This is a genomic window from Cedecea sp. AS113, from assembly GCF_037152415.1.
Classification (GTDB): domain Bacteria; phylum Pseudomonadota; class Gammaproteobacteria; order Enterobacterales; family Enterobacteriaceae; genus Cedecea.
In genome coordinates this window covers 168,243-224,683 of sequence record NZ_JBBCMI010000008.1, presented here as the reverse complement: position 1 = coordinate 224,683, position 56,441 = coordinate 168,243, and the positions used below count along the sequence as shown (strand labels likewise).

Below are 56,441 nucleotides of genomic sequence, written 5' to 3'. Positions count from 1 at the left end.
CTAACGAAATCCTCGAAGCATTGCAGGAGCCACTGACCGGTATTGTTAGCGCGGTGATGGTTGCGTTGGAACAGTGCCCGCCAGAGCTGGCATCCGATATCTCCGAGCGCGGTATGGTTCTGACCGGCGGTGGCGCATTGCTGCGTAACCTCGATCGCCTGCTGATGGAAGAGACGGGTATCCCGGTAGTAGTTGCAGAAGATCCACTGACCTGTGTTGCCCGCGGCGGCGGCAAGGCACTGGAAATGATCGACATGCACGGCGGCGACTTGTTTAGCGAAGAGTAACAGCCACAGGCCAGGGGGAGCTTTGCGCTGCCCCTGCTTGCTGGTTTGGGAATACGCATAGCCTATGAAGCCAATTTTTAGCCGTGGCCCGTCGCTACAGATTCGCCTTATTTTGGCGGTGCTGGTGGCGCTTGGTGTCATTATCGCCGACAGTCGCCTCGGTATGTTCAGCCAGATTCGAACATACATGGATACAGCCGTCAGTCCTTTCTATTTTGTCTCTAATGGTCCCCGTGAATTACTCGACAGCGTGTCTCAAACGCTGGCCTCGCGCGACCAGCTTGAACTTGAAAATCGGGTTCTGCGTCAGGAGTTAATCCTGAAAAACAGTGAATTGCTGATGCTGGGTCAATACCGGCAGGAGAACGCGCGCCTGCGCGAGCTGCTCGGTTCCCCGCTGCGTCAGGATGAACAAAAAATGGTGACCCAGGTCATCTCCACCGTTAACGATCCGTACAGCGATCAGGTGGTGATCGACAAGGGCAGCGTGAACGGCGTGTACGAAGGTCAGCCGGTTATCAGTGATAAAGGCGTTGTCGGCCAGGTTGTCGCAGTCGCGAAGCTGACCAGCAGGGTGCTGCTGATTTGCGATGCCACTCACGCGCTGCCTATTCAGGTACTGCGTAACGATATCCGCGTGATTGCCGCCGGTAACGGCTGCACGGACGATCTGCAGCTGGAGCATCTGCCGGCCAATACCGATATTCGTGTCGGCGATGTGCTGGTGACTTCTGGTCTTGGCGGTCGTTTCCCTGAAGGCTACCCGGTTGGCGTTGTATCATCCGTTAAGCTGGATACCCAGCGCGCCTATACCGTGATTCAGGCTCGTCCTACCGCCGGTCTGCAGCGTCTGCGTTATCTGTTGCTGCTTTGGGGCGCGGATAAAAACGGCTCGTCGCCAATGCCGCCAGAGGAAGTCCACCGCGTGGCCAATGAGCGCCTGATGCAGATGATGCCTCAGGTTCTGCCGCCGCCGGGTTCAATGGGCCCTCCTGCGCCGGTCCCAGCGCCAGCAACCGGTATCACACAGCCTGCTACGGGAGCACAGTAGTGGGAAGTTATCGCAGCCAGGGCCGTTGGGTTATCTGGCTTTCATTTTTGATTGCCCTGCTACTGCAGGTCATGCCCTGGCCGGATGACCTCAAGTTTTACCGGCCGGATTGGGTATTGTTGATTCTGCTTTACTGGATTTTAGCCCTGCCGCACCGCGTTAACGTCGGGACAGGTTTTATTGTGGGCGCCATACTGGATTTGATTAGCGGCTCCACGCTCGGCGTGCGTGCTCTATCATTGAGTATTGTGGCTTACCTGGTGGCGCTGAAATACCAGCTTTTCCGTAACCTCGCCCTTTGGCAGCAGGCGCTGGTTGTCATGCTGCTCTCGCTGGTCACAGACATCATTGTTTTCTGGTCAGAATTTTTAGTGATCAACGTCTCTTTCAGACCGGAAGTGTTCTGGAGTAGTGTAGTTAACGGTATCCTGTGGCCCTGGATTTTCCTGTTAATGCGCAAAGTTCGCCAGCAATTCGCTGTGCAATAAAAGGTAAACATGACTACGTTGTATCTGGCATCCGGTTCGCCTCGCCGTCAGGAGCTTCTGACCCTGCTGGGCGTTTCTTTCGAGCGCCTCGTGCCTGGCATTGAAGAACAGCGGCAGCCGCACGAAAGCGCGGAACAGTATGTTCGCCGTCTGGCGCGCGAAAAAGCGCAGGCCGGGGTGGCGATGGCCGCCGAAGATTTGCCTGTACTGGGTGCGGATACAATCGTTATCTTCAACGGCGAAGTGCTGGAAAAACCACGGGATACAGAGCATGCCGCACAGATGCTACGTTTGCTCTCAGGCAATCAGCATCAGGTGATGACGGCAGTTGCTATCGCTGACGCCAGTCAGATGCTGGAAGCGTTGGTGGTGACCGATGTGACGTTCCGCCGCTTATCCGAACAGGATATTGCCGATTATATTGCCAGCGGTGAACCTATGGACAAAGCCGGAGCTTACGGCATTCAGGGGCTTGGTGGCTGTTTCGTTAAAAGGATTAATGGCAGTTATCATGCAGTGGTGGGATTACCGCTGGTGGAAACTGGTGAGTTGCTGAGCAATTTTCACGCGCTGCGTGACGGACGAGGAAAAGATGACGGCTGAACTATTAGTCAACGTTACCCCATCAGAGACGCGGGTGGCCTATATTGACGGTGGCATACTGCAAGAAATTCATATTGAGCGCGAAGCGCGCCGCGGAATAGTAGGGAATATCTACAAAGGTCGCGTTAGCCGGGTGTTGCCTGGAATGCAGGCGGCGTTTGTAGATATTGGCCTGGACAAGGCGGCATTCCTTCATGCTTCTGACATTATGCCGCACACCGAGTGCGTCGCCGGTGAGGAGCAAAAGAACTTTAGCGTGCGCGACATCGCCGAACTGGTTCGCCAGGGGCAGGATTTAATGGTGCAGGTGGTCAAAGATCCGCTGGGCACCAAAGGCGCTCGCCTGACCACCGACATCACGCTTCCTTCCCGTTACCTCGTTTTCATGCCCGGCGCTTCTCACGTGGGTGTTTCCCAACGTATCGAAAGCGAAGCCGAGCGCGACCGCCTGAAGCGTATCGTGAATGAGTATTGCGATGAGCAAGGTGGTTTCATTATTCGTACCGCTGCGGAAGGCGTGTGTGAAGAAGATTTAGCCTCTGATGCGGCTTACCTGAAGCGCGTATGGACCAAGGTCAGCGAGCGTAAAAAACGAAATCAAACCCGCTACCAGATGTACGGTGAACTGGCGCTGGCCCAGCGCGTATTGCGTGATTTTGCCGACGCGGCGTTGGACAGAATTCGCGTTGATTCCCGCCTGACTTACGAAATGCTGCTGGAATTTACCGCCGAGTACATGCCGGAGATGACCAGCAAAATCGAGCATTACAGCGGCCGCCAGCCGATTTTCGATCTCTACGACGTTGAGAATGAAATCCAGCGTGCGCTGGAGCGTAAGGTGGAACTGAAGTCTGGCGGCTATCTGGTGATTGACCAGACCGAAGCGATGACCACGGTGGATATTAATACCGGCGCGTTCGTGGGCCATCGCAATCTCGACGACACAATTTTTAATACAAATATCGAAGCGACTCAGGCCATCGCGCGCCAGCTCCGGCTGCGTAATCTGGGCGGCATTATCATCATCGACTTCATCGATATGAGTAATGAAGATCACCGCCGCCGCGTGCTGCATTCTCTCGAGCAGGCGCTGAGCAAAGATCGCGTGAAGACCAGCATTAACGGCTTCTCCCAGCTCGGCCTGGTCGAGATGACTCGCAAGCGCACGCGCGAAAGCGTAGAGCATGTGCTGTGCAACGAATGCCCGACCTGCCACGGTCGCGGCACCGTAAAGACGGTGGAAACGGTTTGCTACGAAATTATGCGTGAAATCGTTCGTGTGCATCATGCCTACGATTCCGACCGTTTCCTGGTCTATGCTTCTCCTGCGGTGGGCGAGGCGTTGAAAAGCGAAGAGTCTCACGCGCTGGCTGAAGTAGAAATCTTTGTGGGTAAACAGGTCAAAGTTCAGATTGAACCGCTCTACAATCAGGAGCAGTTCGACGTCGTGATGATGTAAATGCGCATTGCAGACGACTGACAAACCTCTGATGATAGAAGAAATACCAGACGTTTAGTCAAAAAAAACAGGAAAATCAATTCGTTGATTTTCGGCTGATAATCACAAAGAGGGAAAAACCACGCTTTTTCCCTCTTTGTCAGCAACCTCAAATGTGCGGATGTGCATTTTGCCCGTAAGGCTGACAAGGAGAGAAAGGTGAGGCGACTGCCCGGCATTCTGCTGCTCACAGGCGTAACGTTGGTTGTTATCGTCGCGCTACTGGTGAGTGGCCTGCGGCTCGTTTTGCCGCACCTGGATGCCTGGCGGCCCGCGCTGCTGGATAAAATTGAAGCCGCCACAGGTTTGCCGGTGGAAGTCAGTAAGTTACAGGCAAGCTGGGAGAATTTTGGCCCCACGCTTGATGTTCGCGACGTTAAGGCCGGCCTCAAAGACGGCGGCACGCTGAGTATCAAACGCGTTACGCTGGCGCTGGATGTCTGGCAAAGCCTGCTGCACGCTCGCTGGCAGTTTCGCGACCTGACCTTCTATCAGCTGCAAATGCGTACCAACACGCCGCTCAGCCAGAACGGTGGAGATGGTACGCTGGAAGCGGACAAAATCAGCGATCTTTTCCTTCGTCAGTTCGATCACTTCGATCTTCGCGACAGCTCCCTTAGCTTCCTGACGCTCTCCGGCCAGCGGGCCGAACTTTCTATTCCTCAACTGACCTGGCTTAACGGTAAAAACCGCCACCGCGCAGAAGGCCAAGTCAGCCTGTCCAGCTTTAACGGCCAGCACGGCGTGGCCAACGTTCGTATGGATCTGCGGGATGAAAACGGGATTCTGAACAACGGCAAGGTCTGGCTGCAGGCAGATGACGTCGACGTGAAGCCCTGGCTGGGCCGCTGGATGGAAGACAATGTCGACCTGAAAAGCGCCCGTTTTAGCCTCGAAGCCTGGATGGATGTGAAAGAAGGGGATATCAGCGGCGGCAGCATCTGGCTGAAAAAAGGCGGGGCAAGCTGGCCGGGTTCCGGCAGCGTGACGCACTCGCTTTCGGTCGATAATCTTACCGCTCAGGTCAGCCGGGAGAAATCCAGCTGGCAGATCTCCGTCCCTTCTACCAATATCACGCTGGATGACCAGGCGTGGCCGAAAGGCTCGCTCTCTGTGGCCTGGGTAGCCCCGCAGGATGTAGGCGGGAAACAAAGCCAGCGCAGCGATGAACTTCGCGTACGCGCCAGCAATATGGAACTGGACAGGTTTAATGGCCTGTTGCCGATTGCCGCCAAAATTTCGCCGCAGCTGGGGGATATCTGGACTTCGCTGCAGCCTCAGGGCCACATTGACGTGCTGGCGCTGGACATTCCGCTCCAGCAAACCGAGCTGACTCGTCTGCAGGCCCGGTGGAAAGATGTGAGCTGGAAGCAGTGGAAACTGTTGCCTGGCGCGGAGCACTTCTCAGGATCGGTGACCGGCAGCGTCGCAAACGGGCAGCTTAATGCCGAAATAACCGACGCAAAAATGCCTTATGAAACCGTCTTCCGCGCGCCGCTTGAGATTGAGAAAGGCGTAGCGACGCTTGCCTGGCAGAAAAACGCAGACGGCTTCCAGCTAGACGGCAAGAATATCGACGTTAAGGCTCGCTCCGTTTGGGCGCGTGGCGATTTCCGCTACTTCCAGCCCGCCAGCGGCGATCCGTGGCTGGGCATTTTGGCGGGCATTAGCACCGATAACGGTGCGGACGCCTGGCGCTACTTCCCGGAAAACCTGATGGGCAAAGAGCTGACGGATTATCTCAGCTCGGCGATTCAGGGTGGCCAGGCCGATAACGCCACGCTGGTGTACGGCGGCAACCCACATCTTTTCCCCTACGAGCACAATGAAGGCCAGTTTGAGGTGTACGTCCCGCTTCGTAACGCAAAATTTGCTTTCCAGCCGGACTGGCCTGCGCTGGAAAACCTCGATATCACGCTAGATTTCATCAATAACGGGCTGTGGATGAACAGCAAGTCGGTCAAGCTGGGCGGTGTAACGGCCACTAACTTGACGGCAAACATCCCCGATTATGCCAAAGAAAAGCTGCTGATAGATGCCGACATCAATGGCCCGGGCAATGCGGTAGGGCCTTATTTCAAAGATACGCCGCTGGAGGATTCCCTGGCTGCCGCGCTGGATGAACTCCAGATTGGCGGCGATGTGAATGCCCGCTTACATCTGGATATTCCTCTCACTGGTGAAATGACAACGGCCAAAGGCGATGTGCGGCTGAACAACAACACGCTGCTGATCAAACCGCTGAACAGTACGCTGCATAATCTGAGCGGCAAATTCAGCTTTACCAACGGTGACCTGCAGAGTGAAGCGATGAGCGCGAGCTGGTTTAATCAGCCGGTGAGCCTGAACTTCAACACCAAAACTGGCGATAAAGACTATCAGATTGGCGTCAACCTGAGCGGCGACTGGCAGCCCAATAAAACCGGTGTGTTGCCGAAGCAGGTCAACGACGCGCTCAGCGGAAACATCGCGTGGAAAGGCGACGTGGGTATTACGCTGCCTTATCACGGCAGCGCCAGTTACAAGGTCAATCTGGCGGGCGATCTGAAGAATGTGAGCAGTCACTTACCTGCGCCTGTAGATAAAAAATCCGGGGCAGCGCTGCCGCTGAATATCGCCGTTAAGGGCGATTTAAAGAGCTTCGATCTCACGGGCAATGCAGGCGCGCTCAATCACTTCTCCAGCCGCTGGCTGCTGAATAAGAAACTCACCCTCGACCGGGCTATTTGGGCGACGGACAGTAAAACTGTGCCGCCTCTGCCAGAGCAACCGGGCGTTGAGCTCGATCTCCCTGCAATGGACGGCGCTCAGTGGCTGGCGCTCTTCAGTGAAGGCGCGGCGGACAGCGTTGGGGGATCTGCCGTCTTCCCGTCCGCAGTGACACTGCGGACCCCGGCATTAACGCTGGCGGGCCAGCAATGGCATAACCTGAGCCTGGTTTCTCGCCCGGAGATGAACGGCACGCAGGTTGAGGCCCAGGGGCGTGAAATTAATGGCTCGCTGAACATGAAGAACAACGCACCCTGGCAGGCCAGCGTTAAGTATCTTTATTTCAACCCGAACTGGAGCGTTCTCCCGAGTGGTGCAAACGGAACGAAGACGCAGCAGGTCCCGGAAAGCGGCGATACGCTTAGCTTCCGTGGCTGGCCAAATGTGCAGTTGCGCTGCGCGGAGTGCTGGCTGTGGGGACAGAAATATGGCCGTATCGATGGGGATGTGACCATTAATGGCGACACGCTGCAGCTGGCCAATGGGCTGATTGATACCGGCTTTGCTCGCCTCACCGCCGACGGTGAATGGGTGAATAAGCCCGGCAGCGAACGTACTTCCCTGAAAGGCAAGCTGAAGGGCGAGAAGCTCGACGCGGCCGCGAACTTCTTTGGCGTGAAAACGCCGCTGCAGGGCTCTTCTTTCGACGTTGATTATGACCTGCACTGGCGGGCGGTACCCTGGAAGCCGGATGAAGCTTCGCTGAACGGTATTCTGCATACCAGGCTGGGGAAAGGGCAAATTACCGACGTCAGCACGGGCCATGCGGGCCAACTTCTGCGCCTGGTCAGCTTTGACGCGCTGCTTCGCAAACTCCGTTTCGATTTTAGCGATACCTTTGGCAGCGGATTCTACTACGACTCGATTCGCAGCACCGCCTGGATAAAAGATGGCGTATTGCATACTGACGACACGCTGGTTGACGGGCTTGAGGCGGATATCGCGATGAAAGGCTCGGTGGACTTAGTCCGTCGTGAGCTAAATATGGAAGCGGTTGTTGCCCCTGAAATCTCCGCGACGGTAGGCGTGGCTACCGCTTTTGCGGTTAACCCAATAGTCGGCGCCGCGGTGTTTGCCGCCAGTAAAGTGCTTGGCCCGCTGTGGAGCAAAATCTCGGTGCTGCGCTACAGCATTACCGGCCCGGTAGATAAACCGAAAATTGATGAAGTGCTGCGGCAGCCGCGCACCAGCGAAGCTCACTGATTTGACGTTAGCGGTTAATTGCCGCAAGCTCCATAAATAAACCATTCCTCGCCAAACGGGCGATAAGCAATAAGAGTAGCGAAACGATGAGTCTTAACCTGGTAAGTGAGCAGTTGCTGTCTGCGAATGGCTTAACCCATCAAGATCTGTTTTCCATTCTCGGGCAGCTGTCCGAGCGCCATCTCGACTACGGCGATCTCTATTTCCAGTCCAGCTATCATGAATCCTGGGTGCTGGAAGACCGCATTATTAAAGACGGTTCATGGAATATCGATCAGGGCGTTGGCGTTCGTGCGGTTAGCGGTGAGAAAACCGGGTTTGCCTATGCCGATCAAATTACTTTGCAAGCGCTGGAGCAAAGCGCTCATGCGGCTCGCAGCATCGTTCGTGAGCAGGGCGACGGACGCGCCCGTACGCTGGGTAACGTTCCGCATAGTGCGCTTTATACCAGCGCCGATCCGCTGCTAAGCATGACGCGTGAAGAGAAGCTCGACATCCTGAGACGCGTGGACAGCGTTGCGCGCGCCGCGGATGCCCGAGTGCAGGAAGTTAGCGCCAGCCTGACCGGCGTGTATGAATTGATCCTGGTTGCGGCCACGGACGGGACGCTGGCGGCTGATGTTCGCCCTCTGGTGCGCCTGTCGGTTAGCGTTCAGGTTGAGGAAGACGGCAAGCGCGAGCGCGGTGCAAGCGGCGGCGGCGGTCGTTTTGGCTATGAGTATTTCCTGGAAAGCGTGAACGGCGAAGTGCGGGCTGATGCCTGGGCGAAAGAAGCCGTGCGCATGGCGATGGTTAATTTGTCCGCCGTTGCTGCTCCGGCGGGAATGCTTCCCGTGGTACTGGGCGCAGGCTGGCCAGGCGTGCTGCTGCACGAAGCGGTCGGGCACGGTCTGGAAGGCGACTTTAACCGTCGCGGGACTTCGGTCTTCAGCGGCCAGATGGGCCAGCTGGTGGCCTCCGAACTCTGTACCGTGGTGGATGATGGCACGATGGCTAACCGCCGTGGTTCCGTCTCTATTGATGACGAAGGCGTGCCGGGTCAATACAACGTGCTGATCGAAAACGGCATTCTTAAAGGCTATATGCAGGACAAGCTCAATGCCCGCCTGATGGGCGTGGCGCCTACCGGGAACGGTCGCCGTGAGTCCTATGCCCACCTGCCGATGCCGCGCATGACCAACACCTACATGCTGGCCGGGAAATCCACGCCGCAGGAGATTATCGAGTCCGTGGATTACGGCATCTTCGCGCCAAACTTCGGCGGTGGTCAGGTAGACATCACCTCCGGCAAGTTTGTATTCTCCACCTCGGAAGCCTACCTGATTGAAAAAGGGAAGGTGACCAGGGCAGTGAAAGGTGCCACGCTGATTGGGTCCGGCATCGAAACCATGCAGCAAATTTCGATGGTTGGGAACGATCTGGCGCTGGATAACGGCGTCGGCGTCTGCGGTAAAGAAGGCCAAAGCCTGCCGGTTGGCGTTGGCCAGCCAACCCTGAAGGTTGATAACCTGACCGTTGGCGGCACTGCCTGAGTTAATATGAGGCCGGACTAGCTCCGGCCCGTTTGTTTTGCCTTCCCGTTCCTGCCCTGCACGCCCTGATAAAGCTCCGCTACCTTCACAAAATAGTTCGTCAGATAGTTAATACATACCTGCACCTTCAGCGGCAGTTTGTCTTTTTCGGTATACAGCGCGTACACAGGACGGGGATCGGACTGATAGCGTGGGAACAGGATCTCCAGCTGTCCGCTATTGATCTCGTCGATCACCCACATCAGCGGCGCATAGCCAATACCTGCCCCGGCTTTCAGCCACCGGCTGAGCGTCATCGGATCGTTGGTGACAAAGCGGCCCTGCGGCAACAGGCGGGTCGAGATCCCTTCGGGCGCAATCAGCTCAAATTCGTTATCCGGCCGGATGCTGTATTCCAGCCATGAATGGTTAGCCAAATCAGCCGGTTTTTCCGGCGTACCGTGAATGTGCAGATAGCTTTTGGCGGCACAAACCACCATTGGCATTGACCCCAGCCTGCGGGAAAACAGGCTAGAATCCTGCAAAGCGCCGACGCGAATGACCAAATCAAGACCATCGGCAATCAGGTCAGGTGCCGGTATGCCGGTGACCAGGTTGACGGTCAGGCCGGGATGTTCACGCAGCATTTCGGCGGTCATGTCGGCGAGAACATTCTGTGCCATAGTTGAAGAGCTACCGATGCGCAGCGTGCCGATAGGCGTGTTGTTAAAGGCGTAAAGCTGCTCGTGGACTTCCTGTGCTTCGTGCAGCATTTTGCGGCAGCCTTGATAATAAATTTTGCCGGCTTCGGTCAGGCCAATGCTGCGGGTGCTGCGGTTAAGCAGCTTAACCTGTAGCTCATCTTCCAGCTTGGACACGATCTGGCTGATGGAAGAGACGCTCATTTGTAGCTGCCTTGCGGCAGCGGTGTAGGAGCCAAGTTCAACGACTTTGGCAAACACCGACATACGTTTCAGTCGTTCCATTGTTCACTCTGAGTGAAAAGTGATTTAGATCACACATTATAGATAACAGGGTAACAGTTACGTTAATATATTATTATTAACATAGCTCATACCGCACGCTCGCCCGCCTTTTCTGGCCTCTCCGTCGCGGTTTGTCGTCGAGTTATGTATCGCCTGCATTATCTTATCAAGGTCAAAATGAGTCTATTTCCGGTTATCGTAATATTCGGTCTTTCCTTTCCGCCGATATTCTTCGAATTAATTCTGTCGCTCGCCGCGTTCTGGCTGGCGCGTCGGCTGCTGACCCCAACCGGCATTTATGATTTTGTCTGGCACCCTGCATTATTCAATACAGCGCTCTATTGCTGCCTTTTTTATCTGATTTCGCGTTTGTTCGTTTGAGGTTGATGTGAAAATACTAACAAGAAACATAACCCGTACCGCTATCACGCTTTTGCTGGTGCTGCTGGCCTTCATCGCTATCTTCCGTGCGTGGGTGTTTTACACCGAATCCCCGTGGACACGAGACGCGCGTTTCACCGCTGACGTTGTTGCCATTGCGCCGGACGTGTCCGGGCTTATCACCAGCGTGAACGTTCAGGACAACCAACTGGTGAAAAAAGACCAGGTGCTGTTCACCATCGACCAGCCGCGCTACCAGAAAGCGCTCGAGCAGGCCGAAGCAGACGTGGCTTATTACCAGGCGCTGTCCTCTGAAAAACGTCGTGAAGCCGGACGGCGTAACTCCCTTGGCATTCAGGCCATGTCGCGCGAAGAGATTGATCAGTCCAACAACTCGCTGCAAACCGTTCTTCATCAACTAGATAAAGCCCAGGCGACGCGCGATCTGGCCAAACTAGACCTGCAGCGCACGGTCATTCGTGCCCCAGCGGACGGCTGGGTAACCAACCTTAACGTGCACACCGGGGAATTTATTAACCGCGGCGCGGCGTCCGTCGCGCTGGTGAAACAGAATTCGTTCTACATTCTGGCTTACATGGAAGAAACCAAACTGGAAGGAATTCGTCCGGGCTATCGCGTACAGATCACGCCGCTTGGCAGTAACCGCGTGCTGCGCGGCAGCGTCGACAGCATCTCTGCCGGGGTGACAAACGCCAGCAGTACCAGCGATTCAAAAGGCATGGCAACGGTCGACTCCAACCTTGAGTGGGTGCGCCTTGCTCAGCGTGTGCCGGTCAGAATCCGCCTTGATGAACAGATGGGGAATCTGTATCCCGCCGGGACAACGGCCACCGTCGTTGTGACGGGAGAAAAAGACCGCAAAGCGGAGAATGACTCAGCCTTTATTAAGCTGATGCATCGTCTGCGCGAGTTCGGTTAAGCAGGCCGCTATGTATAACATTTCCAGGCTGCACGTCCGCTTTGCGATAAAGCTCGCTTTCGCCATTGTTCTGGCGGTGTTTGTCGGTTTTCACTTTGAGCTGGAAACGCCGCGCTGGGCGGTGCTGACCGCCGCGATTGTGGCCGCCGGGCCAGCCTTTGCCGCTGGAGGAGAGCCTTATTCCGGGGCCATACGCTACCGCGGGATGCTGCGTATTATCGGGACATTTATTGGCTGTGCGGCCGCGCTGGTCATCATTATCACGCTGATCCGTGCCCCGGTTGTCATGCTGCTGGTGTGCTGTATCTGGGCCGGATTCTGTACCTGGATCTCCTCGCTTGTTCGCGTCGAAAACTCCTACGCCTGGGGCCTCGCGGGCTACACTGCGCTGATTATTGTGGTCACTATTCAGGTTGCTCCGCTGACTACGCCGCAGTTTGCCGTTGAACGCTGTAGCGAAATCGTTATCGGGATTGTGTGTGCCATCGTCGCCGACCTGCTGTTTTCTCCGCGTTCCATCAAGCAGGAGATTGACCGGGAACTGGATAACCTGCTGGTGGACCAATACCGCCTGATGCAGCTTTGTATTGCCCACGGCGACAAAGAAGAGGTGGATAAAGCCTGGAGCGGGCTGGTGCGTAAAGTCACCGCGCTGAACGGCATGCGTGCCAACCTGAATATGGAATCCGCCCGCTGGGCGAAGGCCAACCGACGCCTGAAAGCGATCAACACCCTTTCGCTGACGCTGATCACCCAGGCCTGTGAAACTTTCCTGATTCAAAACACCCGGCCCGAATACGTCACGCCAGAATTCCGCCAGCTTTTTGCCGTCGAAGTGGAAACCGCCGACGACGTTTATAAGCGGATGAAAGTGCTGCGCCGAGCGATATCTGCGATGGGCGAAAAGGCCACACCGATAACCATCGGATCCTGGGTTTCCGCCTCGACCCGCTATCTGTTGCTGAAGCGCGGGTTTATCAGTAATAGCCGCGTGAGCGCGATTGAAGAAGAAGTGCTGAACGGTGAAGCGGTGGTGAAGGTGGAATCCGCCGAGGGCCACCACGCGATGATTAACTTCTGGCGCACGACGATTTCCTGCGTGCTTGGAAGCCTGTTCTGGCTCTGGACCGGCTGGACATCCGGCAGCGGCGCGATGGTGATGATTGCGGTGGTGACGGCGCTGGCAATGCGCCTGCCTAACCCGCGCATGGTTTCGCTCGACTTCCTGTATGGCATGCTGGTGGCGCTGCCGCTCGGCGCGTTCTACTTCCTTGTGGTGCTGCCGTCCACGCAGCAGAGTATGCTGCTGCTGTGTATCAGCCTTGCCCTGCTGGGCTTCTTTATGGGCATTGAGGTGCAGAAGCGGCGGCTGGGCTCTATGGGGGCGCTGGCCGGGACGATAAATATTATCGTGCTGGATAACCCGATGACTTTCCATTTCAGCAGCTTCCTCGACAGCGCACTGGGGCAGATCGTCGGTTGTTTCCTGGCCATGATGGTGATCCTGCTGATCCGAGATAATTCGAAAGAGCGCACGGGCCGCACGCTGCTGAACCAGTTTGTCTCCGCTGCGGTATCGGCGCTGACGACCAATAATGCCCGGCGGAAAGAGAACCACCTTCCGGCGCTGTATCAGCAGCTGTTTTTACTGTTGAACATGTTCCCTGGCGACATAGATCGTTATCGCCTTGCGCTGACGCTAATCATCGCGCATCAACGCCTGCGCGATGCGCCTATCCCGGTCAATGACGATCTCTCTGCCTTCCACCGGCAGTTGCGTAAAACGGCGGATAAGGTGATTTCTGCCAGCAGTGATGATAAGCGAGAGCGCTATTACGAAAGCCTTTTAGGCGAGCTGGAAATCTATCAAGAGAAACTTCGCCTGTGGGAAGCGCCGCGGCAGGTCACCGAGCCGGTGAAGCGGCTGGCGGACATTTTACATCGCTACCGGCATACGCTGATTAACGCCTGAGCCCAACCTTAGCCTGAAGAGCCGACGCCTGCGTCGGCTTTTTTCTATCTATACTTAACTGCGGTCCATGGGATGAACACTTATGAACAGGAGCTATTATGACGAATCAGACACTCCCGCAAAGTGAGCTCTTTAAAACCGGCTATCTGGTCGCAGGCAAGTGGCATTCGCTCGAAGACACTTTTGATGTGCTGAATCCTGCTACGGGAGAAATAGTGGCCAGAGTGGCAAGAGCCGGCAAACGAGAAACCGAAGCCGCGATTGAGGCCGCCAGCAAAGCTTTCCCCGCCTGGCGGGCGAAAACCGCCAAACAGCGATCTGAAATTCTCTACCGTTGGTTTGAACTGATGCTGGCGAACAAAAGCTGGCTCGCCCGGTTAATGACCCTTGAGCAGGGGAAGCCGCTCAAAGAGGCTGAGGGTGAAGTGGATTACGCCGCCAGCTTCATTCAGTGGTTTGCTGAACAGGGCAAACGCGCCAACGGCGAGATTATTCCTCCGGTTAAGCCCGGTTCTCGCATTCTGGCCACGCGTGAACCCGTCGGCGTAGTCGCGGCAATCACGCCGTGGAATTTCCCCATGGCGATGCTGACCCGCAAGCTCGGGCCTGCTCTGGCCGCTGGCTGTACCGGAGTGATAAAGCCCGCGAATAACACGCCTCTTTCCGCTTTTGCTTTGCTGGAACTGGCGAAGCAGGCCGGCGTGCCGGACGGCGTATTGAATGCCGTGGCCGGGAAAACCCAGGAAATTAGCGATGCCATTATGGCCAGCCATCAGGTGCGCAAAATCTCCTTCACGGGTTCAACGGCGGTGGGCAAAACGCTGATGCGTAATGCCGCAGAAACGATGAAAAAAGTGTCGATGGAGCTGGGGGGCAATGCGCCTTATATCGTGTTTGATGACGCGGATATTGACGCGGCGGTAAAAGGTGCCATTGCTAACAAATTCCGTAATGCTGGCCAGGTTTGCGTCAGCGTTAACCGTTTCTTCATCCAGCAAAATGTGTACGACAGTTTTGTGAATAAGCTTGCTGCAGAGGTTGGGAAGCTGAAAGTAGGCAACGGCCTGGAAGAGGGCGTGATTGTCGGGCCGCTGATTGAGCAATCTGCGGTGGAAAAAGTACGAGAGCATGTTGATGACGCGCTGGCGAAAGGTGGGAAAGCGCTTGTCGGCGGCAAGCCCCATGCGCTGGGCGGCAATTTCTGGCAGCCCACCGTTATCATCAACGCTAACGATGATATGAAACTGGCCAGGGAAGAGACGTTTGGCCCCCTTGCGGCCTGCTTCCGCTTTGAAACGGAAGAAGAGGTCATCGAAAGAGCCAACAATACGCCATTTGGGCTGGCGGCCTATTTCTATACCCAGAATTTACAGCGCGTTTTCCGCGTCTCTCAGGCTCTGGAAAGTGGCATGGTTGGGATCAATGAATGTGCTGTTTCTACGGAACTGGGGCCCTTCGGCGGCGTGAAAGAGTCGGGGTTAGGGCGTGAAGGCTCCGTGCTGGGGCTGGACGAGTTCCTTGAAGTGAAAACGCTACATATCGGCGGGCTTTAGCTCAGCGCTTGCTTAAAAGAGTCGGGGCGGCAGCGATGAAAAAATTTACTTTTGATTTTAACCACATCGAGGACAACCTGGCTTTCTATCGCCAGTTTGCGGAGCAACTCGCGCTACGCAAAGAGCAGGTTCACGACCTGGATAGCCTGTGGGACGTGGTCACGGCGTCAATGTTACCGCTGCCCGTGGAGATCGAATTTGCGCATTTGCCGGAGAGCAAGCGGCGCAGGTTCGGGGCGCTCATTCTGCTTTTTGACGAGGCAGAAGAAGAACTGGAAGGCCAGCTCCGCTTTAACATTCACGGCTAGCGTTTGATCAGCGGCCATAAAAAAGCCCCCGGCGAGCGGGGGCAAAGTCGTAGGACAAGTACGACGAGGGTTTATTTGTACAGCTCTGCAGTTGCGTGCCAGTTATCGCCGCTACGGGCTTCAATCACGCGGTAAGCAGAGGCACCTTGTTCTGTGGCTTTCTGGGACAATTCCTGACGCATATCCATTGGTGCGCTGCCGACCTGGCTTACAGAAATGGAACCCATGGATTGCAGGCCTTGAGCTTGTTCGCTGTTGATCTGGTGTGCGGCAGCGTTAGCGCCTAAAGAGATAACGGACAGCAGGCTCAGTGCGGCGATAGTTAATTTGGTTTTCATAGTCTTTACTCCTGAAGGTTTAACGTGGCGGCCGGAAAGGCTTAATCGCGATTTTTCTACTTGGGGCCGCCGAGGCTTAACGTTTCTACTCAACTCTATTCAACTGGCTTAGGGCTAAGAACGCTTATTTGTACAGTTCTGCCGTTGCGTGCCAGTGTCCACCGGTGCGTGCTTCGATCACGCGATAAGCGGAAGCGCCGTTTTGCTCTGCTTTCTGGTTCAGCATCTCGTGCATATCCATCGGAGAACTGCCGATGTCATCAACGGAAACGGTACCCAGTGACTGGCGATTCTGCGCTTGCTGAGCGTCGATAGAGTCAGCGGCGAAAACGCCGAATGACAGAGCGGAGAGCAGGCTGGCGGTAACTAAAGTGGCTTTCATGTTCATGGTTTTTTCCTCGTCGTATTCTTTTGGTTGGGTCATCGTTCTGTGACCCTCATCACGAAATCAAGTATACACTAGTTACGGGAAAAATTAATACCCTGCTAATTGTTGCCTATGCAACTTTAAATTAACGAAATGATTTTTTATTCCTGATAGTTATTAAAAAGACGTTTTTATCACGGCTTTTTTGTTAAATATAAGTAAAATCATAGATATGGGTGAATTTGACTATTTGTGCGGTAACACGCATAACAATGCCCTGTGGAATGGTATTGAAGCAATTCCATACGCTGGATTGAGGTTTATTTACGGAAGATTACCGACTGAGAGGCCCGCCGCGTCATGACGGCGGGCTGAGAAGAGGGGGAGTGATTACAGCTCTTGTTCGAACAGCACCAGGATGGCTTCGTACAGCTCTTTCACCGTGAAGTTATTGGCTGGCGTGGTGAAAATAGTGTCGTCCCCGGCAATGGTGCCCAGAATACCCTCCGCTTTTCCCAGTGAGTCCAGCAGGCGAGCAATGAGCTGTGCGGCGCCAGGGCTGGTATGGATCACTACGACGGCGTCGTTATAGTCGATATCCAGAACCAGGTTTTTTAGCGGGCTGGAGGTCGTCGGGACGCCCAGCTCGGCAGGCAGGCAGTAGACCATTTCCATTTTTGCATTACGCGTTCTTACCGCTCCGAATTTAGTCAGCATGCGGGACACTTTGGATTGGTTGATGTTTTCGAAGCCGTCGTTTTGTAACGCCTGAACTATCTCGCCCTGTGAGCTGAATTTCTCTTCTTTAAGTAATGCTTTGAAAGCCTTTACTAATTCTTCTTGTTTTGAGGAGTTACGCATAAATAACCTATCCTGGGTAAAAGAGATAACATTATTATGCATTTAAATGAATTTTTATGCAAATTGTTCATCTTCCTTCAGGTGCCTGATTTTACGGCGGCCTGAATAGCGTGGGAGAATCATCCGGCGGAGATCAGCCTGAAATAATGTTATGAAAGCGGGCGATTTTATCAAATTTCGTTATCGGCGAACATGTCTGTGTCACGACTCGCAAATAAGCTTCAAAGTAAATTAAATGTTATCAAAATGATGTTGTTTTGGTGTGCGCGGAGGGGTAATGTAACCGCCGTTGATGTAACCACATCAGGTCGTGACCGGGCGCTATGGCGTCGTTCCTCCCGGCGAGTAAATGCAGCAGCAACGCGGTCGGTGATTGCTTTATATCGCAATCTGGCGGCGGGAAGATTGTAATTATCTCCTCTCTGGATTATGGTCGCCACCGCATGGAGTTACGGCACGATTTTGCTAACCATAATAAGGAGTTTAGGATGAAAGTTGCAGTCCTCGGCGCAGCTGGCGGTATCGGCCAGGCGCTTGCCCTTCTACTTAAGACCCAACTGCCTTCAGGCTCAGAACTCTCTCTGTATGACATTGCGCCAGTAACCCCAGGGGTTGCGGTGGATCTGAGTCATATCCCGACTGACGTGAAAATCAAAGGTTTCTCCGGCGAAGATGCTACCCCTGCGCTGGTGGGTGCAGATGTGGTGCTGATCTCCGCAGGTGTTGCACGTAAACCCGGTATGGATCGTTCCGACCTGTTCAACGTGAACGCGGGTATTGTGAAAAACCTGATCGAGCAAGTGGCGAAAACCGCCCCTAAAGCTTGCATCGGTATTATTACCAACCCGGTAAACACCACCGTGGCGATTGCCGCAGAAGTGCTGAAAAAAGCGGGCGTTTACGATAAGAACAAACTGTTCGGCGTCACTACGCTGGATATCATCCGCTCCAACACCTTTGTTGCCGAGCTGAAAGGCAAGCAGCCAACGGATATCGAAGTCCCGGTGATTGGCGGCCACTCTGGCGTAACCATTCTGCCGCTGCTGTCCCAGATCCCTGGCGTGAGCTTCACCGAGCAGGAAGTCGCTGACCTGACCAAACGTATCCAGAACGCGGGTACTGAAGTGGTTGAAGCGAAAGCCGGTGGCGGGTCCGCAACGCTGTCTATGGGCCAGGCTGCGGCTCGTTTCGGCCTGTCTCTGGTTCGCGCTTTGAAAGGCGAAAGCAACGTTGTGGAATGCGCTTACGTTGAAGGCGACGGCGAGCACGCACGTTTCTTCTCCCAGCCGCTGCTGCTGGGTAAAAATGGTATCGTTGAGCGTAAAGCTATCGGCACCCTCAGCGCATTTGAGAAAAACGCGATGGAAGGCATGCTGGATACCCTGAAGAAAGATATCCAACTGGGCGAAGAATTCGTTAAGTAATCGACCCTGGATAAAAAAAACCGGAACTCAGGTTCCGGTTTTTTTATGTCTGCCGTTTAGCTTCCGGCGGGATATTCCTGCACGGTGACCTGCAGCGTGAGTTTCTTGTCTTCACGCATGACTTCGACCGGAATCACCGAGCCTGGGCGAATTTCCGCCACCTGGTCCATGGTTTCCAGCGCCGAGATAGCCGGTTTGTGGTTAACCGAGATAATCACGTCGTTAACCTGAATACCAGCCTGAGCTGCCGGGCCGTCCGGGGATACAGCATTAACGATAATCCCTTGCAGCTGATCGATGCCGGTAGAAGGGCCGTGCAGCGGGGTGATTTCTCTGCCGCCAATGCCGATGTAGCCTCGAATAACCCGGCCATCGCGGATGAGCTTATCCATTATTTTGGTCGCCAGTTGGGTTGGTATCGCAAAACCAATCCCTTCCGGCGTTTCGCCGTCATTGCTCTTGTCAAACGACAGGGTGTTGATGCCCATCAGTTCCCCGAGCGAATTCACCAGCGCCCCGCCGGAGTTACCGCGGTTAATTGAGGCGTCAGTTTGCAGGAACGACTGTCGGCCCGAAGGGCTCAGGCCGATGCGGCCGGTCGCGCTGATAATGCCCTGCGTGACCGTCTGCCCCAGGTTGTAAGGGTTACCGATGGCCATGACCACATCGCCAATATGGGGCTGGCGCTTGCCGTTAATAGGAATGATCGGCAGGTTGGTGGCGTTGATTTTCAGCACAGCCAGGTCGGTCAGGCTATCGGACCCAATAAGCAGGGCTTCAAACACTCGCCCGTCCTGGAGCGCAACGATGATCTGCTCGGCATCGTTGATCACGTGTTTATTGGTAATGATGTAGCCGCGTCCGTCCATGATAACGCCGGAGCCGAGCGTCTTGATTTGAAGCTGGTTTTGGCCGTTATTGCCGACGCTGCGATTGTATACGTTCACTACCGCCGGGGCAGCGCGGCGCACGGCCGGATTAAAGCTCATCGGCGTTTCGTCGGTGCTGTCATATTGTGCCGGCGCAAGTGGGCCAACGGCTTTTCGTAACGACGGCATCGCGAGCAGCAGCAGCCCCGCAACAATCAGCCCAATGATCACCGAACGTAAGATCTTTAGAAACATGAGTTTGAGTTAATAAGTGAGAGATCGACCGCAGAATAGCATGAGTTGGACGGACATCGTACAGACGATGTCCGTTTCTCTGCTTCCGTTAACGCAACAGCAAATAGAGGCTCTGTTCGCCGCGAACAACATGCAGCGCAATGACCGCAGGCTTGGTTTCCAGCACTTTGCGCATTTCGGCGATAGTATGAATTCGCTCACGGTTAATGCCGACGATGATATCGTCTTTGTGCAGACCAACCTGAGCCGCAGGCGTGCCTTTATCCACGTTATCCAGACGAATGCCCTTGCCGCCGTCCTTCAGTTGCCCATCGCTTAGCGTGGCACCCTGCAGCGCCGGCAGGATCATTTCTGCGCTTGCGGAAGAGGCGGTGCTCTTGTCCAGCGTCACGCTCACTTCCAGTGGTTTGCCGTCGCGCAGCAAGCCCAGTTTCACCACGGTGCCGGGCTCGGTTGTGGCAATTTTCGCTCGTAATTCGGCGAAACTGCTCAGCGGGTTACCGTTCAGGCTGGTGATGATATCCCCGGCTTTAACGCCCGCTTTTGCCGACCCTGACTGAGGCAGAACTTCACTGACAAAGGCACCGCGCTGGGTGGAAAGGTTAAACGCTTTGGCGATGTCGGCGTTCATCTCCATGCCTTTGATTCCCAGCAGGCCACGTTTGATTTCACCAAATTCCATCAGCTGTTTGGCGAGGGTTTGGGCCATATTGCTCGGGATAGCAAAACCAATCCCTACGCTGCCGCCTGCGGGAGCAAGAATCGCAGTGTTGATGCCAATCAGTTCGCCGTTCAGGTTGAGCAGCGCGCCGCCGGAGTTACCCCGGTTGATTGAAGCATCTGTTTGAATAAAGTTTTCCAGACCTTCAAGGTTCAGGCCGCTGCGGCCCAGTGCGGAAACGATGCCGGAAGTCGCTGTTTGACCGAGGCCAAATGGGTTACCCACCGCAACCGCAAAATCACCCACTTTGAGCTTGTCAGAGTCGGCCACTTTGATTTCGGTAAGCCCGGTCGCGTTTTGCAACTGAAGTAGCGCGATGTCGCTCTGATCGTCCCCGCCAATCAGTTTGGCATCAAATTCACGCCCGTCATTCAGCTGCACGCTGATTTTCTGTGCCTGATTAATCACATGATTGTTGGTCAGGACATAGCCTTTTGCGGCGTTGATGATGACGCCGGAACCCAAGCCTTCAAACTGCTGAGGTGTGTCGGAGGGGGCTTCATCGCCGTAGAATTTTTTGAACTCTTCCGGCACTTTCTGGCTGGACGCTGAGGCGGTGCCTTCAACCTGTACGCTGACGACCGCCGGTAAGACTTTTTCCAGCATCGGAGCAAGGCTTGGCAAAGCCGGCTGGCCTGGAACCTGGGAAGGCAGTGACGCGCTTGCCAGAGGGGATACGCCGAGCGTCAGAGCGACGCTTAACGCTAATGCATTCAACAGCCGTGTTTGTTTCTTCATTGGATGCTGGCTCTCGTCACCTGGAAAAAGGAATGCCCACTCACGCAATTGATGTTATTGAAAGATCAATCGACTCACAATGGCGTAATAAGAAAGCACAAGATAATTAAATGATAGCTGGGTCAGGAAAGGATGGGGCACCTGAACTGTGCCCCGGAAAAGCTAAAACAGGGATTAATCGCGTTTTGCACCGGCGCGAAGCAGGCCGGAAGCACCGTCTGAATAATCGCGCGGCATCTGAACCGGCGCCTGATCGTTCCCGGCTTCAGACTCGGCAAGACGGTTACGGAACGGATTGGCTTCCGCTGTCATCTCCGGCAGCAGGCTGCTGGAGCTTTTTGCCATGTGCTGATACAGCTGGCGATAATCGTGCGCCATGTTATCCAGCAGCTCGGCGCTGCGGGCAAAATGGCTGACTAACTCTTCGCGGTACTCTTCAAGCTCCGCTTTGTTTTTTTCCAGCTCATACTGCAGAGCTTGCTGTTGGCGCAGCTTACGATTGCCGAAACGCATGGCTACGGCGCCGATAATAAGGCCCACTACTAACCCAATAAGCGCATATTCCCAAGTCATGAACTTCTCCCGTTATCTTGTGATTCCGTAGGGTAATGTAGCCACTATAACCGTTAACCTAAGAGAAGTGGAATCCTGACGCTGCATCGCTTAGGGTAGAACGGCCTTTTTTTGGACAACCGGTTCGAAAAAGGCAGTGAACGGCTATCCGATTATAAAGGGAAGATAATAATACCATGCAAAATCTCTCTCCTGCATCGCGCTACCAGCAGGCCCTGGCAGAAGGCAGTTTTCAACCTGATGATGTGCAGCGCGAAGCTATTATGCGCCTGGACGCTATCTGGCAAGCATTGTCCGTTGCACCTACGCCCGCGCCTGCCGGTGGGTTGCTGACTAAGTTCGGCAAGCTGTTCGGTAAAAAAGAGGTTCAGGCCGGGCAGGAGCCCGCCCGGGGTTTGTATATGTGGGGAGGCGTGGGGCGAGGTAAAACCTGGCTGATGGATATGTTTTTTCAAAGTTTGCCGGGAGAGCGCAAACTCAGGCTCCACTTTCACCGCTTTATGCTTCGGGTTCACGAAGAGCTGGCGCAGCAGCAGGGCCACACGGATCCGCTGGAAATTATTGCTGACGGCTTTAAGGCCGAAACGGATGTGCTGTGCTTCGACGAATTTTTTGTCTCTGATATCACCGATGCCATGCTGCTGGGTACATTAATGAAAGCGCTTTTTGCGCGAGGCATCACGCTGGTGGCCACGTCGAACATCCCGCCGGATGATTTGTACCGCAATGGGCTGCAGCGCGCGCGGTTCTTACCCGCCATCGAAGCAATCAAACGCTATTGCGACGTGATGAACGTGGATGCCGGGATTGATTACCGCCTGAGAACGCTGACTCAGGCGCACCTTTGGCTGTCACCGCTGAATGCAGACTCCGCACTGCAAATGGAAAAGCTTTATGTCGCTCTGGCCGGGGCAAAGCGCGAAGGGGCGCCGGTACTGGAAATCAACCATCGGCCAATGGTGACCATGGGGGCCGCAAACCAGACGCTGGCTATCGATTTCAACACGCTATGCGTGGACGCGCGCAGCCAACATGATTACATCGCGCTTTCGCGCCAGTTCCACACCGTCCTGCTGTTTAATGTAACGGTGATGACAACGTTGATGGAGAGTGAGGCACGCCGTTTTATCGCTATGGTGGACGAATTCTATGAGCGCCACGTCAAGCTGGTGGTGTCTGCTGAGACCGAGCTATTCAATATTTATCAAGGGGAAAGGCTTAAGTTTGAGTTCCAGCGTTGTCTTTCCAGGCTGCAGGAAATGCAAAGTGAAGAGTATTTACGCCGGCCTCATCTGCCGTGACGATGAATATGTGATATCAACGACAAATTGTGGTCGATCTTTGAGGTCGACTTCTCTATAATCTTGCGACCCCACGTTACAACCAAAGTTTTTTTCCCAAAACTTTTGTCGTGCCGGCATAGGCTATTCGAAGGGGTAGGTTTGCTGGACAATGTCGCGTGAACCTCGACTGATTTTAAACGTTTGGGTGTTCACCAACGTGTAACTATATATTGGGTAAGCTTTTAATGAAAACTTTTACAGCTAAACCAGAAACTGTACAGCGCGACTGGTATGTCGTTGATGCTGAAGGTAAGACCTTAGGTCGTCTGGCTACTGAACTGGCTCGCCGTCTGCGCGGTAAGCACAAAGCGGAATACACTCCGCACGTTGATACTGGTGATTACATCATCGTTCTGAACGCTGACAAAGTTGCTGTAACCGGCAACAAGCGTACTGACAAAGTGTACTACCACCACACCGGCCACATCGGTGGTATCAAACAAGCGACCTTTGAAGAGATGATTGCCCGCCGTCCTGAGCGTGTGATTGAAATCGCGGTTAAAGGCATGCTGCCAAAGGGCCCGCTGGGTCGTGCAATGTTCCGTAAACTGAAAGTTTACGCGGGCACCGAGCACAACCACGCGGCACAGCAACCGCAAGTTCTGGACATTTAATCGGGATTATAGGCAATGGCTGAAAATCAATACTACGGCACTGGTCGCCGCAAAAGTTCCGCAGCTCGCGTGTTTATCAAACCGGGCAACGGCAAAATCGTTATCAACCAACGTTCTCTGGAACAGTACTTCGGTCGTGAAACTGCCCGCATGGTAGTTCGTCAGCCGCTGGAACTGGTCGACATGGTTGAGAAACTGGATCTGTACATCACCGTTAAAGGTGGTGGTATCTCTGGTCAGGCTGGTGCGATCCGTCACGGTATCACCCGCGCTCTGATGGAGTACGATGAGTCCCTGCGTTCCGAGCTGCGTAAAGCTGGCTTCGTTACCCGTGATGCTCGTCAGGTTGAACGTAAGAAAGTCGGTCTGCGTAAAGCACGTCGTCGTCCTCAGTTCTCCAAACGTTAATTGCTCTCTGCCTGTTCAGGCAGCAAGACAGTTGGCAAAAAGCCCGGTCCTGGTACCGGGTTTTTTTATGCCTGTAATTTATATTATTGCTTCTAACATTTTGAAATTATTTGCCTTTCAGGCAAATTCGATATACGACCACCACAAAACCAGTAAAATCTGGTAAACTATCATCCAATTTTCTGCCCAAATGTCGGCATCCAGTTGTTTTCGCCCTGATAAGGCGTCAGCGATGTTTCGGCGAAGCATTGGGTAATAACGGTCAGGTTAGTCGCCGCTTGCGGCTATTAGCAGTAATTTTCTGGATAAACTTGGAGGTTTTCATGGCTGTCGCTGCCAACAAACGTTCGGTGATGACGCTGTTTTCCGGTCCTACTGACATCTACAGCCACCAGGTCCGTATCGTCCTGGCTGAGAAAGGTGTTAGCGTTGAAATTGAGCATGTGGAAACGGATAACCTGCCTCAGGATCTGATTGACCTCAACCCCAATCACAGCGTACCGACCCTGGTTGACCGCGAGCTGACGCTGTGGGAATCCCGCATCATCATGGAATACCTTGATGAGCGTTTCCCGCACCCACCTTTGATGCCGGTTTATCCGGTTGCGCGTGGTGAAAGCCGTCTGTACATGCACCGCATTGAGAAAGACTGGTATTCGTTGATGAACGTGGTAATGAACGGTTCAGCGCAGGAAGCGGAAGCCGCTCGTAAGCAGCTGCGTGAAGAGCTGTTGAGTATCGCCCCGGTCTTTACCCAGAAGCCTTTCTTCCTGAGCGACGAGTTCAGCCTGGTCGACTGCTATCTGGCTCCGCTGCTGTGGCGCTTGCCGCAGATGGGCATTGAGCTGACAGGTGCGGGCTCCAAAGAGATGAAAGGGTACATGACCCGCGTCTTCGAGCGTGACTCCTTCCTGGCCTCTTTGACCGAACCTGAGCGCGAAATGCGTCTGCAGACCCGAGGCTAATTGATGGATATGTCGCAGCTGTCGCCGCGCCGTCCTTATCTGCTGCGGGCCTTTTATGAGTGGCTGCTGGATAACCAGCTCACGCCGCATCTGGTGGTAGATATCACACTACCGGGCGTACAGGTTCCGATGGAGTATGCGCGTGACGGGCAAATTGTGCTGAACATCGCCCCGCGAGCCGTAGGGAATCTGGAGCTGGCCAATGACGAAGTGCGCTTTAACGCGCGTTTCGGCGGCGTACCTCGCCAGGTTAACGTACCTATGGCTGCCGTGCTGGCTATCTATGCACGTGAAAATGGCGCGGGCACCATGTTTGAGCCGGAAGCGGGCTATGATGAAGACGCTGAAAGCCACAACGATGACCAGCCCGTTATCGGTGAGACTGAAACAGTTATGCAGGTTATTGACGGCGATCGCCCGGATCACGGCGATGATGACAATAACCAGGATGACGATCCGCCGCCGCCGCCTCGCGGTGGTCGCCCCGCACTGCGCGTGGTGAAATAACAAAAAGCCAGTCGAAAGACTGGCTTTTTTTATGGAGGATTCGGCGCAATCTGGCAGCCTGAGCCGCCAGATTTTAACGCTTATACTTCGAGGAAGTTCAGGATCCCGTCAGCCGCCTTACGCCCTTCAGCAATAGCGGTGACCACCAGATCGGAACCACGAACCGCATCGCCACCGGCGAAGATTTTCGGGTTACTGGTCTGGAAAGCGTTCTCGCTAGCTTCTGGTGCGAGAATGCGCCCCTGGCTGTCCAGCTCAACGCTGTGCTGCTCCAGCCAGGTCATGCTGTGAGGGCGGAAACCGAAGGCCATTACCACCGCATCGGCAGGCAATACGTGCTCGGAGCCGGCGACGATCTCCGGGCGACGACGGCCATTCGCATCCGGCGCACCCAGCTCGGTACGGGCCACTTTCACACCGCACACCCGGCCATTTGCGTTAATTTCCACGCCCAGCGGCTGCAGATTGAACTGGAACTCCACGCCTTCTTCGCGCGCGTTTTTCACTTCGCGTTTAGAGCCCGGCATATTTTCTTCGTCACGACGGTAGGCACAGGTCACGTGGGTTGCACCCTGGCGCACTGAAGTACGCACGCAGTCCATAGCGGTGTCCCCGCCGCCCAGCACGACAACGCGTTTACCTTCCATGCTGACATACGGCTCTTCAGCTGTTTCGCCGAAGCCCATGATCTGCTTGGTATTGGCGATGAGGAACGGCAGGGCGTCATACACGCCAGGCGCGTCTTCATTTTCGAGACCACCGCGCATCGACTGATAGGTGCCGACGCCCAGGAACACGGAATCGTATTCGCTCAGCAGCTCGTCCATCTGCACATCGCGGCCCACTTCGGTATTGAGTTTGAATTCAATCCCCATCCCGCTGAAGATTTCGCGACGCTTGGTCATCACCTCTTTTTCCAGCTTAAAGGCTGGAATACCGAAGGTCAGCAGACCGCCGATTTCTGGGTGTCGGTCGTAAACCACCGCCTTCACGCCGTTACGTGCCAGAACGTCGGCACAGGCAAGCCCGGCAGGGCCTGCCCCGATGATAGCCACGCGTTTACCGGTTTGCTTCACGCCGGTCAGGTCCGGCTTCCAGCCCATCTCAATCGCTTTATCGTTGATATAGCGCTCGATGTTACCGATAGTCACCGCCCCGAACTCGTCGTTCAGCGTACAGGAGCCTTCGCAAAGACGGTCCTGAGGGCAGACGCGGCCGCAGACTTCCGGCAGGCTGTTGGTCTGGTGAGACAGCTCGGCTGCCTCAATAATGCGCCCCTCATTGGCCAGCTTCAGCCAGTTTGGAATGTAGTTATGAACCGGGCACTTCCACTCGCAGTACGGGTTACCGCAGGAGAGGCAGCGGTCGGCCTGAGCCTTGGCCTGCCCCTCAGAGAACGGCTCGTAGATTTCCACAAATTCAATTTTGCGGATCTTCAGCGGCTTCTTCGGCGGATCAACGCGCTGCAAGTCGATAAATTGATAAACGTTTTGACTCATCGTGACCTCTTACTGCGCCTGCACCCGCAGCTCAGCTGCGGAACGACTGCGGTGACCCAACAATGCTTTAACATCACTGGACTTCGGTTTAACCAGGGTGAATTTCGAGGCGAATGCCGGCCAGTTGGCCAGGATTTCTTCGCCGCGCTGGGAGCCGGTCAGCTGAACGTGTTCGGTGATCATGCCTCGCAGGTGCTCTTCATGAATCGCCAGCTCTTCCACATTCAGTAATTCAACCAGTTCCGGATTCACGCGTTTGCGGAATTCACCGTCTTCGTCCAGTACGTAGGCGAAACCGCCCGTCATACCGGCCCCGAAGTTAACCCCCGTTTTGCCCAGAATACAGACGATGCCGCCGGTCATGTATTCACAGCCGTTATCGCCTATGCCTTCAACCACGGTGATCGCCCCGGAGTTACGCACCGCGAAACGCTCGCCTGCACGGCCTGCGGCATACATCTTCCCGCCGGTGGCACCATACAGGCAGGTGTTGCCGATAATGGTCGCTTCGTGGCTGCGGAAGGCTGAGCCTACCGGTGGACGCAGAGAAATCAGCCCGCCCGCCATACCTTTACCGACATAGTCGTTGGCATCGCCGGTCAGGTGCAGCTCAACGCCGCCCGCGTTCCAGACGCCGAAGCTCTGGCCTGCGGTGCCGTTAAAGTGCGCCTTGATTGGGTCAGACGCCAGGCCTTGATCGCCATGTTGCTGGGCAATGTAGCCGGAGAGCGAAGCTCCAGTCGAACGGTCGGTGTTGCGAATATCAAACCAGAACGTTTTACTCTGCTTGTCGTCTACATACGCCTGTGCCTGGTTCAGCAGCTGTGCGTTAAGGTCGCCCTTATCGAACGGTGGGTTATGCTCGGTGCAGTACACCGCTTTGCCCGGCATCGGTTCAGCCGTTTTCAGCAGGGCAGAGAGATCCAGCTTCTGCTGCTTCGCCGTAAACCCGTCCAGCTCTTTCAGCAGGTCGGTACGGCCAATCAAATCAACCAGACGTTTCACGCCCAGCAGCGCCATCAGTTCTCGGGTTTCGCGGGCGATGAATTCAAAGTAGTTGGTCACTTTGAACGGCAGGCCGTGGTAATGGTTTTTACGCAGTTTGTCATCTTGAGTTGCCACGCCGGTAGCGCAGTTGTTCAGGTGACAAATTCGTAGGTATTTACAGCCCAGCGCAACCATTGGCCCGGTACCGAAGCCGAAGCTTTCTGCTCCAAGAATTGCTGCCTTGATGATGTCGAGGCCGGTTTTCAGGCCACCGTCCACCTGCAGACGAATCTTATGGCGCAGGCCGTTAGCCACCAGTGCCTGCTGGGTTTCCACCAGACCAAGCTCCCACGGGCAGCCCGCGTATTTCACGGATGACAGTGGACTTGCCCCAGTACCGCCGTCGTAGCCGGCAATAGTAATCAGGTCCGCATAGGCTTTGGCTACGCCCGTTGCGATGGTGCCGACGCCCGGTTCGGAAACCAGCTTCACGGAAATCATCGCCTTCGGGTTAACCTGCTTCAGGTCGAAAATCAGCTGCGCCAGATCCTCGATAGAGTAAATATCGTGGTGAGGCGGAGGGGAAATCAGCGTCACGCCCGGCACGGAGTAGCGCAGCTTGGCGATATAAGGCGTCACTTTATCGCCCGGTAGCTGACCGCCTTCGCCCGGCTTCGCGCCTTGCGCAACTTTAATCTGGATAACGTCGGCGTTAACCAGGTAGGCAGGCGTCACCCCGAAGCGGCCGGAAGCAACCTGCTTGATACGGGACACTTTATTGGTGCCGTAGCGCGCCGGATCTTCGCCGCCTTCGCCGGAGTTAGAGTTCCCGCCGATGCTGTTCATCGCTTCAGCCAGGGATTCGTGTGCTTCCGGGCTCAGAGCGCCGATGGACATTGCCGCGGTATCGAAGCGTTTGAACAGCTCGGTCGCTGGCTCAACGTCTTCAATTTTGACGGACTCGTCCTGCGGATTCAGCGCAAGCATATCGCGCAGCGTGGCGACCGGGCGCTCGTTAACCAGTTTCGCGTATTGCTGATAGTCGCTGTACTCGCCGCTTTGCACCGCTTTTTGCAGCGTCTGCACTACGTCCGGGTTATAGGCGTGGTATTCCCCGCCGTGAACGAATTTCAGCTGGCCACCCTGATCCAACGGCTTACGTACCAGCCAGGCGCGTTTGGACAGGTTCAGCAGATCCTGCTGGAAGTCGCCGAAGCCTGCCCCGCCGATGCGGCTGACCGCACCCTGGAAGCAAAGCTCGGACACTTCTTTATGCAGACCCACCGCTTCGAACAGCTTAGAGCAACGGTAAGAGGCGATAGTCGAGATGCCCATTTTGGACATGATCTTGTACAGCCCTTTGTTGATGCCGTTGCGGTAGTTTTGCATCACTGTGCGGTAGTTTTTATCGATGGCGCCGTTGTCGACCAGCTTCGCCAGGGTTTCATAGGCGAGATACGGGTAGATAGCGGTCGCACCGAAGCCCAGCAGCACGGCGAAGTGGTGCGGATCGCGGGCGCTGGCGGTTTCAACAATGATGTTGGCATCGCAGCGCAGGCTCTTCTCAACGAGGCGAGTCTGGATGGCGCCTACGGCCATCGGGGCCGGAACCGGCAGGCGATTTTTCGCAATATTACGGTCGGACAACACCAGCAAGACGGTGCCATTCCGAACCATGCGTTCAGCTTCGTCGCACAGCGCCATCACCGTTTCGTGCAGCGACTTCTCGGTCACGTCATAGGTGATGTCGAGCGTATCGGCGCGATAGTGTTCCTCTTCCAGCGTGGTGAGCTGCTGGAAATCAGACCACAGCAGAATCGGCGATTTAAAGCTCAGGCGGTGTGCCTGGCCTTCTGCCTCGCAGAAGACGTTCATTTCACGGCCAATGCTGGTGGCCAGGGACATAACGTGCGCTTCACGCAGCGGATCGATTGGCGGGTTGGTCACCTGCGCAAACTGCTGGCGGAAGTAATCGTAAATAATGCGTGGCTGGCTGGAAAGCACGGCAAATGGGGTGTCATCGCCCATTGAACCCACGGCTTCCTGGCCATTCTCGCCCAGCACGCGGATCACTGAATCCAGCTCTTCGCTGCTGTAGTTAAACTGTTTCTGATAGCTGGCAAGCGTATCGTCGTCCAGCTCCCGCGAACCTACTTTTTCATCCGGCAGGTCTTCAAACGGCACCAGGCGGCGAACGTTGTTCTCCATCCACTCTTTATACGGATGGCGGCTTTTCAGCTCGGCATCGGTTTCAGCGGAGTGCAGAATACGCCCGACGCGAGTGTCGATAACCATCAGCTCACCCGGGCCAACGCGGCCTTTCTCTACCACTTCATCCGGCTGGTAGTCCCAGATCCCGACTTCAGAGGCGCAGGTGATGAGCTTGTCTTTGGTGATCACGTAGCGCGCCGGACGCAGGCCGTTACGGTCCAGGTTACAGGCGGCGAAACGTCCGTCAGACATCACGATCCCGGCCGGGCCATCCCACGGCTCCATATGCATGGAGTTAAAGTCAAAGAAGGCGCGCAGCTCAGGATCCATGTTCGGGTTGTTCTGCCATGCAGGCGGAACCAGCAGACGCATGGCGCGCACGATATCCATCCCGCCGGCCAGCAGCAGCTCAAGCATGTTATCCATGGAGCTGGAGTCGGAGCCGGTTTCGTTCACGAACGGCGCAGCGTCGTGCAGATCGGGGATCAGCGGCGTCTGGAATTTATAGGTACGGGCGCGCGCCCACTGGCGGTTACCGGTGATGGTGTTGATTTCGCCGTTGTGCGCCAGATAGCGGAACGGCTGAGCCAGCGGCCAGCGTGGCACGGTGTTGGTGGAGAAGCGCTGGTGGAACAGGCAAATGGCCGATTCCAGGCGCAGGTCCGCCAGGTCCAGGTAGAAGCGCGGCAGGTCAGCCGGCATACACAGACCTTTATAAATGTTCACCAGGTTAGACAGGCTGCAGATATAGAAGTCTTTATCTTCCTGGATACGTTTTTCGATACGGCGACGGGCGATAAACAGGCGGCGTTCCATATCACGAGGGCGCCAGCCCGCCGGGGCGTTAACGAATATTTGTTCAATACGTGGCAGAGAGGAGAGGGCGATTTCACCGAGCACGTCCTTGTTCACCGGCACTTCACGCCAGCCAACAATAGACAGGGTTTCGTTTTGCAGCTCTTCTTCAACAATGCGGCGGCTGGCGCGGGCAAGCGCGTCATCCTGGTTCAGGAAAATCATGCCAACGGCATAGTTCTTGGCCAAACGCCACTGGCGTTCTTCTGCAACAATGCGGAAGAAACGATCGGGTTTTTGCAGCAGCAGGCCACAACCGTCGCCGGTTTTACCGTCGGCAAGGATGGCACCACGGTGCTGCATGCGGGCTAGCGCGTGAATAGCGGTACGCACTACCTTGTGGCTAGGTTCGCCTTCTATGTGGGCGATCAGGCCGAAACCACAGTTATCCTTCTCAAGGGATTTATCGTACAACATATCAGTGAACCTCCCCAGGCTCTACGTTACTCCCAACCGTTTGCGCGTGGACGCAGCAAGGGCATGGCGACGGGGTTTGCGCATCATACGCTTGCCTCGCGTGTCGCCCTCTTAATGTCCAACGCATCCGGTGTCACAAGTGTTGAGGACTTGCTTTAGAGGGAATCTCAATTACTGCATAAATATGATGGGCACAGAACCCATCCAGAAAGCTTCCAGCGGATTTCCAACTTATCGGGAAAGAGCACACAGGTCAAATGGCATTCTTATTTATACGGAATCGTACTAAGAGTGGCTTAATTAAATGAATTTAATGGTTTTTTTTGCTTTTTTGGCTGTGAGGGGACGACGGTGAACGCCGAGTGTTATGTGATCGTCCTCACTATCCGAAAGGCCGTGAAACTCCAGACCATGCTGGTATGAATGATATTGCCAGCATGATATGCTGCTTAACCCCCGCGGAGTGCAGCATGACACTGTTTTTCACCGTTCGTCATATTCTTTAAATAAAGGGTGGCGTCATAAGGAAAAGTAATCAAGTGTTATGTGAATAGAGTTGCACTTATTTTGAGTTTATATGCAATAGATAAGGCTGCGCCGAAGCGATTGATCCAGGTCATCGCCGGTGCGAGAAGAAAATGGCAGGCTAGGTCCCTTTTTCGGGACGGCCCATCAGATTATGCAGTTACAGAAATTAGTCAATATGTTTGGCGGCGATCTCTCTCGTCGCTATGGGCAAAAAGTCCATAAACTCACGCTGCATGGTGGTTTCAGTTGCCCCAATCGCGATGGGACTATCGGGCGAGGCGGCTGTACTTTTTGCAACGTGGCCTCTTTCGCTGACGAAACGCAGCAGCACAATTCCATCGCTGAGCAGCTCGCACACCAGGCCTGCCGGGTGAACCGCGCTCAGCGTTATCTGGCCTATTTCCAGGCCTATACCAGCACCTGGGCTGAAGTGCAGGTGTTGCGGTCGATGTACCAGCAGGCGGTGAGCCAGACCAGCATCGTGGGGCTGTGCGTCGGTACCCGGCCTGACTGCGTGCCCGACAGCGTGCTGGATTTGCTAAGCGATTATCATGCACAGGGCTATGAGGTATGGCTGGAGCTGGGGTTACAGACGGCGAATGACAAAACGCTGCACCGTATCAACCGGGGGCACGATTTTGCCTGTTATCAGGAAACCACCCGCCGGGCCCGAGCGAGAGGTTTAAAAGTTTGCAGCCATCTTATTGTCGGTTTACCGGGTGAAGGCCAGCAGCAATGTATGGACACGCTGGAGAAAGTGGTTGAAACCGGTGTGGACGGCCTGAAGCTGCATCCTTTGCATATTGTTGACGGCAGCATAATGGCCAAAAGCTGGCGGGCTGGTCGCCTTGAGGGGATCGCGCTGGATGAGTATGTCGTCACCGCGGGAGAAATGATTCGCCATACACCGCTTGATGTCGTGTTCCATCGTATTTCGGCTAATGCCCGGCGCCCAACCTTGCTTGCGCCTTTATGGTGTGAAAACCGCTGGGCAGCGATGGTGGATATCGACAGGTATTTGCTGACGCACGGGGCGCAGGGGTCAGCGCTGGGTACGCCGTGGGATCTCTCAGTTCTTTCGTAAATCCTGAGCCCGGTTCCTTTTTGCGGTATATTTAGCGCATCCAAGGCGAAGGAATCGTTCCATGAAGCAAATTCGGTTATTGGCGCAGTATTACGTTGATCTTATGGTGAAGCTGGGGCTGGTGCGCTTCTCCCTGCTGCTGGCCTCGGCGCTGGTCGTGCTGGCGATGGTGGTGCAAATGGCCGTCACCATGCTGCTGAGCGGCCAGGTTGAAAGTATCGACGTTGTCCGCTCTATCTTCTTTGGTTTATTGATTACGCCCTGGGCGGTTTACTTCCTGTCGGTTGTGGTTGAACAGCTTGAGGAGTCCAGGCAGCGGCTGTCGAAGCTGGTGGAAAAGCTGGAGGAGATGCGCGAGCGAGACCTCATTCTGAACGTGCAGCTTAAGGACAATATCGCCCAGCTAAACCAGGAAATCGCCGACCGTGTCAAAGCGGAGGCCGAGCGCCAGACCATGCTGGAGCAGCTCAAAGTTGAGATGCAGGAGCGTGAAGAGACGCAAATCCGGCTTGAGCAACAATCCTCTTTCCTGCGCTCTTTCCTTGATGCTTCGCCCGATCTGGTCTTCTACCGCAACGAAGACCGGGAGTTTTCAGGCTGCAACCGGGCGATGGAGCTGCTGACCGGCAAGAGCGAGAAACAGCTTATCCATCTCAAGCCGCAGGATGTGTACTCTGCCGAAGCCGCTGAGAAAGTGCTGGAAACAGACGAAAAAGTGTTTCGTCATAATGTCTCTCTGACCTATGAGCAGTGGCTGGATTACCCGGATGGCCGCAAAGCCTGCTTTGAAATTCGTAAAGTGCCTTATTACGACCGCGTCGGTAAACGCCACGGGCTGATGGGCTTTGGCCGCGATATTACCGAGCGTAAACGCTATCAGGATGCGCTGGAACGTGCGAGCCGGGATAAAACTACCTTCATCTCCACCATCAGCCACGAGCTGCGTACGCCGCTGAATGGCATTGTCGGCCTGAGCCGTATTCTGCTGGACACCGATCTCACCGCCGAGCAGACCCATTACCTGAAAACGATCCACGTGTCGGCCATCACGCTGGGAAATATTTTCAACGATATCATTGATATGGATAAGCTCGAGCGCCGCAAAGTGCAGCTCGATAACCAGCCGGTGGATTTCACCAGCTTCCTTGCCGATCTGGAAAACCTCTCAGGCCTGCAGGCTCAGCAGAAAGGGCTGTCATTTGTGATGGACCCAGCGCTGCCGCTGCCGCACAAGGTGGTGACGGACGGGACGCGTCTGCGCCAGATCCTCTGGAACCTGATCAGCAATGCCGTGAAGTTCACGCCGAAGGGGGGATTAGTCACGGTACGCGTTCGTTACGAAGAAGAGAGCTGCCTACGCTTTGAGGTTCAGGACTCCGGGATTGGCATTCCGGTGGACGAGCAGGACAAAATCTTTGCTATGTACTATCAGGTTAAAGACAGTCACGGCGGCAAGCCCGCGACAGGAACGGGGATTGGGCTGGCGGTTTCTCGCCGTCTGGCAAAAAGCATGGGCGGGGATATTACCGTGACCAGCAAGCCGGGTGAAGGTTCGCTGTTCACGCTGACCGTTCAGGCGCCGAGCGTGGCTGAGGAAGTGGAAGACACGCTGGAAGATGACGATATGCCGCTGCCAGCCCTGCATGTGCTGCTGGTGGAGGATATTGAGCTTAACGTCATCGTGGCGCGTTCTGTACTCGAGAAGCTTGGCAATAGCGTTGACGTAGCAATGACTGGGAAAGATGCGCTGGAGATGTTTATACCGGGCGAATATGACCTTGTGCTGCTGGATATCCAGTTGCCGGATATGACCGGGCTTGATATTTCTCGCGAGCTGAATAAACGCTTTAGCAAAGAGGAACTGCCGCCGCTGGTGGCGCTCACGGCCAACGTGCTGAAAAACAAGACTGAGTATCTTGAGGCCGGGATGGATGACGTGCTGAGTAAGCCGCTCGCCGTGCCGGCCTTGATGTCGATGATCCAAAAATTCTGGGATAAGCAGATAACGGATAAGGAGCCTGTGGTGACAAAAGTCGATAGTGAAAAACAGCAAGCATTACTCGATATTCCGATGCTCGAACAATATATCGAGCTGGTGGGCCCAAAACTCATTACCGATGGCCTGGCGATGTTTGAAAAAATGATGCCGGGTTATTTAGAGGTGCTCGATTCCAATATGACCGCGCGGGATAACAAAGGCGTGGTGGAAGAGGGGCATAAAATTAAAGGTGCGGCAGGCTCCGTTGGTTTGCGACATTTACAGCAGGTTGCCCAGCAAATTCAGTCCCCGGACTTGCCTGCGTGGTCTGATAATGTCGGTGAATGGATCGAAGAGCTGAAACAAGAGTGGCAACATGACGTTAGCGTATTAAAAGCGTGGGTTGCGGAAGCTGGAAAAAAATGACCCCGGCCAGGCCGGGGTGCGCGAATACTGCGCCAACACCAGGGAAAACAGGGTTGCGCCTTTTTTAGCGTTGAATTATTGAACGGCACAACCAGCAATTCGCGGGCTGTCAGCCATATAAGATAGCAAACCTTAAAATATTTGTTACGTGAATCAGTAAAATATGTGAAGCATAGCGATCAAATTAACGTGGCTGATACTGATTCACCCGGAACGAAAAGGAACTGACGGATGAAAAAAATAGGCGTAGTGCTGAGCGGCTGTGGGGTTTATGACGGCAGTGAGATTCATGAGGCCGTATTAACGCTGTTGGCCATTTCTCGCGCTGGTGCGGAAGCCGTTTGCTTCGCGCCGGATAAACCTCAGTCTGACGTGATCGATCATTTAACCGGCGAAGCTGCAGCAGAAACTCGCGACGTGCTGGTGGAGGCTGCGCGTATTACTCGTGGCAATATTCAGCCGTTGCGTGAAGCTTTGTCTGAAAACCTTGACGCATTGATTGTGCCCGGCGGTTTTGGCGCGGCGAAAAATCTAAGCACTTTTGCTTCAAAGGGGGCAGATTGTGAGGTTGATGTCGATCTCCGTCGCGTTGCACGGGAATGCCACGAACAGGGCAAGCCGCTCGGTTTTATGTGTATTGCCCCGGCGATGCTGCCAAAGATTCTGGATATGCCTGTGCGTCTGACCATCGGCACCGACATCGATACCGCAGAGTTACTGGAAGCCATGGGGGCAGAACACATCCCTTGCCCGGTGGATGATATCGTGGTGGACGAAGAACAGAAGGTTGTCACCACTCCTGCTTACATGCTCGCGCAAAATATCGCTGAGGCCGCTGCCGGGATCGACAAGTTGGTTGCCCGCGTGCTGGAACTTAGCGCATGAGTAAAGGGCGTTTCGCGCCGTGGCAGTGGGTTAAACGCTGGCTGTTAAAAGCGGTTCTGGCGGTTTTGGCGATTTGGTTCATGGGCATCATGACCTTCCGCTTCCTCCCGGTGCCGTTTTCCGCAGTGATGGTGGAGCGGCAGTTCAGCGCGTGGTTCAGCGGTAACTTCGGTTACGTTGCCCATTCTGACTGGGTTTCCATGGATGATATTTCGCCGTGGATGGGGCTGGCAGTGATCGCCTCTGAAGATCAAAAATTTCCCGAGCACTGGGGCTTTGATACTGATGCCATCGAAAAGGCGCTGGCCCATAATGAACGCAACGAAAATAGGGTACGAGGCGCGTCGACGCTTTCCCAGCAAACCGCAAAAAATTTGTTCCTGTGGGATGGACGGAGCTGGCTACGTAAAGGGCTGGAAGCCGGCCTCACGGTGGGGCTCGAAACCGCGTGGAGCAAGCGACGTATTCTGACGGTGTATCTCAATATCGCCGAATTTGGTGAAGGTGTTTTCGGCGTGGAAGAAGCCTCCCGTCGTTACTTCAACAAGCCAGCTAGCCGCCTGACACCTGCCGAAGCAGCGCTGCTCGCCGCCGTCCTGCCTAACCCAATTCGTTTTAAGGCTAATGCGCCTTCAGGCTATATTCGCCAGCGCCAGCAGTGGATTTTGCGACAGATGCGCCAGCTGGGCGGAGAGTCATTCCTTGAGCAGCACAATTTAAAATAAGCCGCATCCAACGCACTCGCGCTCTCCACGACAAGGTAAACGCTATGATGACCTCTTGCCTGAAAGAAGATACCGCCCGGCAAATTGTCCAGCGCACCATGAACATCATCGATCACTCGGTGAATGTGATGAGCGAGCAGGGGGTGATTATTGCCTCTGGCGATCCACGCCGTCTGTATCAGCGCCATGAAGGTGCTGTCCTGGCGCTGACGGAAAACCGGACCGTGATTATTGATGAGGCTTCTGCCCGGCGGCTGAAAGGGGTTAAACCCGGTATTAATTTGCCCATCGTCTTTCGCCAGAAAATCGTTGGCGTGGTGGGGATTTCTGGTGAGCCAGAGAAAGTGCAGGCTTATGCCGAACTGGTCAAAATGGCGGCCGAGCTGATCCTTGAGCAGGCGGAAATGCTTGAGCAAAATCAGTGGGAAAAGCGCTACCGGGAGCAGCTCGCCGCGCAGATTATTTCAGGCCAGCAAAGTCTGGCGGAACTGCGCCCTATGGCCAGCGGCCTTGGCGTAGACCTTGAATTGCCACGGGTTGCGCTGATGATTCATTTTCCCTCTCGAGATGTTTTGCGTCAGCGGGAGCTGCTCGAGCGGCTTGGCGGCTACGACAACCAGGCATTAGTCACGCCATTCGGTTTTGAACAAATCGCAATGCTACTACCCCTGGGCGGTGGCCGGCCTGAGGAGTGGCAGGCATTGCTGAAAAAAACGCTGCGCAAACTTCATTCTCAGCTGCTGGCGCATTTTGAAGTCACCCTGTCAGTTGGGGGATGCTTCGACGGCGACGACGCGTTACGACGATCCTGGCTTAGCGCCGTGGCGCTGCATGAGATGGCTTCACGGCAAAAAATTGGCCGGTCGATTTTGTACTATCAGGATCTTTTATTGCCTGTGCTGCTCAACGGACTTTCCGGCAGCTGGCAGGCCGAGGAAATGGGGCGAGCATGGAAAACGCTTTGTGAAGCCGATCCGAAAGGCGTGCTTCGTCGCACGCTGCGCTGCTATTTTGAACAGAATTGTGATCTGTCTCAAACGACAAAATTGCTGCATATTCACGTCAATACATTGCGCTATCGGCTAAGTAAAATAGAGTCGATAACGGCTTTAGATATTAATAAGTTAGATTCGACTCTTCAGCTGTTTATTGGTATGCAGCTCAGCGACTGATTTGTAGTAATCCACAAGAAAACGTTTCTTTCACCGCCCATTTTCTGGTGTTTTCTCTCAAGCTATTTGCAGCCCGCTCAGGGTAATGTCCCGCCGTACCTTTCGATCTCCCTAAAAAAATCAAAACAGGAGTGATTCATGACCACGGTTTCGGCTCTGGGCGCCCTGGTGGCGCTGGTTGTTTCTATTGTCCTAATTTTACGCAAGGTTCCTCCGGCCTACGGCATGATTGCTGGCGCTCTGGCTGGCGGGTTAGTTGGCGGCGCTGATTTAGTGCAGACGCTTTCGCTTATGATTACCGGGGCGCAGGGGATTACCAATGCGGTACTGCGCATTCTCGGGGCAGGCATACTGGCGGGCGTGCTGATTGAGTCCGGGGCAGCCAACACAATTGCCGAAACCATTGTCCGTAAGGTGGGTGAGAAAAGGGCGCTGTTCGCTTTGGCAGTGGCGACCATGTTGCTGACCGCCGTCGGCGTATTTATTGATGTTGCCGTTATCACGGTCTCTCCTATTGCCCTGGCGATTGCCCACCGGGCCGATATTTCGAAAATGGCTATACTGCTGGCGATGATTGGCGGCGGGAAGGCCGGCAATGTAATGTCGCCCAATCCTAATACGATTGCGGCGGCTGACGCTTTCCACGTTCCACTCACCGACTTAATGATGGCGGGCGTTGTACCGGGTCTGTTTGGGCTGGCGCTCGCCTATTTTCTGGCGAAGCGGTTGCAGCATCGGGGCTCTAAAGTTGCCAGCAGTGAGTTGATTGCCGGGGAAAAAGAAAAGGCCTTGCCTGCGTTTGGCGCGGCAATAGCGGCGCCGCTGGTAGCTATTTGCCTGCTTGCACTTCGCCCGATTGCCGGCATTGCGATTGATCCGCTGGTTGCGTTGCCGATAGGCGGCCTGATTGGGGCTATAGTGATGGGGCAGTGGCGGCAGACAAATCATTTTATGGTGTCGGGGCTGGCGCGTATGTCTCCGGTGGCGATTATGCTGCTGGGGACCGGAACGCTGGCCGGGATCATCGCCAACTCCGGCTTGAAGGATGTACTGATTAACGGTTTAACGGCCTCCGGTATGCCGTCCTACCTTCTGGCACCTTTTTCCGGGGCGCTGATGTCCATGGCTACAGCATCAACAACGGCAGGAACGGCGGTGGCTTCTGCGGTGTTTAGCTCAACGCTTGTCGATATGGGAATTTCTGCACTCGCCGGGGCGGCAATGATCCATGCCGGGGCGACGGTGCTTGACCATATGCCGCACGGCAGCTTTTTCCATGCCACCGGGGGCAGCGTGAATATGCAGGTTCATGAACGCTTAAAACTGCTTCCCTACGAAACAGCCGTTGGTTTGGCCATCGCTTTTGTTTCAACCCTGATGTTTGGTGTGTTTAATTTAGCGGGTTAATGAGGTTGCCATGAAAATTGTTATTGCCCCCGATTCTTTCAAAGAGAGCCTGAGCGCGATGCAGGTCGCCGAGGCCATTGAGCAAGGTTTTCGCGAGATTTACCCGAACGCAGAGTATATCAAGCTGCCGATGGCCGACGGAGGAGAAGGGACCGTTGAATCGATGGTTGCCGCGACGCACGGGCAAATTATCCCTGTAACGGTGACCGGCCCGCTGGGGCTGCCTGTTGAGGCTTTCTTTGGCATCACGGGCGATAGCGAAACAGCCATCATTGAAATGGCGGCCGCTTCAGGGCTGCATCTGGTGCCGCCCGAAAAACGAAATCCGCTGCTGACCGGCACTTTTGGCACCGGGGAGCTTATTCTGGCGGCGCTGGATCGCGGCGCACGTAAAATCATTATTGGTATCGGTGGCAGCGCAACCAACGACGGCGGGGCCGGCATGATGCAGGCGCTGGGCGTCAGGCTTCGTGATGCACAGGGTAATGAGCTTTGCGCAGGCGGTGCTGCCCTGGCTGAGCTTGCAGAGATTGATGTTAGCCAACTGGATGCCCGCCTGGCACAGTGCGACATTCTGGTGGCCTGTGATGTCGATAATCCGCTGTGCGGTGAGCGCGGTGCGTCAGCGGTCTTTGGGCCGCAGAAAGGCGCTACGCCCGAGCAGGTTATGCAGCTTGATACTGCACTCAGGCATTATGGCGAACAGCTGGAGCACATCAGCGGTAAGGATGTGATTGCCGTAGCAGGTGCCGGGGCGGCAGGGGGCATGGGGGCGTCTTTGTTTGGTTTGCTTCATGCCCGCCTGCAGCCCGGTGTGGAAATTGTCACCGAAGCTTTGCGGCTTGCCGAGGCTGTTCAGGGGGCGGACCTGGTTATCACCGGAGAAGGGCGTATAGACAGCCAGACCATTTATGGCAAAACGCCGATAGGCGTGGCGAGAGTGGCGAAGCGTTTTCAGGTGCCGGTTATCGCGCTGGCTGGCGGTATGACGACTGATTACGGCGTAGTCCATCAGCACGGGCTCGACGCTGTATTTTCGGTGCTTAATCGGGTTCAGACGCTGGCGGAGGCGTTGGAAAAGGCGGGCGAGAATATTTGCGTGACAGCGCGTAACGTTGCCGCAGTATGGAAAATTGGGCGCGGTTAGATCCGCGCACGGCGGTTAGATCCGCGCACGGCGGTTAGTCTTCGTCAAATCCGGCATTGAACAGAGCAATCACGGCCGCCAGGGCTTGCTCTTCTTCCGGGCCTGTGACTTCTATTTCTATGTGGCCTCCTTTGGCGGAGTCCAGCATCAGGAGGGCAATCACGCTGCTGGCTTCAGCTTCGGTGCCCGCTTCGTTTCTCAGCATCACTTCTGCGTCAAAACTTTGTACCAGCTCAAACAGTTTCATCGCCGGGCGCGCGTGCATGCCCAGCTTGTTGGTGATTTCAACGGTCTGCTTTACGCTCATGTTTTACGTTTTTCCAGCGTGCGGTGACGGGACTGGACGTTCTTCCCGCGTGAGCGGAAGTAGTCAGCCAGCTGCTCTGCAATATAAACCGAACGGTGTTTACCGCCGGTACAGCCAATCGCCACGGTCAGGTAGCTACGGTTGTTGGTTTCAAGCATCGGTAACCATAACTCAAGATAGCTGCGGGTCTGATAGATAAAATTGTGTACTTCTGTGTGCCTGTCGAGGAAGGCGGCGACAGGGCGATCGAGGCCGGTCATTGGACGCAGTTTTGGATCCCAGTGCGGGTTAGGAAGAAAACGCACGTCGAACACATAATCGGCGTCAATCGGTATGCCGTGCTTAAAGCCAAAAGACTCGAACACCATGGTGAGTTCGCGTTCACGTTTACCCAACAGACGAGTACGCAGCATCTCCGCCAATTCGTGTACCGACATTTCGGAGGTGTCGATGATCAGGTCCGCGCGGGATTTTAGTGGTTCGAGGAGATCGCTTTCTTCGTCAATCGCACTTTCCAGAGAGAGATTTTTGCTGGAAAGCGGATGAAGGCGGCGCGTGTCACTGTAGCGGCGGATTAGCGTATTACGATCGGCATCAAGGAACAGCAGCTGCGGAGAAAAAGCGTCCGGCAGGCTGTCCATTGCGTGCTCGAAGATTTCCGGCGACTCCGGCATGTTGCGCACGTCTATGCTGACGGCAGCAGAGATTTGCCGATCGGCAAGCGTTTTTGCCAGCTCTGGCAACAGGACAACCGGCAGGTTATCCACGCAATAGAATCCCATATCTTCCAGTGCGCGCAAGGCTACAGACTTCCCTGAACCTGAGCGGCCGCTGACAATCATCAGCACCATGTAATCATTCTCCCGATTTATCTGTCTGAGACATCAAACGCGCCGATTATTCATTTTCGCTGTCGTGATCGACTTCTGTTTCAGTAATTATCTGGTAAAGCTCTTCGTCACTGCCGGCTGAGCGCAGCCTGCGACAAATGGTTTTATCCGCCAGACGCTTGGCCACCAGGGAAAGCGTGTGCAGGTGGGTTTTTGTCTGGTCAGCAGGTACCAGTAACGCAAATAACAGGTCAACCGGTTGATTGTCGATGGCATCAAAAGCGATTGGCGTTTCCAGTTGAATAAAGACGCCGACGGCGCGAAGCGTATCTTCCTCCAGCTTGCCGTGGGGAATAGCGATACCGTTGCCAATGCCGGTACTGCCCATACGCTCACGGGTCAGTACGGCTTCGAAAACGACCTGCGGTGGAAGGCCAAGCTGTTTGGCTGCCAGTTCGCTGATGATTTCCAGCGCACGTTTTTTACTCTGGCAGTGGACGCCACTGCGAGTACATTCCTGGTTAAGGACATTGCTCAGTTGTAGAGCGGAATCGTTGTTCATCATAAGTTCACCTAAGCACTTTTGTGCAAACGGCCCGCGACTTAAGCAGCGGGCCGGCCATATGCACATCGGATGCCCGGATTATCAGTGTTGTTTTAGTTTATCTTTGTGTTTCGTTAACTGTCGGGCCAGTTTATCAATCAGGCCGTCAATCGCCGCATACATGTCCTGGCCTTCGGCACTGGCATGCAGTTCTCCACCGTTCACATGCAGCGTAGCATCCGCTGTATGGGTGACTTTTTCCACCTTTAATACAATATAGACCTGGTTGATTCTTTCGAAGTACTGCTCCAGTTTGGCAAACTTCGAGTTCAGAAATTCACGCAGTGCTTCAGTGATCTCGACGTTTTGTCCCGTAATGTTGAGCTGCATAGTGTCTTCCTTATCGGTAAAGTCACACCAGCTGTTTACGCTGGTTTGACGGTGGAATGGATAAAGACTCTCGGTACTTCGCAACTGTGCGGCGCGCCACCATAATACCTTGATCCGACAGTATTGAGGTTAACTTACTGTCGCTCAGCGGTTTGGCGGGGTTTTCCGCAGCAATTAACTTCTTCACCAGCGCCCGAATTGCCGTGGAGGAGGCTTCACCACCGCCTTCGGTATTGACGTGGCTGGAGAAGAAATATTTCAATTCAAAGATGCCGCGTGGGCTATGCAAATATTTCTGAGTGGTCACCCTCGAAATAGTCGACTCGTGCATGTCCACTGCCTGAGCAATATCGGCCAGCACCATCGGTTTCATATGCTCTTCACCGTGCTCAAAGAAGGCCTGCTGCTGTTCGACAATGCATCGGCTCACGCGCAATAACGTATCATTGCGACTTTCCAGGCTTTTAATCAACCATTTCGCTTCCTGCAGGTTGCTGCGGATGAACTGCGAGTCGCTGTCATTGCGCGTGTTGCCGCTCATGGCTGCGTATTGCTGATTGATTTTGAGGCGCGGGATGCTGTCTGCGTTAAGCTCTACAACCCAGCGCGTCAGGTGCTTACGCACCAGTACATCAGGAATAACGTACTCAGGCTCACCCGTTTGGATCGACTGGCCGGGGCGAGGATCGAGGGATTGAATCAGGCACATGGCCTCTTTAAGCGCGTCCTCTTTGATACGCGTGACCCGCATCAACGTCCGGAAGTCGTGATTTGCCAGCAGATCTAAATGATCGCTAACAATAAGCCGGGCTTCCGCCAGCCATGGGGTCTCTTTGGCGTACTGAGAAAGCTGAATTAACAGGCAATCGCGTAAGTCTCGCGCTGCGACGCCGACGGGATCAAAACGTTGGATGCGTTTGAGGACGGCTTCCACTTCGTCAAGGCTTACATCGTCGTGGCCCAGACTTTCCAGAATGTCTTCCAGCGGCACGGTGAGATACCCGGTTTCATCCACTGCATCGACAATAGACGTCGCGATAGCGGCGTCCGTATCGGAAAATGGCGTCAAATCGACCTGCCACATCAGGTAGTCCTGCAGGGACTGGGTGGTCTCGCCCTGGTAGACAGGCAGCTCGTCGTCCAGATAGTCAGTTCCCGTACCTGAAGGCGTTCCAGCGGTGTAAATTTCATCCCAACTGGCATCCAGCGGCAGCTCATCGGGCATCTCTTTCTGCTCGAGGGCTTCACGGGTGTCCATTGCTTCGCTCTCAGGCACTTCCTGAGTATCGATCTCATCATGCAGGTCGGTTTGCTCAAGCAATGGATTACTGTCCAGTGCCTGCTGGAGTTCTTGCTGAAGCTCTAACGTTGAGAGCTGAAGCAGACGGATGGCCTGCTGCAGCTGGGGCGTCATAGCAAGTTGTTGGCTAAGCCGTAATTGCAAACCTTGCTTCATGTTCAGAGCAAACGTCCTCAAATAAGTCGTGTAATACTTCCCACCCTATCAGAGTCTGAACTCTTCGCCCAGATAGACTCGCTTAACTTGCTCGTCTTCAAGGATTTCTTCCGGTGTACCGTGGGCAATCAGATGCCCCTGACTAACGATGTAGGCGCGTTCGCAGACGGCCAGCGTTTCGCGGACGTTATGGTCTGTAATCAATACGCCGAGGCCGCTGTCACGCAGGTGCTCGATAATGCGTTTGATATCAATAACGGAAATAGGATCAACCCCGGCAAAGGGTTCATCCAGCAAAATGAACTTCGGGTTTGCCGCAAGCGCACGAGCAATTTCTACGCGGCGGCGTTCACCGCCGGACAGTGACTGCCCGAGGTTATTACGCAGGTGCGAGATATGGAACTCTTCCATCAGCTCGTTAGCGCGATCGTCACGCTGCTCTGACGTCAGATCATCGCGAATCTGCAGCACCGCCATCAGGTTATCAAACACGCTCAGGCGGCGGAAAATGGACGCTTCCTGCGGCAAATAGCCGATGCCGCGACGCGCACGAGCGTGCAGCGGCAGCAGACTGATGTCTTCTTCATCAATAATGATGTTACCTGCATCGCGGGGCACGATCCCCACTACCATATAAAACGTCGTGGTTTTACCGGCGCCGTTTGGCCCGAGCAGCCCAACGATCTCACCTGATTTAACGGTCAGGCTGACGTCTTCGACTACGCGGCGGCCTTTGTAGGCTTTGGCCAGGTTTTTCGCAATTAAAGTTGCCATAACGAATCAGTTACTCTTTTTCGGTGCCGGTTGCTGGCCGTTTTTGTTTTGCAGCTGAGACGGCACCAGCACGGTGGTCACGCGTTTGCCTTTCTCGCTAAACGCCTGCATTTTTTGCTCTTTCACCAGGTAGGTGATCTTGTCGCCGGTGATGTTGCTGTCCAGCTGTTCAAGGTAAGCGTTGCCGGTCAGTACAACGAAATCTTTCGCCAATTCATAATGCATGGTGGACGCGTGGCCTTTTACCGGCTTACCGTTGTCCTGCATTTGATAGAAAGTAGCTGGGTTACCGTAGCCATCAATCACCTCTTTGCCTTGTTCACCGCCTGGGCGGGTCACAACGACTTTATCGGCGTTGATTTTGATCGTGCCCTGAGTCACAACGACATTGCCGGTAAAGGTAACGACGTTGCCCTGCATATCGAGAGACTGTTGGTCGGATTCGATATGAATAGGTTGGTCGGTGTCACCGGTCAGTGCCCAGGCTGACAGCGGTACGGCAAAAAGCGAACCAAGCAGAACAAGTTTAAGGCTGAGTTTGTTTATTCTGGATTTCATATGAGGTTTTAACCTTTTCAATCAGCTGTGCAGTTTGGCTGCGTAAGTTGCCACGCATTTTCAGGCCACTGGAGTTAAATGTGGTGCCGTACAAAGTCACCAGGTCGTCAGAAGCGACATCCTGAGTAATTAAATTCACCTGCGCATTGTCCGTCGTGATTCTGCGTAACTGAGAGTCAGGTGTTAACGCTGTGACGACGACGTTGCCATACAAATAAAGCATTTTGTCATCGGTAAGTTTGGCGCGATCCGCCTGAATTTCCCAGGTGGCGATTTTATTTTCATCGTACTGGGTCATGACAGGCTTGGTGAACCATGAAATACCCGTATCCGAGAAGTATTCAACGTGTTGAGCAATAAGCTTATAGTTCAGCGCGCCCTGTGGGTTGTATACGACTGTCGTGGAAAATTCGCTTTGATAAGTTGGCGTATCGCTGTTAACGGTTACGCCGGACTCGTCCTTCTCCGTCAGATTCAGGCCGATAAGCACTAATGCCGCAATGGCAAGCAGGAAAATAATCCAACGTCTGGTCTTGCTCATATGGATTGCCCTTTTGCCTCATCAAGCTTGCCTTGCGCCATCAACAGGAGATCGCAGATTTCCCGCACTGCGCCTCGCCCGCCGCTGATTCTGGTCACGTAATCCGCTTTTGGCGTCAATAATGGGTGGGCGTCTGCAACGGCAACGCTTAAACCGACCCGTTCCATGACTGGCCAGTCGATCAGGTCATCGCCAATGTAGGCAACCCGATCGGGAGAAAGCGCAACCTTTGACAACAGATCGTGGAACGCCACAACTTTATCGGATTGCCCTTGATAAAGGTGGGTAATGCCCAACGTTTCGCAGCGATCTTCCAGCAGTTTTGCTTTCCTGCCTGTAATAATAGCGACTTCAATTCCGGAGGTCAGGGCGCAGCGAATGCCATAGCCATCGCGTACGTTAAAGGCTTTCAGCTCTTCACCGCTGTTGCCCATGTAAATAAGGCCGTCAGACATTACGCCGTCAACGTCCAGAATCAGCAGGCGAATCTCTTTCGCTTTCGCTATGACCTGCGCGCTTACCGGCCCGTAGCAGGTATTAAGCAGCGCATCATGGTTACTCATTAAGGCTAATCCTTTTTTAAACTACGCCCGCGCGTAGCATGTCATGCATATGTACCACACCCAGCAACTGGTCGCCATCCGCCACCATAACCGAAGTAATATGGCGTGACTGCATCAGGTTTAATGCGTCCACAGCTAATGTGCCAGGGCGTACGCGAATGCCTCCCGTTGTCATGACATCCGCAATACGTAAGGTATGTAAATCAACACCCATATCGAACACGCGACGTAAATCGCCATCGGTAAAGATGCCCTCTATTTTCATCAGGTCATTGCAGATGACCGTCATCCCCATATTTTTACGGGTAATCTCCAACAGCGCATCCCGCAAAGAGGCTTCTTTGCTTACGTGCGGGATATCATCACCCGTGTGCATGATATCGTTCACGCGGAGTAATAGCTTACGCCCCAGCGCGCCGCCAGGATGAGACAGAGCAAAATCTTCAGCGGTAAAACCACGAGCCTTCAGTAACGCCACGGCCAGCGCATCGCCCATAACCAGCGTCGCCGTTGTGCTGGAGGTTGGCGCGAGGCCGAGAGGGCAAGCTTCCTGAGGCACTTTGATGCACAGATGAATATCCGCTGCACGGCCCATTGAGCTTTCCGGGCGGGCGGTCATGCAAATCAAAGGCACCTGAAGGCGCTTTAATACCGGGATGAGCGCCAAAATTTCGTTCGACTCGCCGGAATTAGAAATCGCCAGGACGATATCCTGTGCCGTGACCATGCCTAAATCACCGTGGCTGGCTTCTCCTGGGTGCACAAAAAAGGCTGGCGTGCCGGTACTGGCAAAGGTTGCCGCGATTTTTTTCCCAATATGACCCGATTTTCCCATCCCCATGACAACAACTTTACCGGGACAATAGAATATCTTCTCACAGGCCAGCGAGAAATCGTCGTTGATGTACTGGTCGAGTTGAGCCAGGCCTTCACGTTCAATATTGAGCACGTCTTTGCCCGCTTGTTGAAAGTCAAAACCCGGCGCTAAATCTATATGAGACATAATTCCCGTTTCCGCTTTATTCGACGACAGGTGGCGCAACGAACCACAGCACCACAATCCATATGATGAATCCACATGTTAACAGAGCGCCCGCGAGCTTGCCGATTTGGCGAGGTTTGCGCCAGCAGAGCAGGGCAAAAACAGCACTTACCGCTAACATCAACCAATAATCCCGGGCAAAAGCTAACGGGTTGAGGTGGCCCGGTGCCACCAACGCAGGAATGCCAAGCACAAACACAACGTTAAAAATGTTCGAACCGATGATATTACCAATCGCAATGTCATCTTCGCCCTTGCGCGCGCCGGCTATGGCGGTCGCTAATTCCGGCAGACTGGTACCAATCGCAATGATCGTCAAACCGATAACCAGTTCGCTTACGCCAAAATAATGGGCAAGCACCGAGGCATTATCGATGACCATCCGCGTTGCCATCGGCATAATAACCAACGCCACTCCCAGCCATAAAAATGCGACGGACAGACTGCCTTCTTGAGGGAGTTCGGCCTGCTGCTCCCGCGTCAGACTATCGATCCCCTGCCGTTCCGCAAGGCGGCCTATTCTAATGATAAAGAGTAGATATAACACTGCGATTGTCAGCAGCATGACGCCCTCGGCCTGCGTCAGTTCACCGTCATAGAGAAACAGACCTGCGGCGGCACTCACCGCCAACATTAGAGGCAATTCACGACGTAGAATATCGGAATTAACGGTAAATGGGTGCAGCAGCGCGGCGAGCCCCAGGATCAGCATAATGTTAGTGATATTTGAGCCGATAGCTGTCCCTACGGCCAAATCCAACTGGCCGTGCAGCGCTGACGTACTGGCGATGATAATTTCAGGCAGTGAAGTGCCAATGCTGACCACAGTCATGCCGATAATCAGCGGCGGGATCCCGATGCTGCGACAAAGTATCGCTGCGGCGAAAACTAAACGGTCGGCACCATAGACCACCAGGAGTAAACCAATAATTAATAGCGCCGTAGCTAACAGCATGAAAAATCCTTTATTAGGGTATAATCGCCGATCCTGAGGGGCTGAAGGGTCGGGCAAAACGAAGTGCAGCCTGAGCCTGGCGATAAGTCTTAATTCTGACTTTATGCGGCGAAAAAGTAAAACAAATGCCAGCTTTCGCTAACCTGCGCAGGTAATATTCTGTAAAAATGTTGGGTTTTAGCATCCCTTTGAGGCCATGCTTGCCGGCAAACATAAAAAAGGAAGGGCGATGAGTCAGACAGAAGCCAATCTGGTTGAGATCCGTGGGATGAGTTTCTCTCGCGGCGAGCGCCAGATCTTCGAGAATATTTCGCTGACGGTACCACGCGGCAAGGTGACGGCGATCATGGGGCCATCGGGGATCGGTAAAACTACGCTGTTGAAGCTTATTGGTGGGCAGATCCAGCCGGACAGCGGCGAGATCCTTTTTGATGGTGAGAACGTACCGTCGATGTCGCGCTCACGGCTTTTTACCGTGCGTAAACGCATGAGTATGCTGTTCCAATCCGGCGCCTTATTTACCGATCTTAATGTGTTTGAAAACGTGGCTTATCCACTGCGTGAACATCTTCAGTTACCAGAACCGCTATTGCACAGCACGGTGATGATGAAACTGGAAGCCGTGGGGCTTCGCGGGGCGGCCAATCTTATGCCTTCTGAATTATCTGGCGGGATGGCGCGCCGCGCGGCGTTGGCCCGTGCTATAGCGCTTGAGCCAGACTTGATTATGTTTGATGAACCTTTCGTCGGACAGGATCCCATTACCATGGGCGTGCTGGTTAAGCTTATTTCAGAACTTAACAGCGCTCTTGGCGTCACCTGCATTGTGGTATCACACGATGTACCAGAAGTATTAAGCATCGCGGATTACGCTTATATTGCTGCCGATCAGCACATTGTTGCTCAAGGTAGCCCGGCGGAATTGCGTGAAAACCACGATCCACGCGTTAGACAGTTCCTTGATGGGATCGCGGATGGCCCGGTGCCATTCCGTTATCCAGCCGGGGATTATCAACAAGATTTATTACCTGGAACGAGGAGCTAAACTGCTCATGCTGCTAAATGCACTGGCATCTCTCGGGCGACGCGGGATAAAAACCTGCGCTTCGTTTGGACGTGCCGGACTGATGTTATTCAACGCGCTGGTAGGGAAACCGGAGTTTCGCAAGCATGCGCCGTTGCTGGTTCGTCAGCTTTATAATGTCGGCGTACTGTCGATGTTGATCATTATGGTTTCCGGCCTGTTCATCGGGATGGTGCTTGGCTTACAGGGCTATCTTGTGCTGACGACTTACAGCGCTGAGTCGAGTCTAGGCATGCTGGTGGCGCTTTCACTGCTCCGTGAACTTGGCCCGGTTGTTGCCGCGCTACTGTTTGCCGGGCGTGCGGGTTCTGCTTTAACCGCTGAAATTGGCCTGATGCGTGCGACGGAACAGCTGTCCAGCATGGAGATGATGGCTGTCGATCCGCTGCGCCGCGTCGTTTCACCGCGATTTTGGGCTGGGGTTATCTCGCTGCCCCTTCTGACGCTTATCTTCGTTGCCGTGGGCGTTTGGGGTGGTGCTCTGGTGGGCGTGAACTGGAAAGGCATTGATGCCGGTTTCTTCTGGTCAGCAATGCAAAATGCAGTCTCATGGCGGCTGGATTTGGTTAACTGCGTGATTAAAAGCGTAGTCTTCGCCATTACCGTAACGTGGATTGCGTTATTCAACGGGTACGATGCTATTCCGACTTCTGCCGGGATTAGCCGGGCAACCACGCGCACCGTTGTGCACGCTTCTCTGGCCGTTTTGGGCCTCGATTTTGTGCTGACAGCACTGATGTTTGGGAATTGAGTTCATGCAAACAAAGAAATTTGAAGTTTGGGTTGGTGCTTTTCTGCTGGTCGCGCTGGTCGCTATTATTTTTCTCTGTCTGAAAGTGGCGAATGTTACCTCTCTGCGTAGCGAACCGACTTATCGTGTATATGCCACCTTCGACAACATCGGTGGCCTGAAAATGAGTTCGCCGGTTCGTCTTGGTGGTGTTGTTATTGGTCGAGTTGATGGTATCGCTCTTGACCCGAAAACCTATTTGCCTCGCGTAACGCTGGACATTGAACAGCGCTACAACCAGATTCCGGATACCAGCTCTCTGGCGATTCGCACGTCTGGCCTGTTGGGTGAGCAATATATTGCTCTTAACCTCGGCTTTGACGACCCGGAACTGGGGTCATCTATGCTGAAAGATGGCAGCACCATTCAGGATACGAAATCTGCTTTGGTTCTTGAGGATCTGATAGGTCAGTTCCTTTACAAGAGCGGCAACGGCGACAATAAGAATTCTGGCGATGCTGAAGCGCATTCCGCAGGCCATACTGATGCTGCACCGCAGTCAGGTACTACGAATTAATTTAAGAGGAACAAGTGATGTTTAAGCGTCTTATGATGGTAGCTATGCTGGCTATCGCCCCATTTGCGATGGCGGCAGACCAGACCAACCCTTACAAATTAATGAATGAGGCGGCGCAGAAGACCTTTGATCGCCTGAAAAACGAGCAGCCTCAAATTCGACAGAATCCGAATTATCTGCGGGATATCGTTGGCCAGGAACTGCTGCCTTATGTTCAGGTAAAATACGCGGGGGCGCTGGTGTTAGGGCGTTACTACAAAGATGCCACGCCTGCGCAGCGTGACGCTTACTTCAAGGCTTTTGAAGAGTACCTGAAGCAGGCCTATGGTCAGGCGCTGGCGCTGTATCACGGTCAGACTTATCAAATCGCCCCGGAGCAACCTCTTGGTAATGCTGATATTGTGGCGATCCGTGTGACGATAATCGATCCAAATGGGCGTCCACCAGTGCGTCTTGATTTCCAATGGCGTAAAAATAGCCAAACCGGGAACTGGCAGGCATACGATATGATTGCCGAAGGGATCAGCATGATCACCACCAAACAAAACGAGTGGAGCGACCTGCTCCGTACGAAAGGTATCGATGGTTTGACCGCGCAGCTGCAGTCGATTTCGAAACAGCCAATTACCCTGGACAGTAAAAAGTAATGGCGGAAGAACTAAGCTGGAAGCAGGACGGTGCAACGCTGCATTTCTTCGGAGAGCTGGATGGCGTCACCGTTAATTCGCTTTGGCAGCAGCGTGAGAAAATGGTCACGGGTATCAATCTCTTTGAGCTAAGTGGCTTAACTCGCGTTGATACCGCCGGGCTGGCGTTGCTTATTCACCTGACAGCCATCGTGGCTCGCCAGGGGAACAAGATTGAGCTTAGGGGCGCTACTGATAATTTGCGCACACTGGCTCAACTCTACAATCTGCCAGAGGCGCTATTGCCACATCTGGCAGGCTAATGATTTCAGCACGTTACTTTCAAAGCCCTCGAACTGCTAAGTTCTGGGGCTTTTTGCTTATTTAAGCGGACGCCACTTTCCTCTAAGATGTGTGGCTTATTTCATCATTTATTAATCGACGAATAGATACCCCATGGAAAATCATGAAATTCAGACAGTGCTGATGAACGCACTGCCCCTCCAGGAAGTCCACGTCTCAGGCGATGGCAGCCACTTTCAGGTTATAGCGGTGGGTGAGTTATTCGCCGAGTTAAGTCGCGTCAAAAAACAGCAAACCGTGTATGCCCCGCTGATGGAATTTATCGCGGATAATCGCATGCATGCTGTGTCTATTAAGACCTATACGCCAGAAGAGTGGGCGCGCGATCGCAAACTGAATGGTTTTTGAATCATCGGCTCAGGCTGGTGATAACGTTTTGAATTTAAAAGAGAGCAGTTTCAATGGATAAATTTCGTGTGCAGGGGCCTACCCGCCTGAGTGGAGAAGTCACAATCTCAGGGGCTAAAAACGCCGCGCTGCCAATCCTCTTCGCCGCGCTTCTGGCGGAAGAGCCGGTAGAGATTCAGAACGTTCCAAAACTGAAAGACATTGATACCACGATGAAGCTGCTGAGCCAGCTGGGTACCAAAGTTGAGCGCAACGGTTCCGTCTACATTGACGCCAGCGGCGTAAATATTTTCTGTGCGCCATATGACCTGGTGAAAACCATGCGAGCCTCTATTTGGGCGCTAGGGCCACTGGTTGCTCGCTTTGGCCAAGGGCAGGTTTCTCTGCCTGGTGGTTGTGCCATTGGCGCTCGTCCGGTGGATTTGCACATTACTGGTCTGGAGCAGTTGGGCGCGGAGATTAAGCTCGAAGAAGGCTACGTTAAGGCGTCGGTAAATGGCCGCCTTAAAGGTGCTCATATCGTGATGGATAAGGTCAGCGTGGGTGCAACCGTGACCATCATGAGTGCGGCCACGCTTGCGGAAGGCAAAACGATCATTGAAAACGCTGCCCGTGAACCGGAGATCGTCGACACTGCGAACTTCCTTAACACCCTGGGCGCGAAGATCAGCGGTGCGGGCACCGATCGTATTACTATCGAAGGCGTTGCTCGTTTGGGCGGGGGCGTTTACCGCGTGCTGCCTGACCGTATTGAAACCGGGACGTTCCTGGTGGCTGCGGCAATCTCTGGCGGTAAAATTCTTTGCCGTAACGCGCAGCCGGATACTCTGGATGCTGTTCTGGCGAAGCTGCGTGAAGCTGGCGCGGAAGTTGAAACGGGTAAAGACTGGATCAGTCTTGATATGCATGGCCAACGTCCAAAAGGCGTAACGGTGCGTACTGCTCCACACCCAGGTTTCCCTACCGATATGCAGGCGCAATTCACCCTGCTGAACCTGGTGGCGGAAGGGACGGGCGTTATCACCGAAACTATCTTCGAAAACCGCTTTATGCATGTGCCTGAATTAATCCGTATGGGCGCGCATGCTGAGATCGAAAGCAATACAGTTATCTGCCACGGTGTCGAAAAGCTTTCCGGTGCTCAGGTAATGGCAACCGATCTTCGTGCGTCTGCAAGTCTGGTTCTGGCGGGCTGCATCGCAGAAGGGACAACGATAGTGGATCGTATTTACCACATTGATCGCGGCTATGAGCGTATTGAAGATAAGCTTCAGGCGCTGGGGGCTAAGATCGAGCGCGTCAAGGGAAGCGAGTAAACATCCTCCCTTAAAGACGGATAGCCGGGGCATGCCCCGGCTTTTTTATAGCTGTCGGATCTTCCGTGTTCGGTCGATAAACTCACGTGTCACCGGGTCGTGGTAGCGTGAAGGCCAGATAACCTGTGGTGCAACACCTAAAGCCTTAGCGATAATAAACTCCCCTTTGGGCCAGGGGCGAGACAGCGCATTGGCGAGCGTTGATGAGCTTAAACCTGACTGGCGTGATAAGGCGGCGAGCGACGTTTTCTTTTTTCGCAGTCCGGCAATAATGTCCGCCGGATGCCAGTCCACAAATTGATTTTCCATAATCTCTCCCTGTGATCTTACTAATCCTGCTCTGAGATGAGCGATGGCACAGGAAATTTATAACATAAAAATTTCCAAATGATTCCAGTAAGTGCAAGGAATAATAGATTCTGTGTTTTCATCCGCAAATATTATGAAAGCTAGTGAGAATGAAATATTCAGGAAAGAGGGAAGGGTTGAGGATCTGTTTTACTGGAAACTTTAGCGCGCCAACTGGCGCGCTAAAGTTGATGTTAGTGGTCGCGTTGAACGGACATGTGTGCCAAAGAAATTAGCGCTTCACGGTAAGGAGTATCAGGCAGCACTGAAAGGGCATCGATTGCTTTATCTGCCTCTTCTTCGGCGCGTTGACGAGTCCATTCCAGAGAACCGCAATCCGACATAGCTCTCAGTACGGGATCCAGTAAATGACGGCCATTTCCCTGTTCGATCGCTTCACGAATCATCTGAGCCTGCTCTGGTGAGCCGTTGCGCATGGCGTGTAACAGCGGCAGCGTCGGTTTGCCTTCGTTCAGATCATCGCCGACATTTTTACCCAGCGTTTGCCCATCTGAGCTGTAATCCAGCAGGTCATCAATGAGTTGAAACGCAGTACCCAGGTACCGCCCATAATCCTGCAGCGCTTTTTCCTGAATCTCCGTTGCGCCTGCCAGAATCCCCGAGCATTGAGCCGCAGCTTCAAACAGGCGGGCCGTTTTGCTGTAAATGACCCGCATATAGCTTTCTTCAGTAATGTCTGGGTCATTACAGTTCATCAGCTGTAGCACTTCGCCCTCAGCGATAACGTTTACGGCCTCTGACATCACCTCCAGCACTTTCAGCGAACCGAGGCTGGTCATCATCTGGAATGCTCGCGTATAGATGAAATCACCGACCAAAACGCTCGCAGCGTTGCCGAAAGCGGCATTGGCTGTGGCTTTACCCCGACGCATATCTGATTCGTCCACGACGTCATCATGAAGTAGCGTGGCGGTATGTATAAATTCGATCAGCGCTGCAATTCTGACATGTGCTTGCCCTTCGTAAGCAAGCGCCCGCGCGGCAAGTACGGCAATCATTGGGCGGATGCGTTTACCGCCACCGCTGACGATGTAGTAGCCCAACTGGTTGATCAGTTGAACATCGGAATTCAATTGCTCAAGGATTGTCGCATTGACACCCGCCATATCTTGCGCGGTTAACTCATTAATTTTTTCTAAATTCATCGCAAAAGTCTGGCTTTCGTCCTGTTTATTCCATATCCATATGGCATAACGAGAGGGTTGAGGTTCGATACTGTAGTACAGATTGTACTGAAAAAACGAGGCAGATAAACGGTGTGTGTGCTGTTGCGTTTTTTTTCTACGGTAATTGACGATCGGGCTTGTCAAACCCTCACGATTTGCGTAATATTCGCGCCCTATTGTGAATATTTATAGCGCTACCTGAAACCTATATAAGGTAAGCGCGGAAAGCGGAGTTTTATATGTACGCGGTTTTCCAAAGTGGTGGTAAACAACACCGAGTAAGCGAAGGTCAGACCGTTCGCCTGGAAAAGCTGGACATCGCAACTGGCGAAACTGTTGAGTTCGCTGAAGTTCTGATGATCGCAAACGGTGAAGAAGTCAAAATCGGCGTTCCTTTCGTCGATGGTGGCGTTATTAAAGCTGAAGTCGTTGCTCACGGTCGTGGCGAGAAAGTTAAAATCGTTAAGTTCCGTCGCCGTAAACACTATCGTAAGCAAGCGGGCCACCGTCAGTGGTTCACTGATGTGAAAATCACTGGCATCAGCGCCTAAGACCTGAGGAGTAGATTAAATGGCACATAAAAAGGCTGGCGGCTCAACTCGTAACGGTCGCGATTCAGAAGCAAAACGCCTGGGTGTAAAACGCTTTGGTGGTGAAACTGTACTGGCTGGTAGCATCATCGTTCGTCAACGTGGTACCAAATTCCACGCTGGCAACAATGTAGGTTGCGGTCGTGACCACACCCTGTTTGCTAAAGCAGACGGTAAAGTGAAATTCGAAGTTAAAGGTCCGAACAATCGTAAATACATCAGCATCGTTGCTGAGTAAGTTTTTCGGTCCGGTAACGGATGAAAGCCCCGCAACGTGTTGCGGGGCTTTTTACATTGTACGCCTTGTAAATTAAGACAGGGAATGGGCATGGGGCAGCAGGCGGGAATCGGTATTCTTTTAGCGTTAACCACGGCGATGTGCTGGGGGGCGTTACCCATAGCGATGAAGCAGGTGCTTCCGGTGATGGCGCCACCGACCGTGGTATTTTATCGATTTC

General features: G+C 54.1%; 57 protein-coding genes (2 of these 57 cut by a window edge). 35 read left to right on the top strand and 22 right to left on the bottom strand.

The genetic code is table 11. From position 1 onward, the window contains the following. From mreB to tldD, 7 genes are all read left to right on the top strand, one after another. Positions 1-287, top strand: the 3' end of a protein-coding gene (gene mreB, locus WFN87_RS12270) for a rod shape-determining protein MreB (RefSeq protein WP_000913396.1). Its footprint begins 757 nt before the window's first position; 287 of the gene's 1,044 nt are visible here — the last part of the coding sequence; the start codon falls outside the window, past its left edge; the stop codon is at positions 285-287. Positions 288-351: 64 nt separating this feature from the next. Further along, the gene (mreC, locus tag WFN87_RS12265; RefSeq protein ID WP_008454901.1) at positions 352-1,338 is read left to right on the top strand and encodes a rod shape-determining protein MreC; all 987 of its coding nucleotides are present in this window, start codon (positions 352-354) and stop codon (positions 1,336-1,338) included. Then, positions 1,338-1,826 carry a rod shape-determining protein MreD gene (mreD, locus tag WFN87_RS12260; RefSeq protein ID WP_008454899.1) on the top strand — a complete coding sequence of 163 codons (489 nt, stop codon included), beginning with the start codon at positions 1,338-1,340 and terminating at the stop codon, positions 1,824-1,826. The genes mreC and mreD overlap by 1 nt, the downstream gene beginning before the upstream one ends. Before the next feature lie 9 nt (positions 1,827-1,835). Further along, complete coding sequence (locus WFN87_RS12255; RefSeq protein WP_336982892.1) at positions 1,836-2,429, top strand: Maf family protein; 594 nt, start codon at positions 1,836-1,838, stop codon at positions 2,427-2,429. Next, the gene (gene rng, locus WFN87_RS12250; RefSeq protein WP_008454897.1) at positions 2,419-3,888 is read left to right on the top strand and encodes a ribonuclease G; all 1,470 of its coding nucleotides are present in this window, start codon (positions 2,419-2,421) and stop codon (positions 3,886-3,888) included. The genes WFN87_RS12255 and rng overlap by 11 nt, the downstream gene beginning before the upstream one ends. 198 nt (positions 3,889-4,086) lie before the next feature. Further along, the gene (gene yhdP / locus WFN87_RS12245; protein WP_336982893.1) at positions 4,087-7,899 is read left to right on the top strand and encodes an AsmA2 domain-containing protein YhdP; all 3,813 of its coding nucleotides are present in this window, start codon (positions 4,087-4,089) and stop codon (positions 7,897-7,899) included. Between the two features lie 86 nt (positions 7,900-7,985). Beyond that, positions 7,986-9,431 (top strand): metalloprotease TldD, encoded by a 1,446-nt coding sequence (gene tldD, locus WFN87_RS12240; protein WP_336982894.1) that lies wholly within the window; start codon positions 7,986-7,988, stop codon positions 9,429-9,431. Between the two features lie 17 nt (positions 9,432-9,448). Here tldD and aaeR read toward each other — a convergent pair whose 3' ends face one another. Continuing rightward, entirely contained in the window at positions 9,449-10,396 is a 948-nt protein-coding gene (aaeR, locus tag WFN87_RS12235) for an HTH-type transcriptional activator AaeR (RefSeq protein WP_034807694.1), read from the bottom strand. A 177-nt stretch (positions 10,397-10,573) separates the two neighbouring features. Here aaeR and aaeX point away from each other — a divergent pair, with 177 nt between their 5' ends. The 5 genes from aaeX to WFN87_RS12210 all read left to right on the top strand — a co-directional run bounded on the left by aaeX (position 10,574) and on the right by WFN87_RS12210 (position 15,550). Next, a complete protein-coding gene (gene aaeX, locus WFN87_RS12230; RefSeq protein WP_008454892.1) occupies positions 10,574-10,777 on the top strand; it encodes a p-hydroxybenzoic acid efflux pump operon protein AaeX in 204 nt (67 codons plus the stop codon). Positions 10,778-10,784: 7 nt separating this feature from the next. After that, the gene (gene aaeA, locus WFN87_RS12225) at positions 10,785-11,717 is read left to right on the top strand and encodes a p-hydroxybenzoic acid efflux pump subunit AaeA (protein ID WP_008454891.1); all 933 of its coding nucleotides are present in this window, start codon (positions 10,785-10,787) and stop codon (positions 11,715-11,717) included. Positions 11,718-11,727: 10 nt separating this feature from the next. Further along, positions 11,728-13,689 carry a p-hydroxybenzoic acid efflux pump subunit AaeB gene (gene aaeB / locus WFN87_RS12220; protein WP_336818808.1) on the top strand — a complete coding sequence of 654 codons (1,962 nt, stop codon included), beginning with the start codon at positions 11,728-11,730 and terminating at the stop codon, positions 13,687-13,689. A 98-nt stretch (positions 13,690-13,787) separates the two neighbouring features. Continuing rightward, entirely contained in the window at positions 13,788-15,242 is a 1,455-nt protein-coding gene (locus tag WFN87_RS12215; RefSeq protein ID WP_008454889.1) for an NAD-dependent succinate-semialdehyde dehydrogenase, read from the top strand. Positions 15,243-15,277: 35 nt separating this feature from the next. Beyond that, the gene (locus WFN87_RS12210; protein ID WP_008454888.1) at positions 15,278-15,550 is read left to right on the top strand and encodes a barstar family protein; all 273 of its coding nucleotides are present in this window, start codon (positions 15,278-15,280) and stop codon (positions 15,548-15,550) included. Between the two features lie 71 nt (positions 15,551-15,621). Here the strand turns inward: WFN87_RS12210 and yhcN (WFN87_RS12205) are convergent, their stop codons facing one another. From yhcN (WFN87_RS12205) to argR, 3 genes are all read right to left on the bottom strand, one after another. Further along, positions 15,622-15,888: a peroxide/acid stress response protein YhcN gene (gene yhcN / locus WFN87_RS12205; RefSeq protein ID WP_166868822.1), complete on the bottom strand. Its 267-nt coding sequence runs from the start codon at positions 15,886-15,888 to the stop codon at positions 15,622-15,624. 124 nt (positions 15,889-16,012) lie between these two features. Beyond that, complete coding sequence (gene yhcN / locus WFN87_RS12200; protein ID WP_008454886.1) at positions 16,013-16,276, bottom strand: peroxide/acid stress response protein YhcN; 264 nt, start codon at positions 16,274-16,276, stop codon at positions 16,013-16,015. Positions 16,277-16,645: 369 nt separating this feature from the next. Beyond that, complete coding sequence (gene argR, locus WFN87_RS12195; RefSeq protein ID WP_008454885.1) at positions 16,646-17,116, bottom strand: transcriptional regulator ArgR; 471 nt, start codon at positions 17,114-17,116, stop codon at positions 16,646-16,648. Between the two features lie 488 nt (positions 17,117-17,604). On the opposite strand from argR, the gene mdh reads away from it, so the two are divergent. Next, positions 17,605-18,540 carry a malate dehydrogenase gene (gene mdh / locus WFN87_RS12190; protein ID WP_008454883.1) on the top strand — a complete coding sequence of 312 codons (936 nt, stop codon included), beginning with the start codon at positions 17,605-17,607 and terminating at the stop codon, positions 18,538-18,540. A gap of 56 nt (positions 18,541-18,596) precedes the next feature. Here mdh and degS read toward each other — a convergent pair whose 3' ends face one another. The 3 genes from degS to zapG all read right to left on the bottom strand — a co-directional run bounded on the left by degS (position 18,597) and on the right by zapG (position 21,696). Further along, the gene (gene degS, locus WFN87_RS12185) at positions 18,597-19,664 is read right to left on the bottom strand and encodes an outer membrane-stress sensor serine endopeptidase DegS (RefSeq protein WP_008454882.1); all 1,068 of its coding nucleotides are present in this window, start codon (positions 19,662-19,664) and stop codon (positions 18,597-18,599) included. 88 nt (positions 19,665-19,752) lie between these two features. Further along, the gene (degQ, locus tag WFN87_RS12180) at positions 19,753-21,123 is read right to left on the bottom strand and encodes a serine endoprotease DegQ (protein ID WP_166877728.1); all 1,371 of its coding nucleotides are present in this window, start codon (positions 21,121-21,123) and stop codon (positions 19,753-19,755) included. Between the two features lie 174 nt (positions 21,124-21,297). After that, the gene (gene zapG / locus WFN87_RS12175; protein ID WP_008454880.1) at positions 21,298-21,696 is read right to left on the bottom strand and encodes a Z-ring associated protein ZapG; all 399 of its coding nucleotides are present in this window, start codon (positions 21,694-21,696) and stop codon (positions 21,298-21,300) included. 176 nt (positions 21,697-21,872) lie between these two features. Between zapG and zapE the strand changes: the two genes are divergently transcribed. The 5 genes from zapE (at position 21,873) to sspB (ending at position 25,533) form a co-directional block, all read left to right on the top strand. Next, the gene (zapE, locus tag WFN87_RS12170) at positions 21,873-22,997 is read left to right on the top strand and encodes a cell division protein ZapE (RefSeq protein ID WP_336708952.1); all 1,125 of its coding nucleotides are present in this window, start codon (positions 21,873-21,875) and stop codon (positions 22,995-22,997) included. A 227-nt stretch (positions 22,998-23,224) separates the two neighbouring features. Beyond that, complete coding sequence (rplM, locus tag WFN87_RS12165) at positions 23,225-23,653, top strand: 50S ribosomal protein L13 (RefSeq protein WP_008454874.1); 429 nt, start codon at positions 23,225-23,227, stop codon at positions 23,651-23,653. Between the two features lie 15 nt (positions 23,654-23,668). Next, positions 23,669-24,061 (top strand): 30S ribosomal protein S9, encoded by a 393-nt coding sequence (rpsI, locus tag WFN87_RS12160; protein ID WP_000829818.1) that lies wholly within the window; start codon positions 23,669-23,671, stop codon positions 24,059-24,061. 323 nt (positions 24,062-24,384) lie between these two features. After that, positions 24,385-25,026: a stringent starvation protein SspA gene (gene sspA / locus WFN87_RS12155; RefSeq protein ID WP_008454872.1), complete on the top strand. Its 642-nt coding sequence runs from the start codon at positions 24,385-24,387 to the stop codon at positions 25,024-25,026. Between the two features lie 3 nt (positions 25,027-25,029). Next, on the top strand, positions 25,030-25,533 hold the full coding sequence (sspB, locus tag WFN87_RS12150; RefSeq protein ID WP_336982895.1) for a ClpXP protease specificity-enhancing factor: 504 nt from the start codon (positions 25,030-25,032) through the stop codon (positions 25,531-25,533). Positions 25,534-25,613: 80 nt separating this feature from the next. On the opposite strand, the gene WFN87_RS12145 is transcribed toward sspB, so the two are convergent. Both WFN87_RS12145 and gltB read right to left on the bottom strand, forming a co-directional pair. Further along, positions 25,614-27,032 carry a glutamate synthase small subunit gene (locus tag WFN87_RS12145; protein WP_008454857.1) on the bottom strand — a complete coding sequence of 473 codons (1,419 nt, stop codon included), beginning with the start codon at positions 27,030-27,032 and terminating at the stop codon, positions 25,614-25,616. A gap of 9 nt (positions 27,033-27,041) precedes the next feature. Beyond that, on the bottom strand, positions 27,042-31,502 hold the full coding sequence (gltB, locus tag WFN87_RS12140) for a glutamate synthase large subunit (RefSeq protein WP_336982896.1): 4,461 nt from the start codon (positions 31,500-31,502) through the stop codon (positions 27,042-27,044). A 679-nt stretch (positions 31,503-32,181) separates the two neighbouring features. Here gltB and WFN87_RS12135 point away from each other — a divergent pair. The 7 genes from WFN87_RS12135 (at position 32,182) to WFN87_RS12105 (ending at position 40,854) form a co-directional block, all read left to right on the top strand. After that, a complete protein-coding gene (locus tag WFN87_RS12135) occupies positions 32,182-33,114 on the top strand; it encodes a TIGR01212 family radical SAM protein (RefSeq protein WP_336982897.1) in 933 nt (310 codons plus the stop codon). 61 nt (positions 33,115-33,175) lie between these two features. Next, complete coding sequence (gene arcB / locus WFN87_RS12130) at positions 33,176-35,518, top strand: aerobic respiration two-component sensor histidine kinase ArcB (RefSeq protein WP_008454851.1); 2,343 nt, start codon at positions 33,176-33,178, stop codon at positions 35,516-35,518. A gap of 231 nt (positions 35,519-35,749) precedes the next feature. Then, positions 35,750-36,403, top strand: coding sequence for an isoprenoid biosynthesis glyoxalase ElbB (gene elbB / locus WFN87_RS12125; RefSeq protein ID WP_336982898.1), 654 nt, complete (start codon positions 35,750-35,752; stop codon positions 36,401-36,403). Continuing rightward, a complete protein-coding gene (gene mtgA / locus WFN87_RS12120) occupies positions 36,400-37,128 on the top strand; it encodes a monofunctional biosynthetic peptidoglycan transglycosylase (protein ID WP_166995006.1) in 729 nt (242 codons plus the stop codon). The genes elbB and mtgA overlap by 4 nt, the downstream gene beginning before the upstream one ends. Before the next feature lie 44 nt (positions 37,129-37,172). After that, positions 37,173-38,300: a sugar diacid recognition domain-containing protein gene (locus WFN87_RS12115; RefSeq protein WP_336982899.1), complete on the top strand. Its 1,128-nt coding sequence runs from the start codon at positions 37,173-37,175 to the stop codon at positions 38,298-38,300. Between the two features lie 138 nt (positions 38,301-38,438). Continuing rightward, positions 38,439-39,707, top strand: a complete 1,269-nt coding sequence (locus tag WFN87_RS12110; RefSeq protein ID WP_166995010.1) for a GntT/GntP/DsdX family permease — start codon at positions 38,439-38,441, stop codon at positions 39,705-39,707. 10 nt (positions 39,708-39,717) lie between these two features. Then, on the top strand, positions 39,718-40,854 hold the full coding sequence (locus tag WFN87_RS12105) for a glycerate kinase (RefSeq protein ID WP_336982900.1): 1,137 nt from the start codon (positions 39,718-39,720) through the stop codon (positions 40,852-40,854). 34 nt (positions 40,855-40,888) lie between these two features. On the opposite strand, the gene npr is transcribed toward WFN87_RS12105, so the two are convergent. The 11 genes from npr to WFN87_RS12050 form a co-directional block, all read right to left on the bottom strand. After that, positions 40,889-41,161 carry a PTS phosphocarrier protein NPr gene (npr, locus tag WFN87_RS12100; RefSeq protein ID WP_008454837.1) on the bottom strand — a complete coding sequence of 91 codons (273 nt, stop codon included), beginning with the start codon at positions 41,159-41,161 and terminating at the stop codon, positions 40,889-40,891. After that, on the bottom strand, positions 41,158-42,012 hold the full coding sequence (gene rapZ / locus WFN87_RS12095) for an RNase adapter RapZ (protein WP_008454836.1): 855 nt from the start codon (positions 42,010-42,012) through the stop codon (positions 41,158-41,160). Before rapZ ends, npr begins: the two co-directional genes overlap by 4 nt. Positions 42,013-42,058: 46 nt before the next feature. Further along, complete coding sequence (gene ptsN, locus WFN87_RS12090) at positions 42,059-42,556, bottom strand: PTS IIA-like nitrogen regulatory protein PtsN (protein WP_008454834.1); 498 nt, start codon at positions 42,554-42,556, stop codon at positions 42,059-42,061. An 81-nt stretch (positions 42,557-42,637) separates the two neighbouring features. Further along, a complete protein-coding gene (gene hpf, locus WFN87_RS12085) occupies positions 42,638-42,925 on the bottom strand; it encodes a ribosome hibernation promoting factor (RefSeq protein ID WP_008454833.1) in 288 nt (95 codons plus the stop codon). A gap of 22 nt (positions 42,926-42,947) precedes the next feature. Next, positions 42,948-44,381, bottom strand: coding sequence for an RNA polymerase factor sigma-54 (gene rpoN / locus WFN87_RS12080; RefSeq protein WP_008454831.1), 1,434 nt, complete (start codon positions 44,379-44,381; stop codon positions 42,948-42,950). 48 nt (positions 44,382-44,429) lie between these two features. After that, positions 44,430-45,155 carry an LPS export ABC transporter ATP-binding protein gene (gene lptB / locus WFN87_RS12075; RefSeq protein WP_008454830.1) on the bottom strand — a complete coding sequence of 242 codons (726 nt, stop codon included), beginning with the start codon at positions 45,153-45,155 and terminating at the stop codon, positions 44,430-44,432. Between the two features lie 6 nt (positions 45,156-45,161). After that, positions 45,162-45,713 (bottom strand): lipopolysaccharide ABC transporter substrate-binding protein LptA, encoded by a 552-nt coding sequence (lptA, locus tag WFN87_RS12070; protein ID WP_008454829.1) that lies wholly within the window; start codon positions 45,711-45,713, stop codon positions 45,162-45,164. Beyond that, complete coding sequence (lptC, locus tag WFN87_RS12065; protein WP_166877761.1) at positions 45,682-46,254, bottom strand: LPS export ABC transporter periplasmic protein LptC; 573 nt, start codon at positions 46,252-46,254, stop codon at positions 45,682-45,684. Before lptC ends, lptA begins: the two co-directional genes overlap by 32 nt. Further along, a complete protein-coding gene (kdsC, locus tag WFN87_RS12060) occupies positions 46,251-46,817 on the bottom strand; it encodes a 3-deoxy-manno-octulosonate-8-phosphatase KdsC (RefSeq protein WP_008454827.1) in 567 nt (188 codons plus the stop codon). The genes lptC and kdsC overlap by 4 nt, the downstream gene beginning before the upstream one ends. A gap of 16 nt (positions 46,818-46,833) precedes the next feature. Next, positions 46,834-47,820, bottom strand: a complete 987-nt coding sequence (kdsD, locus tag WFN87_RS12055; RefSeq protein ID WP_008454826.1) for an arabinose-5-phosphate isomerase KdsD — start codon at positions 47,818-47,820, stop codon at positions 46,834-46,836. 16 nt (positions 47,821-47,836) lie between these two features. Next, a complete protein-coding gene (locus tag WFN87_RS12050; RefSeq protein ID WP_008454825.1) occupies positions 47,837-48,814 on the bottom strand; it encodes a calcium/sodium antiporter in 978 nt (325 codons plus the stop codon). Between the two features lie 229 nt (positions 48,815-49,043). On the opposite strand from WFN87_RS12050, the gene mlaF reads away from it, so the two are divergent. From mlaF to murA, 7 genes are all read left to right on the top strand, one after another. After that, a complete protein-coding gene (gene mlaF / locus WFN87_RS12045) occupies positions 49,044-49,859 on the top strand; it encodes a phospholipid ABC transporter ATP-binding protein MlaF (protein WP_008454824.1) in 816 nt (271 codons plus the stop codon). A 7-nt stretch (positions 49,860-49,866) separates the two neighbouring features. Continuing rightward, positions 49,867-50,649 (top strand): lipid asymmetry maintenance ABC transporter permease subunit MlaE, encoded by a 783-nt coding sequence (mlaE, locus tag WFN87_RS12040; protein ID WP_008454823.1) that lies wholly within the window; start codon positions 49,867-49,869, stop codon positions 50,647-50,649. Positions 50,650-50,653: 4 nt separating this feature from the next. Further along, positions 50,654-51,205, top strand: coding sequence for an outer membrane lipid asymmetry maintenance protein MlaD (gene mlaD, locus WFN87_RS12035; RefSeq protein ID WP_008454822.1), 552 nt, complete (start codon positions 50,654-50,656; stop codon positions 51,203-51,205). Positions 51,206-51,222: 17 nt separating this feature from the next. Beyond that, entirely contained in the window at positions 51,223-51,852 is a 630-nt protein-coding gene (mlaC, locus tag WFN87_RS12030; protein ID WP_336982901.1) for a phospholipid-binding protein MlaC, read from the top strand. Next, on the top strand, positions 51,852-52,154 hold the full coding sequence (gene mlaB, locus WFN87_RS12025; RefSeq protein WP_008454820.1) for a lipid asymmetry maintenance protein MlaB: 303 nt from the start codon (positions 51,852-51,854) through the stop codon (positions 52,152-52,154). The genes mlaC and mlaB overlap by 1 nt, the downstream gene beginning before the upstream one ends. A 133-nt stretch (positions 52,155-52,287) precedes the next feature. After that, a complete protein-coding gene (gene ibaG / locus WFN87_RS12020; protein WP_008454819.1) occupies positions 52,288-52,542 on the top strand; it encodes a BolA family iron metabolism protein IbaG in 255 nt (84 codons plus the stop codon). Between the two features lie 53 nt (positions 52,543-52,595). Continuing rightward, positions 52,596-53,858: a UDP-N-acetylglucosamine 1-carboxyvinyltransferase gene (gene murA / locus WFN87_RS12015; protein ID WP_336708957.1), complete on the top strand. Its 1,263-nt coding sequence runs from the start codon at positions 52,596-52,598 to the stop codon at positions 53,856-53,858. A 45-nt stretch (positions 53,859-53,903) separates the two neighbouring features. Here the strand turns inward: murA and sfsB are convergent, their stop codons facing one another. Further along, a complete protein-coding gene (sfsB, locus tag WFN87_RS12010; protein WP_008454817.1) occupies positions 53,904-54,167 on the bottom strand; it encodes a DNA-binding transcriptional regulator SfsB in 264 nt (87 codons plus the stop codon). A 233-nt stretch (positions 54,168-54,400) separates the two neighbouring features. Continuing rightward, positions 54,401-55,372: an octaprenyl diphosphate synthase gene (ispB, locus tag WFN87_RS12005; RefSeq protein ID WP_008454813.1), complete on the bottom strand. Its 972-nt coding sequence runs from the start codon at positions 55,370-55,372 to the stop codon at positions 54,401-54,403. A gap of 260 nt (positions 55,373-55,632) precedes the next feature. On the opposite strand from ispB, the gene rplU reads away from it, so the two are divergent. From rplU to WFN87_RS11990, 3 genes are all read left to right on the top strand, one after another. After that, a complete protein-coding gene (gene rplU / locus WFN87_RS12000; RefSeq protein WP_008454812.1) occupies positions 55,633-55,944 on the top strand; it encodes a 50S ribosomal protein L21 in 312 nt (103 codons plus the stop codon). A 19-nt stretch (positions 55,945-55,963) separates the two neighbouring features. Then, positions 55,964-56,221, top strand: a complete 258-nt coding sequence (rpmA, locus tag WFN87_RS11995; protein WP_007673187.1) for a 50S ribosomal protein L27 — start codon at positions 55,964-55,966, stop codon at positions 56,219-56,221. Between the two features lie 90 nt (positions 56,222-56,311). Further along, positions 56,312-56,441, top strand: partial view of a DMT family transporter gene (locus tag WFN87_RS11990; RefSeq protein WP_166877779.1) — the beginning only. The gene runs 836 nt beyond the window's last position; only the first 130 of its 966 coding nucleotides appear in the window; its start codon is at positions 56,312-56,314; the stop codon falls past the right edge of the window.

Excerpts from the sequence above, each read along its gene's own strand:
- mreC (WP_008454901.1), top strand. The coding sequence starts at position 352 with ATGAAGCCAATTTTTAGCCGTGGCCCGTCGCTACAGATTCGCCTTATT.
- WFN87_RS12255 (WP_336982892.1), top strand. The coding sequence starts at position 1,836 with ATGACTACGTTGTATCTGGCATCCGGTTCGCCTCGCCGTCAGGAGCTT.
- rng (WP_008454897.1), top strand. The coding sequence starts at position 2,419 with ATGACGGCTGAACTATTAGTCAACGTTACCCCATCAGAGACGCGGGTG.
- tldD (WP_336982894.1), top strand. The coding sequence starts at position 7,986 with ATGAGTCTTAACCTGGTAAGTGAGCAGTTGCTGTCTGCGAATGGCTTA.
- aaeR (WP_034807694.1), bottom strand. The coding sequence starts at position 10,396 with ATGGAACGACTGAAACGTATGTCGGTGTTTGCCAAAGTCGTTGAACTT.
- aaeX (WP_008454892.1), top strand. The coding sequence starts at position 10,574 with ATGAGTCTATTTCCGGTTATCGTAATATTCGGTCTTTCCTTTCCGCCG.
- aaeB (WP_336818808.1), top strand. The coding sequence starts at position 11,728 with ATGTATAACATTTCCAGGCTGCACGTCCGCTTTGCGATAAAGCTCGCT.
- WFN87_RS12215 (WP_008454889.1), top strand. The coding sequence starts at position 13,788 with ATGACGAATCAGACACTCCCGCAAAGTGAGCTCTTTAAAACCGGCTAT.
- WFN87_RS12210 (WP_008454888.1), top strand. The coding sequence starts at position 15,278 with ATGAAAAAATTTACTTTTGATTTTAACCACATCGAGGACAACCTGGCT.
- yhcN (WP_166868822.1), bottom strand. The coding sequence starts at position 15,888 with ATGAAAACCAAATTAACTATCGCCGCACTGAGCCTGCTGTCCGTTATC.
- yhcN (WP_008454886.1), bottom strand. The coding sequence starts at position 16,276 with ATGAACATGAAAGCCACTTTAGTTACCGCCAGCCTGCTCTCCGCTCTG.
- argR (WP_008454885.1), bottom strand. The coding sequence starts at position 17,116 with ATGCGTAACTCCTCAAAACAAGAAGAATTAGTAAAGGCTTTCAAAGCA.
- mdh (WP_008454883.1), top strand. The coding sequence starts at position 17,605 with ATGAAAGTTGCAGTCCTCGGCGCAGCTGGCGGTATCGGCCAGGCGCTT.
- degS (WP_008454882.1), bottom strand. The coding sequence starts at position 19,664 with ATGTTTCTAAAGATCTTACGTTCGGTGATCATTGGGCTGATTGTTGCG.
- degQ (WP_166877728.1), bottom strand. The coding sequence starts at position 21,123 with ATGAAGAAACAAACACGGCTGTTGAATGCATTAGCGTTAAGCGTCGCT.
- zapG (WP_008454880.1), bottom strand. The coding sequence starts at position 21,696 with ATGACTTGGGAATATGCGCTTATTGGGTTAGTAGTGGGCCTTATTATC.
- zapE (WP_336708952.1), top strand. The coding sequence starts at position 21,873 with ATGCAAAATCTCTCTCCTGCATCGCGCTACCAGCAGGCCCTGGCAGAA.
- rplM (WP_008454874.1), top strand. The coding sequence starts at position 23,225 with ATGAAAACTTTTACAGCTAAACCAGAAACTGTACAGCGCGACTGGTAT.
- rpsI (WP_000829818.1), top strand. The coding sequence starts at position 23,669 with ATGGCTGAAAATCAATACTACGGCACTGGTCGCCGCAAAAGTTCCGCA.
- sspA (WP_008454872.1), top strand. The coding sequence starts at position 24,385 with ATGGCTGTCGCTGCCAACAAACGTTCGGTGATGACGCTGTTTTCCGGT.
- sspB (WP_336982895.1), top strand. The coding sequence starts at position 25,030 with ATGGATATGTCGCAGCTGTCGCCGCGCCGTCCTTATCTGCTGCGGGCC.
- WFN87_RS12145 (WP_008454857.1), bottom strand. The coding sequence starts at position 27,032 with ATGAGTCAAAACGTTTATCAATTTATCGACTTGCAGCGCGTTGATCCG.
- gltB (WP_336982896.1), bottom strand. The coding sequence starts at position 31,502 with ATGTTGTACGATAAATCCCTTGAGAAGGATAACTGTGGTTTCGGCCTG.
- WFN87_RS12135 (WP_336982897.1), top strand. The coding sequence starts at position 32,182 with ATGCAGTTACAGAAATTAGTCAATATGTTTGGCGGCGATCTCTCTCGT.
- arcB (WP_008454851.1), top strand. The coding sequence starts at position 33,176 with ATGAAGCAAATTCGGTTATTGGCGCAGTATTACGTTGATCTTATGGTG.
- elbB (WP_336982898.1), top strand. The coding sequence starts at position 35,750 with ATGAAAAAAATAGGCGTAGTGCTGAGCGGCTGTGGGGTTTATGACGGC.
- mtgA (WP_166995006.1), top strand. The coding sequence starts at position 36,400 with ATGAGTAAAGGGCGTTTCGCGCCGTGGCAGTGGGTTAAACGCTGGCTG.
- WFN87_RS12115 (WP_336982899.1), top strand. The coding sequence starts at position 37,173 with ATGATGACCTCTTGCCTGAAAGAAGATACCGCCCGGCAAATTGTCCAG.
- WFN87_RS12110 (WP_166995010.1), top strand. The coding sequence starts at position 38,439 with ATGACCACGGTTTCGGCTCTGGGCGCCCTGGTGGCGCTGGTTGTTTCT.
- WFN87_RS12105 (WP_336982900.1), top strand. The coding sequence starts at position 39,718 with ATGAAAATTGTTATTGCCCCCGATTCTTTCAAAGAGAGCCTGAGCGCG.
- npr (WP_008454837.1), bottom strand. The coding sequence starts at position 41,161 with ATGAGCGTAAAGCAGACCGTTGAAATCACCAACAAGCTGGGCATGCAC.
- rapZ (WP_008454836.1), bottom strand. The coding sequence starts at position 42,012 with ATGGTGCTGATGATTGTCAGCGGCCGCTCAGGTTCAGGGAAGTCTGTA.
- ptsN (WP_008454834.1), bottom strand. The coding sequence starts at position 42,556 with ATGATGAACAACGATTCCGCTCTACAACTGAGCAATGTCCTTAACCAG.
- hpf (WP_008454833.1), bottom strand. The coding sequence starts at position 42,925 with ATGCAGCTCAACATTACGGGACAAAACGTCGAGATCACTGAAGCACTG.
- rpoN (WP_008454831.1), bottom strand. The coding sequence starts at position 44,381 with ATGAAGCAAGGTTTGCAATTACGGCTTAGCCAACAACTTGCTATGACG.
- lptB (WP_008454830.1), bottom strand. The coding sequence starts at position 45,155 with ATGGCAACTTTAATTGCGAAAAACCTGGCCAAAGCCTACAAAGGCCGC.
- lptA (WP_008454829.1), bottom strand. The coding sequence starts at position 45,713 with ATGAAATCCAGAATAAACAAACTCAGCCTTAAACTTGTTCTGCTTGGT.
- lptC (WP_166877761.1), bottom strand. The coding sequence starts at position 46,254 with ATGAGCAAGACCAGACGTTGGATTATTTTCCTGCTTGCCATTGCGGCA.
- kdsC (WP_008454827.1), bottom strand. The coding sequence starts at position 46,817 with ATGAGTAACCATGATGCGCTGCTTAATACCTGCTACGGGCCGGTAAGC.
- kdsD (WP_008454826.1), bottom strand. The coding sequence starts at position 47,820 with ATGTCTCATATAGATTTAGCGCCGGGTTTTGACTTTCAACAAGCGGGC.
- WFN87_RS12050 (WP_008454825.1), bottom strand. The coding sequence starts at position 48,814 with ATGCTGTTAGCTACGGCGCTATTAATTATTGGTTTACTCCTGGTGGTC.
- mlaF (WP_008454824.1), top strand. The coding sequence starts at position 49,044 with ATGAGTCAGACAGAAGCCAATCTGGTTGAGATCCGTGGGATGAGTTTC.
- mlaE (WP_008454823.1), top strand. The coding sequence starts at position 49,867 with ATGCTGCTAAATGCACTGGCATCTCTCGGGCGACGCGGGATAAAAACC.
- mlaD (WP_008454822.1), top strand. The coding sequence starts at position 50,654 with ATGCAAACAAAGAAATTTGAAGTTTGGGTTGGTGCTTTTCTGCTGGTC.
- mlaC (WP_336982901.1), top strand. The coding sequence starts at position 51,223 with ATGTTTAAGCGTCTTATGATGGTAGCTATGCTGGCTATCGCCCCATTT.
- mlaB (WP_008454820.1), top strand. The coding sequence starts at position 51,852 with ATGGCGGAAGAACTAAGCTGGAAGCAGGACGGTGCAACGCTGCATTTC.
- ibaG (WP_008454819.1), top strand. The coding sequence starts at position 52,288 with ATGGAAAATCATGAAATTCAGACAGTGCTGATGAACGCACTGCCCCTC.
- murA (WP_336708957.1), top strand. The coding sequence starts at position 52,596 with ATGGATAAATTTCGTGTGCAGGGGCCTACCCGCCTGAGTGGAGAAGTC.
- sfsB (WP_008454817.1), bottom strand. The coding sequence starts at position 54,167 with ATGGAAAATCAATTTGTGGACTGGCATCCGGCGGACATTATTGCCGGA.
- ispB (WP_008454813.1), bottom strand. The coding sequence starts at position 55,372 with ATGAATTTAGAAAAAATTAATGAGTTAACCGCGCAAGATATGGCGGGT.
- rplU (WP_008454812.1), top strand. The coding sequence starts at position 55,633 with ATGTACGCGGTTTTCCAAAGTGGTGGTAAACAACACCGAGTAAGCGAA.
- rpmA (WP_007673187.1), top strand. The coding sequence starts at position 55,964 with ATGGCACATAAAAAGGCTGGCGGCTCAACTCGTAACGGTCGCGATTCA.